This is a genomic window from Rhizobium sp. BR 317, from assembly GCF_047445835.1.
Classification (GTDB): Bacteria; Pseudomonadota; Alphaproteobacteria; order Rhizobiales; family Rhizobiaceae; genus Rhizobium; species Rhizobium paranaense.
Genome location: NZ_JARWLB010000006.1, coordinates 57,414 through 115,084 on the forward strand (window position 1 = coordinate 57,414; position 57,671 = coordinate 115,084).

A 57,671-nucleotide genomic window follows, 5' to 3' on the forward strand; every position below is an offset into this window, starting at 1 on the left:
GTCTCGTGCCGATGAGACGCTGGGGCGAGACGGGCGATGTCGGCAGCATCGTCGCAGCGCTTGCCAAAGGCGGTTTTGGCTTTGCCACGGGGTCGGTAATCCCCGCGGATGGTGGGCTGGGGATCGGGCGGTTGTGAGCCGCGGTCCATCATAAATTTGAGGACTGGAAATGACCTACGACTACATCATCACCGGCGCCGGACCCGCGGGTTGCGTGCTCGCCAATCGCCTAAGCGAGGACCCTTCGGTGAAAGTCCTGTTGCTGGAAGCCGGCGGCGGTGACTGGAATCCCTTGTTCCATATGCCGGCCGGCTTTGCCAAGATGACCAAGGGCGTGGCGAGCTGGGGGTGGGAGACGGTTCCGCAAAAGCATATGAAAGGCCGCGTGCTGCGCTATACGCAGGCCAAGGTGATCGGTGGCGGTTCCTCGATCAATGCGCAGCTTTATACGCGCGGCAATGCCGCCGACTACGATCTCTGGGCACGCGAGGATGGCTGCGAGGGCTGGGACTATCGCAGCGTATTACCTTACTTCAAACGGGCCGAGGACAATCAGCGTTTTGCCGATGACTATCATTCCTATGGCGGGCCGCTTGGCGTTTCCATGCCGGTGTCGGCGCTGCCGATCTGCGACGCCTATATCCGCGCCGGCCAGGAACTCGGCATCCCCTATAACCACGATTTCAACGGCAGACAGCAGGCGGGCGTCGGCTTTTATCAGTTGACGCAGCGCAATCGTCGCCGCTCGTCGGCCTCGCTGGCCTATCTGTCACCGATCAAGGATCGGAAGAACCTGACGATCCGCACCGGTGCGCGGGTGACGCGGATCGTGCTCGAAGGCCGCCGGGCTGTCGGCGTCGAAGTGACGACGGATAAGGGCGTCGAGATTATCAGTGCCGAGCGGGAAGTGCTGGTTTCCTCCGGCGCCATCGGCTCGCCAAAACTGCTGCTGCAGTCAGGCATCGGCCCGGCTGATCATCTAACCTCGGTCGGTGTGCCAGTGGCGCATGATCTTCGCGGCGTCGGCGGCAATCTGCAGGACCACCTCGATCTTTTCGTCATTTCGGAATGCACCGGCGACCATACCTATGACAATGTCGCCAAGCTGCATCGTACGCTCTGGGCCGGTCTGCAATATCTGCTCTTCCGCTCCGGTCCCGTCGCCTCGTCACTCTTCGAGACCGGCGGCTTCTGGTATGCAGATCCCGATGCCCGTTCGCCGGATATCCAGTTCCATCTTGGCCTCGGCTCCGGCATCGAGGCCGGTGTCGCGCGGCTGAAGAATGCCGGGGTGACATTGAATTCCGCCTATTTGCACCCACGCTCGCGTGGCACGGTGCGGCTCTCCTCGTCCGATCCAGCGGCCGCGCCGCTGATTGATCCGAACTATTGGAGCGATCCGCATGACGTGAAGATGTCACTGGAAGGGTTGCGGATCGCTCGCGAAATCATGAGCCAGGATGCGCTGAAACCCTTCGTGCTGGCGGAGCGGCTGCCGGGCGGCAAACTGAAGACGGAAGAACAATTATTCGACTATGGCTGCGCCAACGCCAAGACCGACCATCATCCTGTCGGCACCTGCAAGATGGGCACGGACGCCATGGCGGTCGTCGATCTCGAGCTGAAGGTGCGGGGGTTGGAAGGTCTGCGGGTGTGCGACAGTTCCGTTATGCCGCGCGTGCCTTCCTGCAACACCAACGGCCCGACGATCATGGTTGGCGAGAAGGGCGCGGATATCATCCGCAACCGCGATCCGTTACCGCCGGCGATTTTCTCCTGGGAAAGGAATGATACGCGGCCGCGAGCGCGGGCGGATGTGCGCTGACAGAGCGCTACTGGCAGAGTTTAGAGTTTGCGCGGGAGTGCGGTACCCCCCTCTGTCCCTTTCGGGACATCTCCCCCACAAGGGGGGGGGATCGTTGGGAGAATTTGGCTCTCCCTCGTTAAAACAACAAACCTCAGTTGCTGCAGGTTCTGTGTTCGTTTGAGGCGAAGAGATACTGCGAGTTACCAATCTCCCCCCCCCTTGTGGGGGAGATGTCCCGAAAGGGACAAAGGGGGATATCAGAGGTGCGGCATATTCAAAATTCGCTTCCTCCGCCCCCCTTCTCTGGAAGGCTAGCAGTTGCTTACCACTCGGCTACGCTGCCATCTTCATGGCGCCAGACCGGGTTGCGCCAGCGATGGCCTTCCTTGGCGCGTTCGATGACGTAGGCTTCGTCCACTTCCACGCCGAGGCCGGGGCCTTGTGGGATGCTGACGAAACCGTCGGCATATTTGAAGACCTCCTTGTTGGAGATGTAGTCGAGGATATCGTTGCCCTTGTTGTAGTGGATGCCGAGGCTCTGTTCCTGGATGAAGGCGTTGTAGCTGACGGCGTCGACCTGTAGGCAGGCGGCAAGCGCGATGGGGCCGAGCGGGCAATGCGGTGCCAGTGCCACGTCATAGGCTTCCGCCATCGCCGCGATCTTGCGGCATTCGGTGATGCCGCCGGCATGGCTGAGGTCGGGCTGCAGGATGTCGACATAGCCGTCAGACAGAACCGACTTGAAGTCCCAGCGCGAATAGAGCCGCTCGCCGAGCGCGATCGGCGTCGAGCAATGATTGGCGATTTCCTTCAGCGCTTCGCGATTTTCGGAGAGCACCGGCTCTTCGATGAAGAGCAGCTTGTAGGGCTCGAGTTCCTTGGCAAGAACCTTGGCCATCGGACGATGGACGCGGCCGTGGAAATCGACGCCGATGCCGATATAGGGGCCGATCGCGTCGCGGATGGTGGCGATCGTTTCGACGGCCTTCTCCACCTTGTCATAGGTATCGACGATCTGCATTTCTTCGCAGCCGTTGAGCTTGATCGCCTTGAAGCCTCGGGCGACCACGTCCTTGGCGTTGTTGGCGACGTCGGAAGGGCGGTCGCCGCCGATCCAGGAATAGACCTTGATCTTGTCGCGGACCTGGCCGCCCAAGAGCGAATGGATCGGCTGACCCAGCGCCTTGCCCTTGATATCCCACAGTGCCTGGTCGATGCCGGCAAGGGCCGACATATGGACGGCGCCGCCGCGATAGAAGCCGGCGCGGTACATGACGTTCCAGTGATCCTCGATCAGGAATGGGTCCTTGCCGATCAGATAGTCTTCCAGCTCGTGCACAGCGGCCTGGACGGTCAGGGCCCGGCCTTCGACCACTGGTTCGCCCCAGCCCGTGATGCCCTCGTCGGTCTCGATCTTCAGGAACATCCAGCGCGGCGGCACGATATAGGTCGTCAATTTGGTGATTTTCATGGGAAGCTTCCGTTTCGGCTTTTGGATCATATCAGCGGCGCCAGGCCGCGGATTTCGGGGTTTCAGGTCTTGTTTTTCTCCGCTCGCCCGCTCGCCTTTTCGGCGGCGCCAAGGTCGCGGGCGGCAAGGTCGAGCATGCGATGGGCGCAGTCGCGCGCGGCAGTGCGGTTGCGCAGGCGCAGCGCTTCCACCAGGTCGCCATGGACAGCGATTGCCTCGTCGCGGCTGTCGACGGCGACATTCGAGGCGTGCAATGCGTATTTCAGGCCGGCATGAATGGCGCTCGACAGGCGGCGAAACACCTGGTTGTGGCTGGCGTTCAAGAGCACTGTATGGAACATGACGTCGGCTTCGGTGAAGCGTTCGGGATCGTCGCCTGAGTCGCGCATCTGCCGCCAGGCCTTTTCGAGATCGGCAATCTCCTGGGCGGTGGCGCGCTCGGCGGCATATTCGGCGGCGACCGGCTCAATGGTGCGCCGCGCCTCGAGGATGCAGCCGAGAATATCGAATTCGACGATATAGGGCCCCATCCATTCCAGCACGTCCTGATCGAGGATATTCCAGTCGTCCTTGTCGCAGACGGTGGTGCCGATGCGCGGCTTGCCACGCACGAGCCCCTTCGATTCCAGGATCTTCAGGGATTCGCGAATGACGGTGCGGCTGACGCCGTAAATGTCGCAGAGATCGTTTTCGCGCGGTAGAGGCGAGCCGGAAGGGTAGCGTTCAGAACAGATATCCTGGGCGATCGCGGCGGTAACGTTCTTGCGCACGCGCGGACGGCGTTCCGGTGCCTCGTTCAGCCTGTGCTCTTGCTGTTCAAACGAATCCAATTGCCTTCTCCGCCGTCGCTCTCCCCACGCGGCCTAGCCTCTGCTTAGCGGAATTTATTCCGCATGGCGATAAGCGACGGCGCGTTTGGCGAGTCATCCTTTCCAAAAGTCACACTATTATAATCATCATACATTGGCAATTGACTGGTATGATGATTTATCATAATTCAAGAGCACTGCCAGGGAGGGCAGTTTCTTCGTTTCGGATTTTTGGGAGAGAGACATGCGCTTTTTCAAAGCAGCCATTTTGGCTGGCACGGTTGCGGTCATCGCCGCCACCTCCGCCTTCGCCGCAGATGTGAAAATCGGTTTCGTGGTCAAGCAACCGGAAGAACCCTGGTTCCAGGACGAATGGAAGTTCGCCGACATCGCCGCCAAGGAGAAGGGCTTCACGCTCGTTAAGATCGGCGCGCAGGATGGCGAAAAGGTTCAGGCCGCGATCGACAATCTCGGCGCCCAGGGTGCGCAGGGCTTCATCATCTGCACGCCCGATGTCAAGCTCGGCCCCGGCATCGTTGCCAAGGCGGCTGCCAACCAGCTCAAGCTGATGACCGTCGACGACCGTCTGGTCAGCGCCGACGGCAAGCCGCTGGAAGATGTGCCGCATATGGGCATTTCCGCCACCAAGATCGGCGAGAGCGTCGGCCAGGCGATTGTCGATGAAATCAAGAAGCGCGGCTGGGACATGAAGAATGTCGGCGCCATCCGCGTTTCCTACGACCAGCTCCCGACCGCCGTCGATCGCGTCGAAGGCGCCATCTCGGTGCTGAAGGGCGCCGGTTTCCCAGCCGCGAACATCTATGACGCGCCGCAGGCCAAGACCGACACGGAAGCAGCGCTGAATGCTGCGACGACCGTGCTCAACAAGCATGCCGACGTGAAATATTGGATCGCCTTCGGCCTCAACGACGAAGCCGTGCTCGGCGCTGTCCGGGCAACGGAATCTGTTGGCATTCCCGCCGCCAACGTCATCGGTGTCGGCATCGGCGGCGCGGACTCGGCGATCAACGAGTTCAAGAAGCCGCAGCCGACGGGCTTCTTCGGCACGGTTATCATCTCGCCGAAGCGTCACGGCTACGAAACCGCGATCAACATGTACGACTGGATCGCCAACAGCAAGGAGCCGCCGAAGCTGACGCTGACCTCCGGTTCGCTGGCGCTGCGCGGCGATTATCAGAAGGTCCGCAAAGATCTCGGCATCGAATGATCATCCTCCCGGTATGATCACGGCCCGGTGGCAACCTTGCCGCCGGGTCCTTTTACCAGCGAGAGAAACATGGCCTTTCTCGAATTCAACGGTATTTCCAAGAGCTATCCCGGCGTTCAGGCGCTGTCGAACATCACTTTCCCGGTCGTCAAAGGCGCGGTGCATGGGCTGATGGGTGAAAACGGCGCCGGCAAGTCGACGCTGATCCGCATCCTTTCTGGCGATCAGGCGGCGGATGCGGGCACGATCACCATCGACGGTCAGGAACAGCATTATCATTCGGTGCGGGATGCCTTTCACGCCGGTGTCACCGTCATCCACCAGGAACTGCAATTGGTGCCGGAACTGACGGTCGCCGAAAACCTGTGGCTCGGCCGCTTTCCGGCCAAAGCCGGTATCATCAACGGCAAGACGCTCATCGACACCGTGCGCGCCAAGCTCAGGGAGATCGGCATCGATGTCGATCCTGCGGCCAAGGTGTCGTCGCTGTCGATCGGCGCGCGGCAGATGGTGGAAATCGCCAAGGCCGTCATGGTCGATGCCCGTGTGATTGCGCTCGACGAGCCGACGTCGTCGCTCTCTTCTCGAGAGAGCGAAATCCTATTTTCGCTGATCGAGCGGCTGAAATCGAACGGCACCGTCATTCTCTACGTCTCGCATCGGCTGGACGAGATTTTCCGGCTCTGCGACAGCCTGACGGTGCTGCGCGACGGCAAGCTCGCGGCACACCATCCCGACATCAAGCAAGTAACGCGCGAGCAGATCATTGCCGAAATGGTCGGCCGCGAGATCAGCAATATCTGGGGCTGGCGCGAGCGGCCGCTCGGACCTGTCCGGCTGGAGGTTAGGGGCCTTTCAGGATCGAGACTTCCGACGCCGATCAATTTCTCCGTCTGCAGGGGCGAAATCCTCGGCTTCTTCGGCCTGATCGGCGCCGGCCGCAGCGAGATGGCGCGGCTGTTGTTCGGCGCGGATCATCGCCATCAGGGTACGGTCGCCATCGATGGGGTCACGGTTGCTCCGAACAATCCCAAGGCGGCGATCCATGCCGGCATGGTGCTCTGCCCGGAAGACCGCAAGCTCGATGGGATCATCCAGGGGCGCTCGATCCAGGAGAATATCGCCATCTCCTCGCGGCGGCATTTCTCACCGTTCGGCATATTGAGCCCTCGCAAGGAGGCGGCCCTTGCCGATCAATTCATCGCCAGGCTGCGCGTGCGCACGCCATCGCGCAAGCAGGACATCATCAATCTTTCCGGCGGCAATCAGCAGAAGGTCATTCTCGGCCGCTGGCTGTCCGAACAGGGCGTCAAGGTGCTAGTCATCGACGAGCCGACGCGCGGTATCGATGTCGGAGCGAAATCGGAAATCTATGAAATCCTCTATGAGCTTGCGGCCGGCGGCATGGCGATTGTTGTCATCTCCAGCGAGTTGCCGGAGGTCATGGGCATTTCCGACCGCATCATGGTGATGTGTGGTGGCAAGGTCGCCGCCGATGTGGCGCGGGCGAATTTCAACGAACACCAGATTCTGACCGCCGCACTGCCGGACAAAAACGCCGCAAGCGCATTCTGACTAGGGAAATCGCGACGATGTCTTCCTTCAAGTCCTCCTTGAAAAAAATCCTCCTCGGCGAACAGGGCCTCGTCGTCATCTTCGCGGTGGCCTTCGTCATCGTGTCGTTGACGGTTCCGAATTTCCTGACCGAGCGCAATATGATCGGCCTGCTGCAATCCGTGGTCACGATCGGCATCGTCGCCTGCACTATGATGTTTTGCCTGGCCTCGCGCGATTTCGATCTTTCCGTCGGCTCGACCGTTGCCTTCTGCGGCATGATCGCGGTCATGGCCTCGAATGTTACCGGCTCCATCATTCTCGGGCTGCTGGCCGCACTCGTCTGCGGCGGAATCGTCGGCCTCGTCAACGGCGCGCTCATCGCCAAGCTGCGCATCAATGCGCTGATCGCGACGCTCGCCACCATGCAGATCGTCCGTGGCCTGGCGCTGATCGCCTCGGACGGCCGGGCGGTCGGCATTAACGACCCGAATTTCTATCAACTGGCGCTTTAGACTTTTCTCGGCATTCCGACACCGATCTGGATCATGGCGATCCTGTTCATCCTGTTCGGCTTCGTGCTGAACCGTACTACCTTCGGCAAGAACACACTGGCGATCGGCGGCAATCCCGAGGCTTCGCGGCTGGCGGGCGTCAACGTCGCCAGGATGCGGATCTGGATCTTCACGCTGCAGGGTTTCATCTGCGCCATCGCCGGCATCCTACTGTCGTCGCGCATCACCTCCGGGCAGCCGAACGCGGCGATCGGGCTGGAACTGCTGGTCATTTCCGCCTGCGTGCTCGGTGGCGTATCGCTTGCGGGTGGCCGGGCCTCGATGAGCGGCGTCATCGTCGGTGTGCTGATCATGGGCATTGCCCAGAACGTGATGAATCTCCTCAATATTCCAGCCTTTTATCAGTATCTCGTCCTCGGCTCGATCCTGCTGATCGCGGTGACGCTGGACAATATCCGCTCGGCTGCGGCTGGGCGCAGCAGGGGATAAGCAAAGGGATTGGTCAGGCCCGCACGTTAATTGTTACGGTGGTGTCGTCTTCCGGGGATAGAGCGTTATATTGCCGCTCGAGGCAGTTCTGGAGCATCCCGCTTTCAAGCGACGCTGTGTTCGGATGAACGCGAGACGCGCTCCGGCGCTGCTTCTTATCGGCCACTGCGGGAAGGGCAAGGGCTCTCTCCCGACGTTCAATCAACGACAAGGAGGACGGCATGCAGATCAATCGTACAGGTTCGGCCCAGTGGTCCGGCGGTTTGAAGGACGGCAAAGGTCAGATCTCGACCCAGAGCGGTGCGCTCAATCACTATCCCTACGGTTTCGCCAGCCGCTTCGAAGGCGTTCCCGGCACAAATCCGGAAGAGCTGATCGGTGCGGCCCATGCAGGCTGCTTCACCATGGCTCTGTCGCTGATCCTCAATGAGGCCGGTTTCACCGCCGAAAGCATGGAAACGACCGCCAAGGTCACACTCGAAAGCGTCGAAGGCGGTTTTGCCATCAGCGCTATCCATCTGACGCTGACCGGCAAGGTTCCCGGCGCCGACGAAGCCAAGTTTACCGAACTCGCCAACAAGGCCAAGGCTGGTTGCCCGGTCTCCAAGGCGCTTGCTTCCGTTCCGATCACTCTGGAAGTGCACGCCGCCTAAGCGGCCTTTTCGATAAGGGCGCCGTGCCCATGGTGCGGCGCTTTTCGTTTGCAGTTCTGCGCTTTGGCGCCGCCGCACAAGCCGGCCAATTCGCGCATATTCCGCCGTAAATGTACAATCCCCCATTGAGGCCTCCGGACTATCCTCTCGCGGAAAATAGATTGCGCAAAGGGGATTGCCGCATGTCCGGACTTATGTTGATCCACGTCATTATCAGCCTGATCGCCATCGTTGCCGGCGTCATCGTCGCGGAGGGTTTGATTTCGGTGAAGCGCCATGAGCGCTCGACGCTTGTCTATATGGTCACCATTCTGCTCACGAGCCTGACTGGCTTCCTCTTTCCCTTCAACGGCGTTACGCCCGGCATCCTATTCGGCATCATCACCGTCCTGCTTTTCATTCCGACGGCGATCGCGCGCTACAAGCAGCGGATGGCCGGCGTCTGGCGGCTCGTCTTCATCGTCGGCAGCCTGCTGATGCTTTATCTCAACTGTGTCGTGCTGATCGTTCAGTCCTTCCAGAAAATTCCATTCCTCAATGCATTGGCACCCACAGGGAACGAGCCGCCGATCTTGGCCGTCCAKACCGTGTTGCTGGTTGCCTTCCTGATTGTCGGCTTCCTCAGCGTCCGCCGCTTCCGGCCGTCGCTTCTGCGGATCTGATCATCGTATTCTGAATCCACGACAAGCTTTCAGCCGCCTTGCTTCGCGGGGCGGTTTCTTGACATTTGCGCCTTGATGATTTACGAGTGACGAAAATTGAAAATCGTCACTCGTAAATCGGAAGTACCCAATGTTCGATCTTTCTGCGGCCAACGCTGATCCTGCACGTCAGGAAAACGTAACGCGGATTCTCGATTCCGCCGAAAAGCTGTTCCGTCACTACGGCTACAGCAAGACGACGGTCGCCGACATCGCCCGCGATCTCGGCATGTCGACCGCGAACATTTACCGGTTCTTCGCGTCCAAGACGGAAATCCACCAGGCTATCTGCGGCCGCATGCTCGCGCAGAGCTACAAGATGGCCTACGACATCCGCCACCAGCCGATCAGCGCTTCCGAGCGGCTGCGCGCCTATACCCATGCCCAGCACAAGATGACGCTCGAGACGATGCTCGACGAACAGAAGGTGCATGAGATGGTGATCGTTGCCATCGAGCGCGATTGGCATGTCATCGAAAAACACCTCGATCGGATCCATGACCTCATGGCTGAAATCATCGCCGAAGGCATCGCCGCCGGCGAATTTGCCGAACAGGATCCGATCGCGGCCTCGAAATGCTTCGGCGCGGCGACGATCATTTTGTGCCACCCACAAATGGTCGCGCAATGTCTTGCCAAGACCAACCGGGCCGAGCCCGACGAACTCATAGAATTCGCTATCAGAGCGCTAAAGAAATAGTAGTTCGCGTGTAGGATGATCCACGCGCCTTTGCATTGCGTTTGACTAAAGCCGTTTCATCAAGGAGAGCGACATGGTTTCGCTGATGACCACCACCATACGATCCGTTGCCGGCGCTGCAGCTTTTGCCGCCATAGCGCTCACGCTTTCGGGCTGCAACGAGAAGAAAGAGGAAACGGCGGAGGTGATCCGGCCGGTGAAGGTGGTCGAGATCGCTCAGGCGGATACGACGCGCAAGCTCGATTATTCCGGCTCGGTCAGGGCGCGGACGGATATGAACCTCGGCTTCCGGGTCAACGGCAAGATCGTCGAACGCAAGGTGGATATCGGCGAGAAGGTCAAGCCTGGCGACGTGCTCGCCCGCATCGATTCCACCGATTACGTTTTGGCTGTGCGCCGCTCGCAGGCCGATCTCGATGCGGCCGAGAAGCAGGTGCAGACCACGGAGCTTGCCCGCAATCGCGCCCAGCAGCTCTTCGACAAGAACGTTGCGCCGAAATCGCAGCTCGAACAGGCCGAGCTTTCCTATGATCAGGCCGTATCGACGCGGGATTCCGCCGTGTCGGCGCTGGCGGAAGCGAAGAACCAGGTCGCCTATACCGATCTGACCTCGGACATGAACGGCATCGTCACGACCATCAATGCCGATGTCGGCCAGGTGGTCGGCTCCGGCACGTCTGTCATCACCGTTGCCGTCGATGGCGAAAAAGAAGTGCAGATCGCCGTTCCGGAAATGGACATTGCGCAATTCAAGGTCGGCAAGGACGTCAAGGCGCGCTTCTGGTCCGACGATGCGCTGGTGATGGACGGCAAGGTGCGTGAGGTGTCCGGAAGTGCCGACGCGCAGTCGCGCACCTTTGCGGTCCGCGTCAGCCTGCCGAACGATCAGCGCGTGCTGCTCGGCATGACAGCGACGATCGAGGCGCAGGCCGACAATACCCAGCCCTATGTCGCTATCCCGCTGAGCGCGCTTGCCCAGAAGGACGGTCAGCAGATCGTCTGGCTGGTCGATCGCAGTGCCGGCACCGTGCATGCCCATAGCGTCAAGGTTGCCGATTTTGCCGATGACGGCGTGCGCGTCGCCGATGGCCTCAAGGCCGGCGATGTCGTCGTTGCCGCCGGCACGCAATTCATGACCGAGAATATGAAGGTCAAGGTGCCGACTGCGCAGCAAGCATCGGCAGAGACCAGCGGCAGCGCCGCGGCGGCTGCCGAAGTCGTACGCTAAACCGATCGAGGGGCGGGACAATGACTATGAACAGCACCTCCGACGAGAAGAAGCGTTTCAATCTGTCGCGATGGGCGATCGCCCATCCGAGCATTGCGCGCTTCCTGTTTGCGCTGATCATCATCGCCGGCGCGCTTGGGCTCACACATATGGGCCAGAAGGAAGATCCGGATTTCACCTTCCGCGTCATGGTGGTGCAGACCATTTGGCCCGGCGCCTCGCTGCAGGACATGGAAGACCAGGTGGTCAACAAGATCGAGCGCAAGCTGCAGGAAACGCCGCATCTCGATTGGGTCAAATCCTACACCCGCGCCGGCTTTGCCATCACCACCGTTCAGATCAAGGGCGACACCAATACCGAACAGGTGAAGGACGCCTTCTATCAGGTGCGCAAGAAGGTCGGCGACATCGCCAATACGCTGCCGGACGGCCTGCAGGGACCCTATTTCAACGATGAATTCGGCGATACTTTCATCACCCTGCATTCGATCAGCGGCGACGGCTACAGCTATCCCGAGTTGAAGAAATTTGCGATCCAGGCCCGCGACATGCTGCTTTCGACGCCTGGCGTCGAAAAGGCTGTGATCATCGGCGACCAGCCCGAGCAGATCTATATCGATGTCTCCTCCAAGGTGCTGGCCGAGCGCGGCCTGACGCTGACGGCCCTGCAGAACGCGATCGTCGGCCAGAACAAGGTCGATCCGGCCGGCTCCGTCGACACCAGCACGCGCTCCGTGCGCATCTCGGTCGAGGGCGACGTCAACAAGATCGAGGATATCAAGAACCTCCGGCTGACGGCCGGCGGCCAGGTGACGCGTCTCGGCGACATCGCAACGGTGAGTGCCGGGCTGCAGGACCCTTACACGGCCAAGTTCCTCTATAACGGTCACGAGAGCGTCCAACTCGGCGTCGTCATGGCCAACGGCAACAAGGTGACCGACGTCGGCAAGGCTGTCGAAGAAACCTACAAGCGTTTCGAGGCTTCGCTGCCGGTCGGCGTGCAGGTCGATCAGATCTCCAACCAGCCGGAAGTGGTCACCKACGCGATCAGCGAGTTCATGCATGCGCTCGGCGAGGCACTGGTGATCGTGCTGATCGTTTCCTTCCTGTCGATCGGCTGGCGTTCCGGCCTGGTGATCGCCATCGCCATTCCGCTGGTGCTGGCGGCGACTTTCGCCATCATGTACGAGCTCGGCATCGACCTGCAGCGTATCTCGCTCGGCGCCCTCATCATTGCGCTCGGCCTCCTTGTCGACGATGCGATGATCGTGGTCGAGTTGATGGAGCGCAAGCTGGAGGAGGGGCTGGTCAAGCTTGATGCGGCGAGCTTCGCCTATTCCTCGACCGCCTTTCCGATGTTGACCGGTACGTTGATCACGACGGCGGGCTTCATCCCGGTCGGCTTCGCGGCATCGACAGCCGGTGAATATGTCCGCACGCTCTTCTATGTCGTCGGTATCGCTCTAGTGATTTCCTGGTTCGTGGCGGTCTACTTCACGCCCTGGCTCGGCTATATGATCCTGAGGCAGCGCCATCATGCCGGTGAGCACCACGACGTCTTCGACACGCGTTTCTACCGTCGCCTGCGCTCGTCGGTGAGCTGGGCCGTTMGCCATCGTGTCATCGTGCTGCTTCTGACGCTCGCCGCCTTCGTCGGCAGCTTGTGGTCCTTCCAGTTCATTCCGCAGAATTTCTTCCCGCAGTCTTCGCGTCCGGAAATTCTGGTCGATCTCTGGCTGCCGGAAGGCACCAGCATCAAGGAAGTCGAACGCCAGGCGCAGACTTTGCAGGCCCGTATGGCCGATGATCCCGATAAGCGGTTCATCGCGACCTATGTGGGCGAGGGCGCTCCGCGCTTCTTCCTGCCGCTCGATCAGCAGCTCACCAACCCGAACTATGCCCAGTTGCTGATCATGGCCAAGGACGAGCCGGCGCGCGAGCGGCTGATCGTCAAGCTGCGCAGCATGCTTGCCACCGACTTCCCCTCGGTCCGCGCCAAGGTCGACCGCCTGTTCCTGGGCCCGCCGACCGGCTGGCCGGTGCAGTTGCGCGTCATGGGTCCGGACCGGCAGGAGGTTCGCCATATCGCCGATCAGGTAAAACAACGCTTTGCGCAGAACCCGCTGCTCGGCGCCATCCATGACGACTGGCTGGAGCCGGTGCCGGCCATGAAGCTGGTGATCGATCAGGACCGCGCCCGCGCACTCGGCGTCACCTCGCAGCGTATCCGCCAGATGCTGCAGGCCTCGATGTCCGGCGCTACCCTCGACAACTATCGTGAGGGCGAGGAGACCGTGGGCATCGTCGCACGGGAGCCGGAGGCGAGCCGCCACCTGCTGACCTCGGTCAACTCCATCTATATTCCGACCGACACCGGTGGTTTCGTGCCGCTGTCGCAGGTGGCGAAGGTCGAGCCAGTCATGGAGCAGAGCATCGAGTGGCGCCGCGACCGCCTGCCGACGATCACGGTCAGGGCGACGCTTCCCGACAATGTGCAGTCGAACGACGTGACGGCCAAGCTCTACAACGACATGGCCGATCTTAGGAACAGCCTGCCGGCAGGCTATAAGATCGAGATCCAGGGCGGTGCCGAAGACAGCGCTGAAAGCCAGGCCTCGATCGCCGCCAAGGCACCGATCATGCTGGTCATCATCGTCGTGCTCTTGATGGCGCAGCTCCAGCACTTCGGCAAGGCGATGCTGGTGCTCGCCACCGGTCCGCTCGGCATCATCGGTGCGGCCGGTGCCCTCTTGATCAGCGGCGCGCCCTTCGGCTTCGTGGCGATCCTCGGCGTCATCGCGCTGCTCGGCATCATCATCCGCAATTCGATCATCCTCGTCGACCAGATCGACCAGGATATCGCGGCGGGCATGGACCGGAAGGAGGCGATCATCGGCTCGGCCGTCCGCCGTTTCCGGCCGATCATGCTGACGGCGTTGACGGCGGTGCTGGCGCTGATCCCGATCTCGCGCGGCGTCTTCTGGGGTCCGCTCGCCTACGCCATGATGGGCGGCATCCTGGTTGCCACAGTGCTGACCATCTTCGTGCTGCCGGCAGGCTACGCGCTCTTCTTCGGCCGCGAGCCGAAAAAGAAAGGAGAGCCGCCGGTCGAGGAACAGCAGAACAACGACGTCGTGCATCACCTGCCACCGGCTATGGCAGCGGAATAAAGCGGAATAAAAAGCGCGGGCAAAGCGTGAAAGGGGTCCCGGCCTGTGCCGGGGCCCTTTTTATTTTCAGCGGGGTCGCTCGAAGGCCTGCGTCAGGATCGTGTACTCGCCGCCTGCGATCTTGAGGACCGTCAGGCTCCCACCCATGGCGGCGGCGGTGTCGATGCCGATGCGCTGATTACCAAAGACGGGCCGCGAGACCGGCGTATGGCCATGGACCACCAGCATCGGCAATTGCGGGCCTTCGGAGAGGAAGGGGTCGCGGATCCAGATCAGGTCTTCGTCGGTCTGCTCTGCKAGCGGTATGGCAGGCCGGATGCCGGCATGGACGAAGAGCAGCGGCCMGAAGGTGATGGCGATCGGCAGGGAGCGCAGCAATTCGACATGTGCCGGCGGGATGGCCTGGAGAACGGCTTCGCCGAGTTCTTCGATGCTCCGGCCTTCCTGGAACAGCAGATATTCCGCGTCGACGCCATAGGAGGCGAGTGTCTGGAAGGCGCCGAACTCCAGCCAATGGCTGTTGGCGCGCGGATCCTTCAGGAATTTCAGGAAGACATCGTCGTGATTGCCGCAAAGGATGTAGCGGTCGAAACCCGCGGGCGGCGGCTCGCACAGATGCTGCAGCACCTCGTTCGATCGCGGACCGCGATCGACATAGTCGCCGAGAAACAGCAGGAGCTTGCGGCCGGGAATCGTGCGGGCATCTGCAATGACGCACCTTTCCGCTTCGATCAGAGCGTCGTAGCAGCCATGGATGTCGCTCAGCGCATAGATGGCTGTATAGCCTTCCGCTGTCAGATCGATACGGGGTCGCGGCTCCATTGGCTTCGCCGCTCTCCTGCCGAAAAGTTGATCAATGAGTCCGTTCATGGACATCCGCATACCGCCTGTACAACGGCATAATCTTTTGAAAATATTCTAAGAATCCCGCCTTTTTAGGGCAGTGACGAAACGGTAGTTCAGTAGCGGGCCGGGCGCAAGGTACGCTGGAAGTGGCGACTTGCGTTAGGTTAATGAAAACAAGGAGTCAGGCATATCTGCCATCGCCGCAACTTTGTGCCTGGCCCCTCACCCCAACCCTCTCCCCGCTCATGCGGGGAGAGGGAGCTGATCGCGCTATATGCGGCTTCAATCTCAAGCAAGAGGCAAGTTGGTTGTCGTCCCCTCTCCCCGCTTGCGGGGAGAGGGCTAGGGTGAGGGGCCAGGCACGAAGTTACGGCATCGACATGCGTGCCTGACAATCTCATCGATCGGCTGCCAACCGCTCCGCAAACTCGATCGCCTCGATCAGGCTCCGCTCATTGGCAATGCCCTTGCCAGCGATGTCGAAGGCGGTGCCGTGGTCGACGGAGGTGCGGACGATTGGCAGGCCGAGGGTGATGTTGACGCCGGAGAGGTCCATCCATTTTCCCGTCGCCGGGTCAATTTCGAAACCAAGCAGCTTGACGGGGATATGCCCCTGATCGTGATACATGGCGACGACGGCGTCATATTGGCCGGCGCGCAGCTTGACGAAGACGGTGTCGCCGGAGACAGGGCCGATGATATCGAGACCGTCTTCGACCGCCTTGGCGATGGTCGGCGCGGAAATGTCGATATCCTGCCGGCCGAAGAGGCCGCCTTCGCCGGCATGCGGATTGAGCGCTGCGACCGCAATCTTCGGTCTGGCGATGCCGAGGCTGCGGAGTGCCTTGTCGGTCAAGTCGATGACGAGGCGTAGCCGCTCAGGCGTCAGGCGCTTCGGCACATCTTCCAGTGCGACATGGGTGGTGACGTGGCTGACGCGCATGTTGCCATGGGCGAGCATCATCACCGAGCCGCGGGCGCCGGTGAGTTCCGCAAGCAATTCGGTATGGCCGGCATAGTGGAAGCCGGCCTTGTTCAGCGCTTCCTTGTTGAGCGGTGCAGTGACGATGCCGCCGACCTTTCCGGCCATGGCGAGCTGAACGCCCTTCTCGATTGCCTTGAAAGCCATGCGGCCGCCATCGGCGGAAAGCCGGCCCGGCTGGATCGGCTCACCCTCCGCATCGGCCTGAATGAAGCAGAGGTTCGGCCAGTCGCCGTCTATCTGCGCTTCGGGAATTTCGATATCGAGGCCGAGTTGCTGTTCCGCGAGCCGCAGGGCCGGGCCGCTGCCAATTATTGTAAGTTTTAGCTTACCTTCATCAAACTTGTTCTTCAACCGGGCGGCGGCCTTGACGATGATTTCCGGGCCGATGCCGGCGGGATCGCCCATGGTGATCGCCAGGTGCCGTGTCATGGTTCTTCTCCTCCGGCGATGAGCGCGTTTTCACTCAAGAGATCGCGCCACAGGGTAGGGCCGCCGAATGCGCCTGATTTGGAGATCACCGTGGTGCCTTGCCACGGGCCGCCGACGATGGTGGAGCGGGGCAAGCCCGGTGCGGCCTGGCCGGTGAGGCTGAGGGCTGCAACATCGAGCGCCGCGCAAAGATTTCGCAAGGTTTCGCCGCCGGCGACAATCAATGTGCCCGGCGCCGGCAGAGCTTTGGCGATACGGCCGAAGGTCGCCGCGATCCGCTTTGCCGCATCGTCGCGTTCGAGCCCTGTCGGCAGATCGAGGCTCACCATGGCGACGCCGCTTTGCTGGATTTGTCTGTCGACGGCATCGGCATCCGCGCCTTCCGAAAGCTTCAGCCAATTGGGGCCACAGGCCTGGAGCTGCGCCAGCGTGATCGGCTGATCCGAGCCGAACAGGCCAAGCACCGGTCTTTGCAGCCTGCGCGAGACGGGAACAGCGGGCGCGGGGCGAGAAGACCGCCCTTCGCCCGCGTCTTTTCCGGAGTGAGGGCGATGATGCGTCGCCAAATCGATATTGCGCGCCAGGGCTCGCGCCAGCCCGCCGGTGCCGCTCCAAAGGACAGGTCCCTGTAGCGCAGATGAGACCCATGCGATGACGGCGTCCAAATCCTCATCCGAATGGGCGTCGAAAACATGGATGCCGTCCGCAATGGGTGTTCCGGCATCGACATGGTGGTGACTGAGCGCTGTGTTGAAGGCCGGCAGGCCCTCCGCTCTCAGTTGAGTGACGAGATCGCCGCTGATATCGCGCCAGGCATCCTTCCCGGCAAACAGCACCTGCCGGCCGCCCCGCGTGTGCCGGCCGTGATGCGGAAAGGCCGGCGCCAGAATGCAATGCCGCCAGTGGCCGAGCCGAAAGCAGGCCGCAAGTTCCGCCGCCCAAGGCCCGCGAAACAGGCTATCCACCTTCTTGAAGGCAAGATCGGCCCCCTCCAACACCGGCGCGACACTGCCGACGATGTCAGCCGCTTCGGTCGCCGATTTTTCGCGGGTGCCGCTATCGATCGCAAGGCAATCCGGCAGGCTTGCCGGAAGCGCATCTTCCCGCTGCACCTCGATCGGCCCATAGACGCCGACGAATTCAACCGCCGTGTCGAGCGCGCCGGTCAGATCATCAGCGATGAGGCGGAGGGTGGGCATGAACTTAAGATGCCTTCAGAGGGCCTTGCGGGTATCGGATATGGACATGGAAGCCAGGCCTTGCGGCTGCTCGGACGGCTTGCAGTCTTCAGCCTTCCACCAGGGCTTGTCAACGGGTTGCTTTGTCACCGTATCATTGATCCGGGCCGCGACATCAGCCGCGTTTACTTGGCTGCGCATGTGCGGCTATGCTTGCGCTCAACGACCGGGCAGGGTCGTTCCCATCGCCTCAAGGAGAACAGAGTGAGCTACGATTTCCATGTGGGCCAGAAGGTCGTTTGCATCAATGACACGTTCAAGCATGTCAGCATCGACCAATTGATCCGCAAGGGAACGATCTACACGATCCGCTGGGTCGGCGAATACACGCATTATGTCGACGGCACCTTCATCGGCGTGAAGCTCGAAGAAATCCACCGCGGCAACGACGACGGCCCCGAAGGCTACGGCGCCGCCGACATGCCCTACCGCGCCACCCGCTTCCGCCCGCTGGTGGAGGACAAGATAGCCTCGCTCAGAAAGCTGCTGGCGCCGACACCGGATGCGCCGGTGGAGAAGGGGAAGAAGGTTAGGAAGACGGAGAAGGTTTGATTGGGGATGGAACGGCCGGCGCCCGTACCTATGCCTTTATCGTTTAGGCTCGCCGCACCCCGTCGCAAGTCCATGCTCGATCAGTTTGTCACGAGTGCCGGATAGGAAATGCTGAGATATGAAAGCGCCATTCGCTTTCAGGTGGAAGTCTCACTGCAAGCTCAGAGCCCTAGCGTAAAAGCAAATCCGAGCAGCCGTTGAATAGAATTGCCGAACCGATTACTCTTCTTCCGGTTGCCAAGGGGAGAGTGCCGCGTGTTGATTCGAAAGCTCATCATTGAGAATGTCAGAAGCTTTTTGGATAGGCGCGAAATCCTTTTCGATGGACCCATTTCGATTTTTATCGGCCCCAACGGTGGCGGTAAGACAAATTTGCTTGATACGCTTGTGATCATGCTGCGCCGCTATGTTCTCAATACTCCATATTATCGTCACTCACCCACCGCTGACGAACCAAATCTTTGGGAGGAAACTTACAACGATCATCTCAACGGTCTGGTTTTTGACAAGAACAGCCAAGGCCGCAATAGGGATCAAACTGTCGAGCTTGAACTGGAAATAACGCCTGACGACATCGACAATATGCGCGCTATAAAAGCTCAATGGCCCGACGTGCACGCCACTTCCAAACGCAAATTCAGAATAAATCCTTGGAGTGGTGTGGAGAAGTGGAATGTTGATGAGGTTGTAGCGGGCACGAGGGTCGTTGTTTCGTGTATAAATGGTAATGTGCTTCCGCAGCACGATGCATCTTCAAGCGATTATCTCCACTACCTCCACTTATTTGAGACGGATAATTATTTTCGTTCTGAATTAAAGAAGGAGAGACTCAAGCTACCAATGGTGTATCTTCCAGTAAACCGCGCTGCGGGCGGCTTCAATTCATCGGTAGGTTTAGCTGGTTACAATGACTTTGATCAGAAACGTGCTACAGATGCGTCGTCTTCGAGAACGGGGTCGAATCTAATTCCACTGGCAATCTCGCGCATTGCAAGTAAATATCGTTTACTGCAGGAAGAATCCAATATTGATGCTAAGGATATTTTCTACAAAGATCAAAATTTGATCGACTTAACTAATGATCTTCGAGATTTGAACTACAGTTGGGATCTTGTTACAATAGATCCTTTAAGTAACATATATGATATCCGGCTGACGAAGCAGGGATCGTCGTTCTTAGTTAGTGCGGCTTCGTCAGGTGAGCGAGAGCTTCTTACATATCTCTTTGCGATTCATGCTCTGAACGTTCGAAACGCTCTAATCGTTGTTGACGAGCCGGAGCTGCATTTACATCCTCGTTGGCAGACGGCATTGCTCGGCCTTTTCGAAAAACTTGCTAAAACCACGGGTAACCAATTCGTTCTAGCGACCCACTCCCCAACATTTATATCCCCTGCCTCCATCCAATACGTTTCGCGCGTTTTCTCCGACAATCAGAGGAGCGACATCGTCCGGCTAAATTCAACTGCCCTGCCGAATTCGAAACACCTTTTTAATGTGGTCAATAGCCAAAATAACGAGCGAGTATTTTTTACGGAAAAAGTGTTGCTAGTCGAAGGCGTGTCTGACCGCATTGTTTTTGAGAGAGTGTTGGAGATCGTTGCCAGAGAAAATGGGGTAAATGGAATTCCGTCGCTTGAAGTCGTGAGCGTCGGAGGTAAAGGCCTCTTTTCAGCCTATCGGAAGCTTCTGGATGCGTGTCGGGTCTCTTGGGCTGTGATTGCCGATCGTGACTATATTGAGCAGGTTGGTAACGAAGTGGTAAAGAAATTATTTGTTCTAAATGCCGACGAAATTAAAAAGGATGTAGTAGATAATGTGAAAAGCTGTGACGGAGCGAGCATCGTTAAGAGTATTGAGGAAGCTTTGGTATCAGGAAACTGGAATCATGCTCAGGAAATATGGGATTACATTAAGTCACGGCGGGTACGTCTTCCCCCCGATCTTTCCGAAACTGATCGGCATACACTGGAGAAGTTTGTTGCGGAAAAGGAAACAGAGAATGTCTTCATTCTCAAGTTTGGCGCACTGGAGGACTATTTGCCCGATGGTTACAGAGCAAAAGATTTGGAAGCGTTGATCGCTTTGGTTGCGGCTGACGATTTCTGGGAGCGGCTTCCATCTAAGTCCAGAGCGGAACTCGATAGGCTTGCCAAGGCCATTCTAGGCATCGAAAACAAAGCAGGAGTGGCAATCGTTGAGCTTGAGAGCATTAACGGTTCAAACGGTGTCTGAGTGAAACCTCATATTGGTTTGCGGCTTACTTTCCGGCTCAATCGACGGCTAACATCGGGCGAAAACTCATCAGCTATTGTGGAACAAGTTGATGTGCGCGCCATAGCTTGTTGTAAGCATGCATCGACGTAAAGAGAACATAACCCGTAAATTCGAGATAAGGAAAACTGGTGCTGCTAGAGAGATTTGAATTTCCTCAAGTCACAGCATAGAATGTTAAAAATCAAGCAGTTATGATCGTTTGTCCTATGATCGATGTAGCAGTTTGCTGTAGCACTTTCAAGTTCTTCCTAAACAGTGCATGCGCCTCACGCCATCATTTCTCGGACCAATGTCTCCTGGCCGGCGACGAAAATGCTGGTCTTCCAGAGAGGCCTGGGTCCTCCCCCTTATCAGTAGCAGATCCACCTGATCCCAAAGTCTGAGCTTCACTGTAGAGGGCAATTTGAGCCAGGACTGATTGTGCCCAGACTGGGTGGGCTGGCACGAAGATGCGGATTTGGTCGACGATTTAGATGACGAATTGGAGGTCGATATGGATCTACCACGTACTGAGCCGGCGAATTTGAAATGTTCAAACTCAGTAGGGCATTTTGGTTGGCGATTTATCAAGCGCCCGCAAGTCCAATTAAAAATAACGTCGCTTCCAATCTTCTGCGGATCACTAAGCCTTTCAGGTCAGGATCGTTCGCCCAGAGCCGCGTCATGGAGAGCAACAGATCGGGTATTTTTCTGTACTGACCTGTTTGCATAGCCAGCTTGATCGCACGCATTTCGCTGTAGCGACCTTTGCGATCCTTCTCGGCGGCAATGCCAAAAGTTGCACCGCGATTATAAACGAGGGAAACTAATGCGCCGCGGCAATCCGCGGGTAGCGAGTCGAAATTTGGCAACGCTCGCTCAGTGATACCTACATATCGCGGCTGCATCACTTCTAAGAATTGATGGTTCGCGACATCGAATGGAATACTAATCGCAGCCAGGGATTGTGCGTAAGATTTCGCCGGCTCACCGATAATCCCTGAAGCAGTCGTTAGGCTGTTTAGATCATCTGCAGCAACATACCCTGACCAATCCTTTCGGATTTCGTGGGGCTCGGCGTAGCCAATGTCATACCCGATGCCGACCGTAACTCCGGATTTTCCCCTCGGCCAAGTCGGAGATCTGTATCGTTTTTCATAGACTTTTGAGCTGGTCACCTCAAATTGTATCAACAAATTGGATGATCTTTGGGAAATTGGTGTGTTGGAAGGCTCTGCCTGCAATGGAGCGGTTTCAAGACCAAGATTCAAATTGACAAATTCCCGGTATCCGCGGCTCCTCTCTACGAGATCAGGCGACTGTTCAAGGTTGGCCAGGGTTGAATCAAAAGATTTCAGCAGCTTGGCCGCGTCGATGTTGGCAGCCCTCGCGCTAGATGGCAAACCCGACGCAACAAGCGTGCAGCCGGCGCCAATCAGCAATTCCCTGCGGCGTAGTTGATTATTCCGTCCAACCTCTTTTTGCCAAAAATTCCGCCCCATCATTTTGCTCCAACTCCCATCGGATACTACCATGAGGCTACATAACACAGAATTAAACTCAACTTCTATAGTTATATTAGGTAATTGGAATTTATACTGAAGGTAGTATGTTGGTCTAAGCAGCGGAGGGGCTATCAGATGGTAAAGAATGTTTGCTGGATGATCGGTCTAGCCATTTTATCCGGATGCACGCAGGCGGACACGCAGGCATTTGAGAATGGGCTCGCCGGAATGGCGAATTACAATGCAGGGCCTCGGTTCCAGCCAGGAGGGTATAGCCAATACCCATACTATCAACCGCAGTACAGCAGGCCCAATGTAGTTAACCAGGGGGGCGGCTATGGGGGACCTCAAGCTAATGTCGGAGTGGGGCCACAGATCGTTGCTGCCCGGACTTGTATGGGCCCAGCATCGGTCAGACCGGGGTCGTTCAGACCGGGGTCGATCACATCGCCTTACGCGAGCGCTCAGCAAGTCTGCAGCAATTAGGTTAACGTTGTTAATCGCGGTTTTTGCGTTCGCAGCTTTTCCGCAATGCTTTGCTGCCGAGAGCAAAGAGCAGGAAGCGCAGCCATCCGACATAACTGAAAAATCTGCGAAAGAATGTTTTGATTCATTTGCGCGGCTTCCAATAAATAAAAGGCTTGAGCAAAATAACCCAGACATGTTTGAGCCTACGTTCCTCAGAATACACAAAGATCTGTATTCATCTTATGATAAAAAATGCTTATATGGCTGGGGAAGTTTGCATGATTACACGAGAGAGTTTCTAGGCGAAAACGTAGGAGGACTTTTCTCCGGCAATGACCCTAGCCCTTTTTGTGTTGCATTTCGGGTAACGAATGACGCTATCGCTACAGCAGGTCATTGTCCTGTCAGCCCGGGGGCTACCGCGATGCGCCTCTATGGTCATCCAGGCGATCCCATTACGGTCGGGGACAAGATCGTAGTTCCACAAGGAGATGCTCAAGCTCTGCCTGACCTCGGCGACTATGCCCTCTATCGTCTGCGCGGCAAAGTCAATCCATCGCGATGGACGCCGGCGACTTTCACGCGAAGCATTGCTGATCATCAAGCAATACTGATTGTTGCCCCCAGTCGTATATCGCCCAGAGCGATCGCAGACGATGATGTCGAAAAATGGCTCGAGGAAGTGCGCTTCTCCCGCATGCCGTCAAATCAAATTTCGCTCCCGGGAGACGTTCAACCCCTTGTACCTAACGGTTTACCTCGCACCGATTGCCTATTTCACCAATCACCGACGCTATTCGGTATGAGTGGTGCACCAATTGTCGCAATAACGGTTAAGCCCGGAGCAGAGCCCATATTTCACGTTATCGGTATTCATCTTAGAAACGGCTTCAAGCACGACGACCCCCGAAAGAAGGGTTGCGGAGCGCACTATCCATATAACGTTGGAATAAGAATACCCGCCGGAGTGATGGCGGCCCTCCAAAGTGGCACTTTAGGCATAGGTCCCAATTAATTGACGGCGTTGCCATTCTCTGATTTTTGCAGTTTTTGCAACAGATCCCATAATCGCGACGAAGTTTACAGGGCGGCGGCCTCCAGCATATTAACAGCGCAAAAATTTGAACGGGTGCAAACAAATGGACTGCGCGGTTGTCCCCCCGCGTGCCGGTCTGAATCCGCTTAGGAGCCAGGCGTCGAGCATATTTGGAAGTCTATGTGACAAGGAAGGATGGTTCGTTGGTGCCAAAAGGGAATTATGTGAATCTGTCTGAAGAGAGCCTTGATCGGAATGTTTATCGAATAATGCCCGAGGCCTGGGTTTTGAGTATGTTCTCAAATAAAGCCAACACGTTGACGCAGGTTCACAAGTGGAAGGATAAGTTCGAGAACTTCCTGTTGAATGCTGGAGGAGTTCTCGATGGTGAGCCGTTTGCATATAGTTTCAAGGAGGATTTTGTCGGGCAGTGCTGGACGAGCAAGAGCCTCTCAGAAGCTATGTGGGGCATCTATGCCAATGATCCTACCAAGCGGTTCCTTCGAATCCGCTCGACGCCGCGAAAGCTGCTTGCGAGCCTAGTAGCCGCCCACCCCGAGATGCCGCAATATACCTGTTTCATCGGGAAGGTGAAATACGAGACCGAGAGCGGCTTGCGTGATTTTCTCAACAACAATGGCTTACTCCAAATCTCGTCGGACGTCTTCGCTCGTTCGCTCCTGCTCAAGCGACGCGCCTTCAAACACGAAAGCGAAATACGTCTACTATTCTTTGGTGACGCCAAACACTATTCGAGCGGCTTGTACAGCTACACATTCGATCCGCATATTGTCATAACCCAAATCATGGCCGATCCAAACCGAGATCGGAAGAACTGGCAGACAGACAAGCAAAATATTAGGAAGGCAACAGGCTTTTCCGGAGAGGTCAAACGTTCGAAAATTTACGATTCGCCTGAATGGGATCCGCCCGCTTACCATTCGGTCGACGTTTTAGGGTCATAAATCTCAGGTGGCATTATAGAGTGGACAGCGCGGAAGAACCCCCCGTGCCCCCCATGGTCGGCCAATCTGAGCCGTGGACAGGCTAGGTGTCCGTGACATAGCCGCCACTCTTGCGTTGCCGGTCCTCGGGCGTAGGCCCCGCTGGGTGCAAGTCCAGTCGAGTCATGAAATGGCTGACGTCCAGAGCTTCCGGCTTTGTACTGACTTTGGCAGTATGGACGCGTTCCTATCGAGGAAGTCAGTCGCGAGGATCGTGTGTTGGCTTTCGGCGGGTGCTCAGAAGAGGTGTTACGACATCCTGGGTCTCGCGCGGTCCGAATATGGACCGTATCACTCGTAAGCCGCTGCCGTCTAATCGAGCAGACCTTTCAGGGCGTTTTGTCTGAATGCAAAATTGCTCTCGACAACAGAGAACAACGTGGAGATCACGCTCAAATCGGGTGCCGTCGCAATTTTCACATAATCGGAGTAATTCTCTTTATTATATACCTCAAACTCGAATTTACTGGCCCAAAACCACTCGTCTTCGTCGGTGTAATGTCTGTAACGTGAAGACTTGATAACGTAATATTTGCCGTTAAGCGGAGACGCGTATGCTCTATGTACGGTCGTCCAGGGGTCTTCTTCATACTCAGAGAATATATCCCAGGAGATCTCTTGTTTTGATGTGAGTTCGATCAGCTTAGTTATTGCCTTGACCCAATCGGTTTCGTTGTAGGACATCTATTTTGCCCCCTGTTCTTTGATATAAGCTGAAATTTCTTGTGATATTTCCTGCAATGTCCTGAAGAGGTTCCAATAGTTTGCTTCTGTATTAGCTATGGTGCTCCTTTGGGCCTCATTGTTGATCCACTCGATCAGCAGTTTCTTCTCTGACTTTGCTCGCATAATAAGCTCATTCATTTTGTGTCCAGGTGACGTGCCACTGCGAATTTCCTCCAGAATGGATTAGAGTCCGGCCCATTAAAGGACGGACGAATGAAGAAGCAGCGATTTACGGAAGAGCAGATTATTGCGGTGTTGAAGGAGCAGGAAGCTGGCGCGAAGGCGGCCGACCTTTGCCGCAAGCACGGAATTTCAGAAGCAACGTTTTACAACTGGAAAGCCAAATATGGCGGCATGGAGGTCTCCGAGGCGAAGCGGCTGAAGGCGCTTGAGGACGAGAACGCCAGGCTGAAGAAGCTGCTCGCCGAACAGATGCTTGATGCGGCCGCACTCCGCGAGCTTCTCCAAAAAAAATGGTAGGGCCTGCCGCCAAGCGTGAAGCCGTCACGCACCTGAAGACCGTCATGGGGCTTTCGGAACGGCGGGCCTGCCAGATTATATCTGCCGATCGCAAGACGATCCGTTACCAGTCGAACCGACCGCCGGAGACCGAGTTGCGAACGAAACTGCGCGAGTTGGCTAATGAGCGACGGCGTTTCGGCTACCGTCGACTGTTCGTCCTGCTTCGGCGGGAGGGAGAGCCGTCCGGCGTCAATCGCATCTATCGGCTGTATCGCGAGGAAGGGCTTTCAGTACGAAAGCGGAAGGCCCGACGCCGTGCCGTCGGCACGCGTGCTCCGATCCTGGTCGAAGCGAAGGCCAATGCCCGCTGGTCGCTGGATTTCGTCCACGACCAGTTCGCCTGCGGACGGAGGTTTCGCGTGCTCAACATCGTCGATGATGTGACGCGTGAATGCCTGGCAGCAATTCCGGACACCTCAATCTCCGGCCGCCGTGTCGCACGCGAGTTGACGACGCTGATCGAACGACGCGGCAAGCCCGGAATGATTGTCTCCGATAACGGTACCGAACTCACCTCGAATGCCATTCTTACCTGGTCGAAGGATCACAAGGTCGAGTGGCATTACATCGCGCCGGGAAAGCCCATGCAGAACGGCTATGTCGAGAGCTTCAACGGGCGAATGCGTGACGAACTGCTCAACGAAAGCCTGTTCTTCGGTCTCGATCATGCCCGAAGCGCCATCGCTGAATGGGCCGCCGATTATAATCATTTCCGGCCGCACTCATCGCTCGGATATCAGACCCCGGCAAGCTATGCCGGGTCMATCGCCGCAACCGGCTCCAACGCTGCGCAAGATGAAAGCTTCGCGCTTCCGCCGGTTGCTCACACCGCGCCACTTGGCGTATTCAAAACCGCCGGGGCTCTAATCGCCGCTGGATGAAAGTTCAGTGGCACGTCACAGGAACTCTATCCACTTCCCCCAGCGATACTGAAATGGATGCAATGAACCTTTCACTTCTCAAAGCCGACGCTGGTTTATCACCGGCTTTAGCCATCTCTTTTGTTATCGCGTCTAGATTTTCCTTAATTTGAGGAAAGCGCGTTCTGGCGAAGTACTTTTGCGAAATTTCTTTCACTTTGTAGGCGGCATAACCGGAAAATAGAACGCCCCAATAGCCCATAAGACTCGAGAGCATTGACCAAATGTCGGCGACCGTTGGGTTCGGTCCCCCCGGAAATATGGACCAATTCAACAGCCATGCTAGCCCTACAAAGAGCGCTGGAAGCAATCCTCCAGCTAACAACAACTTTACCACGATCCCCTCCGAGTAAACCGTCCAACCGGTAATAGATGCTGCGAAAAATTGCAAAAAATCCTGTAGGCCGAATGCGACAGTCGTGGAAGCGGGTCACCACGGGGGATTGTCGGATCACCTGCTTGCCGCGCCGGAACCGCTTTGCCCGTCAGCGCCGATGTGCCCTGCGAGGTCATTGGGTGCTTTCAGGACATCGAAAGCGGCGCCAATGACGATCGTCCAGAACTCCAGAAGGTGCTCCATCGATGCCGGGAGATGGGTGCGACCGCGGCCATCGAAGGTGGATTTTTGCAGCATGGCGTTCCGGCACATTTTCGTGCCTCCAAACATGGCGGAGCCGTCCGAACACGCTGGATCAGGTACTGAGTTTCAAAGGCCGAACAAAAACAAAACGTGTAGATCGGTTGACGAAGTGTAGAGAAGATCCGAGTTTGGGCACCGACATCCACGGACCATAGCCAGCCGATGAGCGAACTCTCCAAAATTTCAAAATTCGCAGCCTCCGCAGAATTCTTGTCGATTCTAAACAGGTTCAACCGATATTGTCCCTTCGAGGCCATGGGAGTGACCAAGGCCGAGATTAGGCATGCGAATTTCCTAGCCTATCTGCTGAAACCAGCGAAACCTCACGGCTTCGGGGATGAGGCACTCGTCGCCTTCCTCTCTTCCATTTGGTCCGTCGATTCCGAGGCGGTCAAACGTATCGTTCGACGGAACAGCCGCATCGAAGTGCTACGCGAATGGAGAAGGATCGATCTGCTAATCCTTCTTCCAGACTCGAAGCAGGTAGTCGCAGTTGAAATGAAACTTGAAGCCTTCCAGGGCGACGACCAACTCTCGCGCTATCGCCGATCGGTGGAAAGCCAATGGCCGACGAGCGAGGGGTGGAGCCATGATCTCGTATTCCTGACGATCCGCGGGGAAGAACCGCACGACGACTGGCAGGGTTTGACCTTCAGGGATGTCGTGGCGGCCATCGAACCGTTGGCCGATTTACACCCCGACGCCGGCGCCGCCCAATCGGTCCGCGAATACATAGCGATGATGAGGAGACACCACTTGATCGATACCGCGACAAAGGAATTGGCTGAGAAACTCTGGGCGGAACACGGAGATGCGTTAAACCTGTTGATGGAGCATCGGCCGAACCCGGCGCGAGTGGTGTTTGACGCGGTCAAATCCGGAGCGGGGGCGATGGCGACAAGACTGTCTGGTGACAGGTTTACATTGGTGCGGGACGAAGACACGGACAGCATCGTCCGTTTCGCTGTTGAGGAGTGGGACGATATTCCCGGTTTCCTGGATTGCGTGGGTTGGACAACATCGAACCGCATGGTGTTGGTCGAAATCAAATCGGATCTTAGCGCATACATCTTCATGGGTCCGTCGAATTCGGAATCGAAAAGGCGTTTCGTCGAAGGATTGGTGCAACACGGGGTTCTGAAAAAGCTTCCTCCCGAGAGCCGCAAGTACAAGCAGCTCGTTTCAGCTMCACTGATCTTCATGCCACGTTCGGCCGACCTCGACACCGAGCAAATTCTTGAGGAAATCGAAAAGGCCTTCGGCATTTTTCTAAAGACGCAGGTTCCTAGAATCGCTGAAGCGTTGCCGTCGGCGTGACTTGCTTCTCGCACTTCAAGCGGCGACCGAGTTTTCAATTCAGCATCTCAAATTGTATACTTGAGAGACGAATTGGTGTCCGGTTGTATTGACAATGTCTCTCACATGTCTCAAATATGTGATATCGAAACGTCTTAGACTTGAGAGACATCACCATGACTATCGTCGCCTATGCCCGCGTATCTTCCACCGGTCAGTCCCTCGATGTGCAGCTAGAGAAGCTTGGCGAACTGAAGCCCACAAAGATCTTCCAAGAGAAACGCTCGGGCGTTGATCGGGAGCGACCAGAATTGAAGAAGGCTATTGAGTATTGCCGAGAAGGCGACACCTTCGTTGTCACCAAGATTGACCGCCTTGCCCGATCGACCCGAGACCTCCTGAACATCATTGACGAGCTTGCTGCCAAGGGCGTGGCCTTCAAGGTACTCGACCAGAGCGTGGACACGACATCATCCACCGGTAAGCTGACGCTCCAGATACTGGCCAGCGTCGCCGAATTTGAGAACAACATCCGCAAGGAGAGACAGGCCGATGGTATCAAAGCTGCACTGGCGAAGGGGACGCAATTCGGCAGACATCCGAGGATGACCGACGAGACCGTGGCCACGATCACAGCCCTCAAGGAGGCTGGCGCGACAATCAAGGAGATCATGACACAGACGAGTATGTCAAAGGCGTCGGTCTATCGTGCGCTGGGGCGAGCTTCGGAAGTTGTACAATCTTGAGCAGCTCGAACCGATGGTATTCATAGGTGCGCGGGTTCGCTTCCGGACCGATAGGCATTGGTCCATTCTTGTTGGCATCCTGCCGGGAACAATATATCGACCTCCCGGCAAAGACCAAGGCTTCGTTACTTGCGCTCGCGTAGGGACGACGTAGTAAGCGGCAGCAGTTGCGCCACACACTCACCTTCTCCCCACCATCGTGTTCGTCTGTGGATGCCTGTGTGGCTGCGGATGCGGGGTGGTCATATTGATGAATTGGAAGCTATTGCATGGATCAGATCAGTTCTCCTTTCGAGGAACTGGACGAACGGGACCGACGGTTCGAGCCTTACCGGTATGCGTTCAGCGACAAAGCAAAGGCAGTTGTTGCCGAGGTGAGAGCCTCACTCGTCCGTTACGAAATCGAACAGCGTCTCCAGAAGAACAGGCGTCGTCCGGCGGACCAGGAGACATTTGACCTTACGGTAGACGCCATCATCTCCAATGTCATGCACCACCACCTAGCCGGCCACTGGGGCGATCTGTATGTGACGCGGTCAAACAGGGTACTCGGCATGAAGAGCCGCTACCGCCCCCGTGTCTACAGCAAGAAGTTCCCTGACATCCTCGACCTGATGGAGAAGCGCGGCCTGATCGTCCAGGACGTGCCGCCTCCTATAGAAGGACAGAAGCGGTCAACCGTGATCCGCGTAGGTCAGGCTTTGTCGTCGTTAATCGAGGAACAGGGCATCGACCTAGACGATTTCGGCCTTCATCCGCACGGCGAGACCATCATCCTGAAGAAGCCCAAGGATACTGGCGACTATTGGGACCAGGGTGGCTTCGAGGAATACGACGACACCTCGGAGACAGATCTCTTTCGCGCGGAGGTTGATCACATAAACCGATGGCTCACTTCGGCTGACCTAGCTTTTTCGCCCCTCGGCATACCATTGCCTCACACGGCCTTTCACATTGGTGACCGACAACTCCGCCGCATCTTCACCAAAGGACGCTTTGATTGTGGTGGACGCCTCTTTGGTGGCTTCTGGCAGGAACTACGAAAGGACGAGCGGCGAAAGGGTCTCCGCATCGATGGCGAGGAGGCGGTGGAACTCGACTACGGGCAGATCGGTCCTCGCATCGTGTACGGCTTGGCGAGCGAGACGCCACCCGAAGGGGACCTCTACGACTGCCCTGGCTACAACAGGCAGCGCGACGGCATCAAACGGGTGATGAGTGCAATGATCTTCGCCTCTGATCGTCTGGAACGGTTCCCCAAGGACACCAAGAAGCTGTTTCGAGCAAACGATAAGATTTCAGAGGTGGTGAATGCCATTGAGTCTAGGCACCCACACATCAGGGATTTCTTCCACTGCGGCGTCGGACACAGGGCCCAGTTCATCGAGAGCACGATCCTTATCAAGGTCTTGCTGACCCTTATGGATGTGGCTGTCACGGCGCTTCCTATCCATGATGCGGTGATGGTCCCAGCCTCCAAGGCTTCGCTGACCAGAGACATCATGCTCTCAGCCTTCCATGACCATACCGGACTTGAAGGGGTTGTTACCTTAGGATGAATGGACTCTGGCCCTACTCCTCTTCCTGTTGACCCTTGTAGACCTGGGTCTACCTTGGTTGGGGCTCCCCTCATGGGGGTGGCCCTCACCATTGGGTACCATCGCTACCAATGCCACCCTACTGCACCTATGCATACCATCTAACCATGGTTAACCAACCGCTCACCATAGAGGGACTCGAGATTGACGATTGACTGGAAGAAGAAGCGAGACCGCAAGGAAGAGGTCAAGGCCAGAGCAGGGGAGCCAAGCCTGCGGTTCCATGCATGCCGCGTGGTCGGCTGCGGCAAACCTTCTCGTGCAGCCACAGAGGATGGCCTGGACACGTTCTTCTGTCGATCCCACGCAGAGCACTACGCACGCCATGGAAGCCCCTACAAAGGCTCATACACCGCCAAGGAGATCGCGCCACATCGTAAGAGGGCTAGTGCATGGCTGGAGGCCAACAAGGATGATCCGTGGGTGGCTAACGCCGAGCAGAGGGTCCAGACGCTCTATGCGAATGCGGGGCCTCATGTAGAGGCGTTCCGGCTCAATGGCCTATCTCCCCAGGAACGCGTCAAGGCTGCCTGGGCGAGGTTGCGCAAAGCCAATGTCGATCCGCAAAAAGTCGTTGCCGCTTGCCTCGCAATCGAGTTGACCGTTCGTGCGGACTTGCAGCCCGACAGCAAGCCCGAATATCGGCGGGTCCAGATGGCGAAGCAGGTCCACAAGATGGCGTCGGGGACGCACAAGCGATGGCCTAGTGCCGTAGGTGGACCAAAGGAGCTTCATGTCTACCCAAGGTCACGCGGGCAGGTTCTGCGGCACCTCGGCGCTGACCTGGAGAAGTGCGTAGAACTGGTGATCCATCGCCACGAGTCGTTCAGGATCGGTGAACCCTAACTCGTGAGTTTGAGCTAGCCTAAGATCAGGAAATTTGCATTGCTCTCGTTCCGGCAGCTTGGATCACTCACATTTCTGCGCCAAATTTCCGCAACTTCCGTCACCGTGGTTATGAGTTGTTTACCCGCGAGAGCCATAACGGATGCAGTACACGCATTAGGAGAATCGGCATGAATCAACAAGCTCTCTCGGCCTTCATCTGGTCCGTTGCGGACCTGCTAAGGGGAGACTACAAGCAGGCCGACTATGGCAAGGTCATCCTGCCGTTCACCGTCCTTCGTCGCATCGACTGCGTTCTGGAGCCGACCAAGTCAGCGGTGCTTGCCGAATACCAGGCTAAGACCGCTGCCGAGATCAACCCTGAGTCATACCTTCTGCGCAAATCAGGCCAATCCTTTTATAATACATCAAAGCTCGACATGCGGCTTCTGATGGGCGATCAGGACAACATCGCCGCCAATCTCTATGCCTATATTCAGGGCTTTTCGGCGAACGTTCGCGATATCTTCGAGAACTTCGAGTTCGCCGCGCAGATCGATCGTCTGGCCAAGGCTAAGCTTCTCTATCAGGTAACTGAGAAGTTTGCCCGGATCGACCTTCATCCGAATAGGGTCAGTAACCATCAGATGGGTCTCGTCTTCGAGGAACTGATTCGCAAGTTTGCCGAACTATCCAACGACACTGCGGGGGAGCATTTTACGCCCCGCGAGGTGATCCGTTTGATGGTCAACCTGTTATTTGTCGAGGACGATGACATCCTGTCCAAGCCGGGTGTGGTTCGCACAATCTACGACCCAACGGCAGGAACCGGGGGGATGCTATCGATTGCCGACGAGTATCTCAGCGAGCACAACGATCATGCTCGCCTGGTGATGAACGGGCAGGAACTGAACCCCGAGTCCTATGCCATCTGCAAAGCCGACATGCTGATCAAAGGGCAGGATGTCAGCAACATCGTCTTTGGCAATACGCTGTCCGACGATGGCCATGCCGGGGAGAAATTCGATTACATGCTTTCTAATCCGCCCTTTGGTGTTGAGTGGAAGAAGGTGGAAAAGGAGATCCGGGCGGAACACGAGCAGAAGGGATTCAATGGCCGTTTCGGTCCCGGTCTTCCCAGGGTATCCGATGGTTCGCTGTTGTTTCTGCTGCACCTGATCTCGAAGATGCGCCCGGCGGTCGACGGCGGCAGCCGCTTCGCCATCGTCCTAAATGGCTCGCCCCTGTTCACTGGCGGAGCTGGCAGCGGCGAGAGCGAAATCCGCCGTTACGTGCTGGAGAACGATCTTCTCGAAGCGATCATCGCGCTTCCAACCGACATGTTTTACAATACCGGCATCGCCACCTATGTCTGGGTGCTATCGAACCGCAAGCCGGACCACCGCAAGGGAAAGGTCCAATTGATTGATGCTTCCTCCTTCTGGCAGAAGATGCGCAAGAGCCTCGGCTCAAAGCGCAAAGAAATGGCCKATGCGGATATCGCGTCAGTGACCAAGCTATTCGGCAGCTTCACCGACGCAGACATCGCCGCCCTGCTGGACGTCGATGGCAAGGAAATCCGACGGGAGGTTTTGGGTCACGGAGAGAAGTCACCGGCTGCCCCCCATGGGGGCAAGGTCAAGCTTGCGCCGCTGTCGCGCATCTTCCCGAACGAGGCCTTCGGCTATCAAACGATCACCGTCGAGCGCCCCCAGCGGAATGAGATGGGCAATATCGTCCCCGGCACCAAGGGAAAGGCCAAGGGTAAGCCGCAAGCCGACAGTTCGCTTCGCGATACCGAGAATGTGCCGCTCGGCGAGGACGTCGAGGCTTATTTCGCCCGGGAGGTCCTGCCTCACGCCCCCGACGCCTGGATCGACCACGAGAGGACCAAAACGGGCTACGAAATACCGTTCAACCGGTACTTCTATGTATTCGAGCCGCCGCGACCGCTCAACGAGATCGACGCGGAACTAAAGCAGGTTACCGGGCGCATCCTTGAGATGATTGGAGGAATGTCGGCATGAGCGGTTTGCGTTATCGCTTATATCGAAATAGCAACCTCTCCTGGTTGGGTGAGTTCCCCGAACACTGGCAGCTTGCGCCGTTGAAAAGGTTTGGTCGCTTCGAAGCTGGAGCGGGGTTCCCTGACAACGAGCAGGGTGTAGAAGGAGAAGAGCTTCCGTTCTTCAAGGTCAATGCCCTCGGAAAGGCGGGGAATGATAGTGTTCTCGTCGCTCCCGAGGATTCGATATCCTTTGAAACAGCGAAACGACTTCGCGCTTATGTCTTCCCGCCTCGGTCAATTGCATTCGCCAAGATCGGTGCGGCCCTATTGCTTGGGCGGCTGCGCACTCTTCCTGTTGCAGCATGTTTGGACAATAACATGATGGGCTTCATGGTTGATCCTCCAAACTCCATGCGGTTCTTCCTTTACGCAATGTCTCTTGTTCGCTTTGACCTTATAGCTAATCCAGGGACTGTGCCCTCGTTGAACCAAAGCCAAATCGCCAATGTGAAACTGTCCGTTCCTCCACCTCCCGAACAAACAGCCATCGCCGCCTTCCTAGACCGCGAGACCGGCAAGATCGACGCGCTGGTGGAGGAGCAGAAGCGGCTGATCGGACTGCTGCAAGAGAAGCGCCAGGCGGTCATTTCCCATACCGTCACCAAGGGGCTCGACTCAGATGCAAGAATGAAGGACAGCGGAATTGAGTGGCTAGGTGAGGTCCCGGCTCATTGGGACCTGAAACCGCTGAAATACGTTGTCAGCCTTAAGAGCGGGGGAACGCCAAGCAAGGCCAATTCCACCTACTGGGATGGAACTATCCCGTGGGCATCGGCGAAGGACCTGAAGGTGGATCGGCTATCCACGACCGCGGATCAGATCACCGACACGGCCATTGGTGACGGCGCTGCTTCACTAATTCCGGCGGGATCGATCATAGTGTTGGTTAGGGGAATGATGCTGGCGAGGGCATTTCCGGTCTGCATAGCGACAGTGCCAATGGCGATCAACCAAGATCTGAAAGCCCTCAATGGCTTGGGGTTAGATAACGGTTTTCTCGCGTGGACGCTCCGTGGCCTTGAGAAGGAGACGCTATCGCGACTGGACGAAGCGGGGCATGGTACAAAAGCGTTGAGGATGGAGGCGTGGACGTCAATGCACGTCCCCGTCCCACCTGTGGACGAACAACATCGCATAGCTACCCATTTGGAAAAGGAGACCCGAGGGCTCGATGATCTCCAGGCGGAGGCAGAACACACAATAGAGCTTCTCCTAGAACGTCGCGTCGCACTAATCTCAGCCGCCGTTACGGGCAAGATAGACGTGCGAGGCCGCGCGGAAGTGGAGGATGCAGCATGAGCATCCTGATGAACCTACACAAGGAAATCAGTTTCGAGGATGAAATCTGCAGTCACCTCGGGGGCCATAGTTGGCTTTACGCAGACGATGACGCTAACGCGTACGACCGAGCCCGGGCGCTGTTTCCTGCCGATGTCGTGGCGTGGGTCCAAGCTTCGCAGCCGAAGGTTTGGGAAACGCTTGCGAAAAACCATGGCTCGGCTGCGGAAACGATGTTGCTTGATCGCATCCGCAAGCAACTCGACGAACGCGGGACGCTGGACCTACTGCGCTATGGTGTCGAGTTGATCGGCCTCCGGGCGCCCCTGAAGCTTGCTGAGTTCAAACCAGCCTTCGGGCTCAACGAGGAGATTCTCGCAAGGTACAACGCCAACCGGCTTCGGGTCGTTCGGCAAGTACGATATTCGATGGCCAACGAGAACTGCATCGATCTCCTGCTGCTCCTCAATGGTCTCCCGGTATCGACGGTGGAGTTGAAGACCGACTTCACCCAGAGCGTTCAAGATGCGGTGGACCAGTACAGGTTCGACCGCCACCCGAGCCCCAGAGGCCAATCTCCAGAGCCGCTTCTCACGTTCCTCAGCGGGGCTCTCGTTCACTTCGCGGTCAGCAACGCCGAAGTGATGATGGCGACGAAGCTCGAAGGCCCGGAGACGCGCTTCCTGCCGTTCAACCAGGGCAACCAGGGTGGCAAAGGCAACCCACCAAATCCGAACGGCCACCCGACTGCCTATCTCTGGGAGGAGATCTGGGAGCGGCATTCCTGGCTGGAAATCCTCGGGCGCTACATCGTTGCTGAGAAGGACAAGAAAAAGAAGATTTCAGGCCTGATCTTCCCACGCTTTCACCAGCTCGACGCCACACGGAAGCTACAAGCCGCCGTCCTCGCAGAGGGCGCAGGGGGCAAGTATTTGATCCAACATTCAGCGGGTTCGGGAAAGACCAATTCGATTGCTTGGTCGGCGCATTTCCTCGCTGATCTGCACGACGAGCAGCATAAGAAGATCTTCGACAGTGTCATTGTCGTTTCCGACCGCACCGTGATCGACACTCAGCTTCAGGAAGCGATCTTCGGCTTCGAACGCACCACCGGGGTTGTCGAGACGATCACTAGCGAGCGAGGCGCAAAGAGCGGGAAGCTGGCGGAAGCGCTGGCCGGAGGAAAGAAGATCGTCGTTTGTACAATCCAGACGTTTCCTTTCGCACTGAATGCAGTTCGGGAGCTGGCGGCAACCCAAGGCAAGAAATTCGCGGTGATCGCCGACGAAGCTCATTCCAGCCAGACGGGCGAGACGGCCTCGAAGTTGAAGCAGGTTCTCTCGCCGGAGGAACTCGCAGAACTCGGAGACGGCGGCGAGGTCAGCAGCGAAGACATCCTTGCTGCCCAGATGGCGGCCAGGGCAAGCGAAAGCGGCATCACCTATTTGGCCTTCACGGCGACTCCCAAGGGTAAGACTCTTGAACTATTCGGCCGCCGCCCGAACCCGGCGGAACCGGCGAGTGACACCAACAAGCCTGAGCCCTTCCACGTCTATTCGATGCGTCAAGCCATCGAAGAGGGGTTCATCCTCGATGTGCTGAAGAACTACACGCCCTATGACCTCGCCTTCAAGCTGGCCAGCGCTGGCGGGGAGATGGACGAAAAGGAGGTGGAGCGCAAGGAAGCGGTGAAGGCGCTGATGCGCTGGGTGCGGCTACATCCCTACAACATCAGCCAGAAGGTACAAATCGTCGTCGAGCACTACCGGGCGAATGTCCAACCACTTCTGAACGGTAAAGCCAAGGCGATGGTTGTTACCGGGAGTCGAGTCGAGGCAGTGCGGTGGCAGATCGCCATACAGAAATACATCAGGGACCAGGGGTACGACCTCGGCACTCTCGTGGCTTTCTCCGGTGAGGTTGATGACAAGGAGAGTGGCCCAGAGCCGTTCTCGGAGGGCAGCAAGGAGTTGAACCCAGGACTGACCGGGCGTGAGATCCGCGAGGCCTTCAAGCTTCCTGAATACCACGTCCTGCTCGTAGCCAACAAATTCCAGACGGGTTTCGACCAGCCTTTGTTATGTGGCATGTACGTCGACAGGCGCTTAGCAGGAATCCAGGCGGTCCAGACGCTCTCCCGGCTCAACAGGGCCCATCCGGGCAAGGACACGACCTACGTCCTTGACTTCGTAAACGGTTCCGAGGACATCCTGAAAGCGTTCCAGACCTATTACGAGACAGCGGAGCTCGCAGGAGTCACCGACCCGAACCTCGTGTTCGATCTGAGGGCGAAGCTTGATGCCTCAGGCTACTATGACAGCTTCGAGGTCGACCGGGTGGCGAAGGCCGAACTCGATCCACGGTCAACTCAAGGCGATCTCGTGGCGGCCATCATGCCAGTCGCCGATCGTCTGCTGAAGGCCTACAAGGCGGCTCAGGAGCAGCGCAGGATCGCGCTTTCGAAGGAAGACTCGCGGACTGCCAAGGATGCCAAGGATGAGATGGATGCGCTCTTGTTGTTCCGTGCGGACATGGGCGCATTCATTCGTGTCTACGCCTTCTTGTCACAAATCTTCGATTACGGAAACACCGACATCGAGAAGCGATCGATCTTCTATAAGCGCCTGATCCCTTTGCTCGACTTCGGGCGCGAACGGGACACCGTGGATGTTTCCCAAATCAAATTAACGCATCACAAGCTGTCGACCAAGGGCCAGCGTGACCTTGTGCTTACGGGCGAGGACACCCCGCTGCAACCTTATACTGCTCCGGGCTCAGGATCGGTACAGGACAAGGAGAAGGCATTGCTTGCCGAAATCGTCGCGAGGGTAAACGACTTGTTCCAGGGCGACCTTACGGACGATGACCAGTTGATCTATGTGAACAACGTTCTAAAGGGCAAGCTGCTAGAATCAGCTATGCTCGCGCAGCAAGCGGCGCACAATTCAAAGGAGCAGTTCGCCAATTCACCGGACCTCTCTAAAGCTATTCTCGATGCGATCATGGACGCTTTCGACGCTCATTCGAGCATGAGCAAACAGGCGCTCGACTCGCAAAGGGTACGAGACGGCATCAAGGATATCCTGCTTGGCCCAGGGCAGCTCTGGGAAGGCCTAAGGGAAAAGGCAAACACCTAGCCGCCAGAGCCCTTGAAGGCTTCTAAAGCGTGTTCAGCGGCTTCTGACCAGATGCTGAAGGTCTAGCCCATCATACGCAAGCTTTTCTATCTCCTCGTTCAGCAACTGGAGCCCGTAGAGGCCGTGGCCGTATCGACCGGCCATCCCCTCTTGTTTGTGGCCCTGCAGCGCGTTGATGAAATCGAGTGGAATGCGACTGTTGCGGCAGGCGTCCTCGAACGAATGGCGGAAGCTGTGGAAGGCATTTTTTTCATGCTTGATGCCCAGTGCCTTCAGCGTGTTGCCGAATTTCGTCGAATAAGCAGTCGAATAGGTACCGTCCGAAGCCTTGGGCATCTCCGGGAATAGCCGCTTTTCTTTCCTCTTGCGTTGTCGTTCAACGAACCGCAAAAAGCCGATGTCCTTGAGCGTCTTATGGATGGGGATGCGTCGACGCGAACCGCTGTTCTTGACGTTCAGGTCTTCGCCTTCGTCGGTGACCTCAAGGTACGCGATGCCGCCTTCCTCCTTCACATCCTCGGTACGCAACTGAATGATTTCGCCAGAGCGGCATCCCGAGAAGAGGCCGACGAGGGGAATCCAATAGATGCCCTGTTCGCTTGGGATTAGGTCGCCGGGAGTGTTGTGATAGCGGACGCTTTTGCAGCCTATGTAAATCGAGGAACGGAAGATCGACGAGAGTTCGTCGCGAGTGAACGGATGGCGCTCGTCGCGAGCCTTGCCGTTAATTTTGACGTTCAACCCGTCGAAGGGATTGCTCGGAACATCGTCGTAGTTGGACTTGGACCAATTCCAGAACGCACGGACGAAGCCGAGAACCTTATTGACGTTCTTGCCAGTCATCGGCTCAAGTTTCATTTCGGCGGCTCGTCTGGCGGCTTCCTTCATCGATAGCTTCTCGAAGCCCTTCGTCTTCGTCCAATTAGGCGGCAGCGACAGTAGTGCTGCCTTGAACTCGCGGGCATCTGCCTTCGCATAGTCGCCCATCGGCTTGTCGCCGGCCATCTCGATGAAGCGCCCCGTCCAAAGCCGGTTCGCCTCCGCAGTCTTAGGTGTCCAGCCGCCGTTGGCTCGGGTCTTCTCGGCGACCCAGGCTTCCATGATCTTGGACGCGTGAGGGCGCGTATCGATTGGGTTGGCTTTAGGCATCACGGGAGTTTCAATAGGTGCCCCCTCGTTGCGCTGGCGCTTCGCTATTGCGGCCCTGACGCTAGCGCTGAGAATTGCCCTTGTCAGCTTTGCCCAACTCGGCGAACCAGAGGCCAGCTTTAGGTTCACATTGTCCCACGTCAGAACCTCCGTTGCTTCAGCACGAGCAAAGGCTGAGAGCCTACCCCGGGCGAGATCGTATCGGTTCACCTCTTCCATGTCTTCGATCAGCTCGGCGTATTCGTCGAAGTCGCGTTCGGCGAGCCCTGAAAGTCGGAGTTCTTCGTCCTCATCTAGGAGATGCGCGTAGTATACTTCCTCGACGTGCTTGATCTGGGCATCCGACAGCTCGGTCAATGCGGGTTCCAGTTGTCGAGACAACAGTTGCCGGTGTTCGTCGAAACGACCATCAACCTCCGCAGAGGCCTTTCGAAGCTTTTTCAGCGCGTCCTGGTAGTCGCGGGTCTCCAGCGAGAACGTTTCCTCCGTCTTCGGGTAAGAATTTTTGATGTCACGCGGGATCGAACACCTGAACCAATAGACGTTTCCGCGTTTGATGAGGCGATGGGGCAAGGACATGTCGTTCATGGCTCCGCTGTAGCAGTGTGCTGGAGCAAACGAAACTGTAACCCATTGATTTTCTTGTAAGCCATTGAGGAAAAACAAGGAAAACTGGTGCTGCTAGAGAGATTTGAACTCTCGGCCTCTCCCTTACCAAGGGAGTGCTCTACCCCTGAGCTATAGCAGCAAACCGTGGCGCGTTGGGTGCGCCGTATTGGGCGAGGCGGCTATTGCCATAGCTGAGAGGTAAGTGCAAGCCGCAAATTTCAAGTTCGGTGAAAGATCGATGGAAAAATTATGTCGGTCTTTTGAAGGCTGGGGATTTCAGCTATGGGAAGGGGATGTGTGCGGATAAGACGAAAAGTGGTGATGAACAGCGCTTGCAGGGCGGTTTGACGGTCGGCGAGGCGGGCGAAGGCGCGGGCGCGAAGCTGAATATCGAGGCGGAGCGCCGTCGCGAGCGGGCGGCTCAGAAGCTGCGGGAAAATCTTGCCCGCCGCAAACAGCAGGTTCGGGCGCGCCGCGCGGGCCAGGCGGACGAGACGGATGGGCTTCCCGCTGCAAATTCGTCCGATGCGAAGGATGCCGCCGCAAAAATGGACGAATCGTAATGATTCATGTCGGCCATCATCAAACAGCCATCAAACGAATTGAAGCCTTAAACTATTTCGTCTAAACAGCGCTTTTTCCCCATATGCGTGGAATTTGGCGCACGGAACTTCAGGAAAGGCGGGCCTCGCCCGTAGTCATATATGGATCGTATCAGGATTGTCGGCGGCAACGAGCTCAACGGTATCATTCCGATCTCCGGCGCCAAGAATGCAGCTCTGCCTCTGATGATCGCCTCGCTGCTCACCAGCGATACGCTGACGCTCGAAAACGTGCCGCATCTCGCCGATGTGGAGCTTCTGATGCGCATTCTCGGCAATCACGGCGTCGATGTCGCCGTCAACGGCCGGCGCGAACGCCAGGAAGACGGCTATTCCCGCACCATCCATTTCACCTGCCGCACCATCGCCGACACCACCGCGCCTTATGAGCTGGTCGCCAAGATGCGCGCCAGCTTCTGGGTCATCGGGCCGCTGCTTGCCCGCGAAGGCCAGGCGCGCGTTTCGCTGCCGGGCGGTTGCGCCATCGGCACGCGCCCGGTCGATCTCTTCATCGATGGCCTGACGGCGCTTGGCGCCACCATGGAAATCGACGGTGGCTATATCAATGCCACCGCGCCGAAGGGCGGCTTGATCGGCGCGCGTTATGTCTTCCCGAAGGTTTCGGTCGGCGCGACGCATGTGATGATGATGGCGGCAACGCTCGCCCGCGGCACGACGGTCATCGGCAATGCGGCCCGCGAGCCGGAAGTCGTCGATCTTGCCAATTGCCTCATCGCCATGGGCGCCAAGATTTCCGGCGCCGGCACCAGCACGATCACCATCGAAGGCGTCACCTCGCTCTCCGGCGCGCGCCACCGCGTCTTGCCGGATCGTATCGAGACCGGCACCTATGCCATGGCCGTCGCCATGGCTGGCGGCGACGTCACGCTCGAAAATACAGACATGGCGCTGCTCGACACGGCGCTGGAAAGCCTGCGCCGCGCCGGCGCCGACATTTCGGCGACCAACAACGGCATCCGCGTCCGGCGCAACGGCGGCGGCATCAAGCCGGTCGATATCGTCACCGATCCCTTCCCGGGCTTCCCGACCGACCTACAGGCGCAGTTCATGGCGCTGATGACCCGCTCGACGGGCACGTCGCATATCACCGAGACGATCTTCGAAAATCGCTTCATGCATGTGCAGGAGCTCGCGCGCCTCGGCGCGAAGATCTCGCTCTCCGGCCAGACCGCCAAGATCGAAGGCGTCGAGCGACTGAAGGGTGCGCCGGTCATGGCGACGGACCTGCGCGCATCCGTCTCCCTGGTCATCGCCGGCCTTGCCGCCGAGGGTGAAACGCTGGTCTCGCGCATCTATCATCTCGATCGCGGCTTCGAGCGGCTGGAAGACAAGCTGACGCGCTGCGGCGCTGTCGTCGAGCGCATCAGCGACTAATTCCGGTCGTTCATGAGAAGAGACGGGAGAAGCCCGCTTTCTCCGGTTGCGTCTTCAGCGCCCGCATCCTATTTCCATCACGGGGGAATGCCGGTATCGGCATTTCCGTGGCGATCGGGGATATCAGGCGAATGACCAATCTCAAGCTTATGGCACTTGATAACGAAGACCTGGGCGTGATCTCCGCGCATATGCAGGACAGCGTCTTCAAGGTTTCCGACATGTCCTATGCGCCGCGGCTCGGGCAGTTTTCCGTTGCCGCCAACCGTTTCGTCTGGGAACTGTCGGATCAGAAGGACAAGGCGTTCGAGCGCCATCGCTCGGCGCTGGTGTTCAAGCGGGTGCTGGCGGTGCGCTCCAGCGGCGTCGATCGGCGCCAGCGCGACGAGGTGCTGTCGCTGCTCGTCATCCGCTTCGATCCGAAGGGCGAGGGGCCGGATGGCACGATCGAGCTGACGCTCGCCGGCAACGCGACGATTGCGCTCGATGTCGAATGTATCGAAGTTCAGCTTGCAGATATTGGCGGCGCATGGGAAACGGCTAACAAGCCCAGTCATCCGGACGAAGCCTAGTAGCCGGACGAGAAACGAGTTTCGGTCGCTCATGGCGGCCTCGATGTAAGAGGATTATCAGCGTTGGCTATCTGGCTGGATCAGGCATCGGAAGGTTTCGAGCAGCAGTTTGCCGCTTTTCTGACGACCAAGCGGGAAGTGTCCGAGGACGTGAACGCCGTCGTACGCGCCATCATTGATGATGTGCGGGCGCGGGGCGACGCGGCTCTCGCCGATTATTCCAAGAAATTCGAAGGCATCGATTTCGCGACGACCCCGATGCGCGTCAGCGAAGCGGAGATCGATGCGGCGATCGCCGCCGTCCCCGCCGAAGTGCTGGGCGCGCTCAAAGTCGCCGCCACCCGCATCGAATCGCATCATCGCCGGCAATTGCCGAAGGACGATATCTATGAGGACGATCTCGGCGTCGGCCTCGGCTCGCGCTGGACGGCGATCGAAGCCGTCGGCCTTTATGTGCCCGGCGGCACGGCGAGCTATCCGAGCTCGGTGCTGATGAATGCCGTGCCGGCCAAGGTCGCCGGCGTCGATCGCATTGTCATTGCCGTGCCGACCATGAAGGGTGCGGTCAACCCGGCTGTGCTGGCCGCGGCCCGCATGGCTGGCGTGGAAGAGATTTACCGCGTCGGCGGGGCGCAGGCGATTGCAGCGCTTGCCTACGGCACCGAGACGATTGCCCCGGTCGCCAAGATCACCGGCCCCGGCAATGCTTACGTCGCCGCCGCCAAGCGGCAGGTTTTCGGCACCGTCGGCATCGACATGATCGCCGGCCCCTCGGAAGTGCTCGTCATTGCCGACAAGCACAATGATCCGGATTGGCTGGCCGCCGATCTCCTGGCGCAGGCGGAGCATGACGAGGGCGCGCAGTCGATCCTGATTACGGACGATGCGGCATTTGGCAAGGCCGTGGAAGGCGCCGTCGAGCGCCAGCTCAAGCAACTCAGCCGATCGCAGACGGCGGCCGCAAGCTGGCGGGATTTCGGCGCAATCATCTTGGTTTCGGACCTGAAGCAGGCCATCCCGCTCGCCAACCGCATCGCGGCCGAGCATGTCGAGCTTGCCATCGACGATCCGGATGCGCTGCTTGCCGGCATTCGCAATGCCGGTGCGATCTTCGTCGGCCGTCATACGCCGGAAGTGATCGGCGATTATGTCGGCGGCTCCAATCACGTTCTGCCGACCGCCCGTTCCGCGCGCTTCTCGTCCGGGCTCTCGGTGCTTGATTTCGTCAAGCGCACCTCGATCCTGAGGCTCGGTCCCGAGCAGTTGCGCACGCTTGGACCGGCGGCCATCGCGCTCGCCAATTCCGAAGGGCTCGATGCCCATGCGCGATCCGTTGCGATCCGCCTCAATCTCGAAGGGTAGGGCATGACTGACAGCGTCTTCCGGCTGAGCGATGTGGTCCTGGACGACACGATCGGCCGTTCGACGCCCGATGTCGAGCATGAGCGTGCCGTCGCGATTTTCGACCTGATCGAGGAAAACAGTTTCGAACCCGTCGGCCATGGCGGCGGGCCTTACCGGCTCAACCTGTCCCTGGTCGATCAGAAGCTGGTCTTCGATATCCGCACGGAAGCGGGGGGCGTCGTTGCCACCCATATCCTGTCGCTGACGCCGTTCCGCCGGATCGTGAAGGACTACTTCATGATCTGCGAAAGCTATTACGAGGCTATTCGCTCGGCCACCCCCAGCCGCATCGAGGCGATCGACATGGGCCGCCGCGGCATTCACAATGAGGGCTCGAGGACGCTGATGGAGCGGCTGAAGGGCAAGATCATCGTGGATTTCGATACGGCCCGCCGGCTCTTCACACTCGTCTGCGTGCTCTACTGGCGCGGGTGACGGCGATGGAACAGCCGAAAGCCATCGAACACCATGGAAAGCCGCCGGGCGCCATTCTCTTCATGTGCGGGCTCAACACCATCCGCTCGCCGATGGCCGAGGCGATCGCGCGCGGAATGCTGCCGCAGGGCACCTATGTTGCCTCGGCGGGCGTTCGCGCCGGTGAGCGCAATCCCTTCGTCGATGTCGTCCTCGGCGAAATCGGTCTGTCGCTCGGGCGGCGGCAGCCGCAGACGCTGGAGGAGCTGGAGGATGATTTCTTCGATGTCATCATCACGCTTTCTCCCGAAGCGCATCATGCCGCCCTGGAACTGACGCGCGCGAATGCCATCGACGTCATCTATTGGCCGACCATCGATCCCTCGGTCGCCGGCGGCACGCGCGAGCAGATCCTCAATGCCTATCGGGAGGTGAGAGACCATCTTCTCGGCCTGATCGAAAGCCGATTGGTCGAGCGTCGCGGCTCTCTTTAGAGTATCGCGTTAAACAAATGCAGAAAGCCTTATCAACGAGGTTCACAAAACCGTGGCGATTGTGTAGTTTCCGCGCAAATTTCCGGCGGCCTTACTTTTTGTCATGGACGCCGGCATCAACCCCACAGGAAAAGAAGCTTTAATGCCGAAAGAAGAAGTCCTTGAATTTCCCGGTGTCGTCACCGAATTGCTGCCGAATGCAACCTTCCGCGTGAAGCTGGAAAATGAGCATGAGATCATMGCTCACACCGCCGGCCGCATGCGCAAGAACCGTATCCGCGTTCTCGCCGGCGACAAGGTGCTCGTGGAAATGACCCCTTACGACCTGACCAAGGGCCGCATCACCTATCGTTTCAAGTAGTCCGCAGCTCGCATCCGAGCCTGCCCTCCGTTTGCCGCCTGTCACGGTCGAGGTTTTATGGCGCTGAAACACAAGCTGATACTGGCCTCCGGATCGCCGCGCCGCGTCGACCTCCTGCATCAGGCGGGGATCGAACCGGTGCGCCTGATGCCCATGGATATCGACGAGGCTCCGAAGAAGTCGGAACACCCGCGCTCGCTGGCGCGCCGGCTTTCGGCGGAAAAAAGCGAGGCGGCGTTCGCGGCGGTGAAGGGCGATGTCGCCTGGCAGGGAAGCTATATCCTTGCCGCCGATACGGTCGTCGCCGTCGGCCGGCGGATTCTGCCGAAAGCGGAATTCGTCGACGAGGCGTCTTCGGCGCTGCATCTGCTCTCCGGCCGCAGCCATGTCGTCTATACCGGCATCTGCCTTATCACGCCGGACCGCAAGCTGCGCCAGAAGGTGGTCGAGACCAAGGTCCGCTTCAAGCGGCTGTCCGGCAAGGATATCGACATGTACCTCGCCTCTGGCCAGTGGCGAGGCAAGGCCGGCGCTTACGGCATACAGGGGCTTGCGGGCTCCTTCGTGCAGAAGCTGATCGGCTCCTATACGAATGTCGTTGGATTGCCACTTTATGAAACCATGCTGCTTCTCGCGGGCGAAGGATTCGACGTCTACGCGGAATGGCAGGAAGGATAATCGTCATGGCGGACGATGACAGGATCAAGGTAGGGGCAAAGATCGAGCCGCTGCGCAAGACGCGGGCCTGCGCCGAATGCGGGCGACCCTCGGTGCGCGAGCATTATCCCTTCTGTTCGGATCGTTGCCGCTCGCTCGATCTGTCGCGGTGGCTGAACGGCGCCTATGCCATTCCCGTTGCCGAAGACGAGACCAAGGCCTCCGACGAGGAATAGGCGCTTCGCCATTTCGTCGAAGCCATTCATTTCATTTGCGAATTGTCAAAAATCCATTTCCTGTCAAAAAAGAGTCATTTGCGGCTGGACATGGGCGAACAAGATGCTATAACCCCGCTCGCTTCCGGGGCGAACCAACCGCCCAGGGTCTTCCAAGACCTTTCGATCAGCGTGAAGCAAGGATGCCCAGGTAGCTCAGTTGGTAGAGCAGCGGATTGAAAATCCGCGTGTCACTGGTTCGATTCCGGTCCTGGGCACCATTCTTACTTCCTCTTGAGATCATCGTAGTTTGCGGATGCCCTAGCGGCTATAACGCGCGCCGCTCATGGGCAGCGGCAATCCCTGACGCATTTCCGTCTGGCAAGTGGCCGGCGACGCGGCCGAGCTTGTACTTCAGTTTCCCATTCTGAATTTTCATTCCGTTTCAAGCGGAATATCGCGGCTTCGGGCCATCAGAAAGGGCGAGCCTGGCTCGCGCTTTTGCGGGGGCTGTCAATCGCGTCTAATGGTGGAGATTTCGGAAAACGCCGCAACTTTAGAGGTATTCATTATTAATTCCGGTGAAAGAACCTTTCAAGATATTGATGGCCAATGCAATGAAGCGTACGAATTATTGAAGGGTCACCTATTGATTCGAAGCGAGTATTACCGCACCTTAGATACTAGCGGGAAGTGATCCCGTTAAGTCCGGCGTTTATTGCAATAGCAAGCTATCGAGGCGCCATGTTAAACAACGATGTGCTATTCAACACGTTCGCCCGTTCTTTCGAAGCACGGCGCGAAGTCGAGATGTCATTCTCTGAATACCTGGATGCGTGCCGGGACGATCCGCTCATGTACGCCAATGCGTCTGAGCGCCTGCTGGCCGCAATGGGTGAACCACTGCTGATCGATACGGCCAAGGATACCCGCCTCGGGCGTATCTTTATGAACCGAACCATCCGGACCTATCCGGCTTTTTCGGGCTTCTTCGGTATGGAAGAGACAATCGAACGCATCGTCGCCTTCTTCCGCCATGCAGCGCAAGGGCTGGAAGAGCGCAAGCAGATCCTCTATCTGCTCGGCCCTGTCGGCGGAGGTAAATCCTCGCTTGCCGAGCGGCTGAAGTCGCTGATGGAAGTCCACCCCATCTATGTGCTGAAGGCCGGCAACGAGCTCAGTCCGGTGTTCGAAAGCCCGCTCAGCGTTTTTGATCCCGTGTCCATGGGACCGATGGTCGAAGAGCGCTACGGCATTCCGCGCCGGCGTCTGACCGGGCTGATGAGCCCGTGGTGTCTGAAGCGGCTGGAAGAGTTCGAGGGCGACATTTCCCGTTTCCGAGTGGTCAGGATACAGCCGTCCAGGCTGCGACAAATCGCCGTCGCCAAGACCGAGCCGGGTGATGAAAACAACCAGGATATTTCCTCGCTGGTCGGCAAGGTCGATATCCGCAAGCTCGAAAGTCTCGCGCAGAACGATCCCGACGCCTACAGCTATTCCGGTGCACTCAATCGTGCCAACCAGGGTATTCTCGAATTCGTCGAGATGTTCAAGGCGCCGATCAAGATGCTGCATCCGCTGCTGACGGCGACGCAGGAGAGCAATTATATCGGCACTGAGAATATCGGCGCCATTCCCTTCTCGGGCATCATTCTGGCCCACTCGAACGAGTCGGAATGGCAGACCTTCAAGGCTAACAAAAACAATGAGGCCTTCATCGACCGCATCTGCGTCGTGAAGGTGCCTTATTGCCTGCGGGTCACCGAAGAGCAGAAGATCTACGACAAGCTGATCGAGGAATCCGAGCTCAGCGACGCACCCTGCGCGCCGTCGACGCTGGAGACGCTTGCCCGCTTCACGGTTCTCACAAGGCTTGCCAAGCACGAGAACTCGACGGCCTTCTCCAAGCTTCGGGTCTATGACGGCGAGAGCCTGAAGGAGACCGATCCGAGGGCGCGCAGCGTGCAGGAGTATCGCGATGCGGCCGGTGTCGACGAAGGCATGGATGGGGCTTCGACCCGCTTCGCCTTCAAGGTGCTGGCGGCAACCTTCAACTACGATACGACTGAGATCGGCGCCGATCCGGTGCATCTGATGTATATGCTGGAGCAGGCGATCCGCCGCGAGCAACTGCCGCTCGAAACCGAGAAGCTCTACATCGAGTTCATCAAGAGCGAGCTTGGACCGCGCTACGCGGAATTTATTGGACATGAGATTCAAAAGGCCTATCTGGAATCCTATGCGGATTACGGCCAGAATCTCTTTGACCGTTATGTCGATTACGCCGATGCCTGGATCGAGGATGTCGATTTCAAGGACCCGGATACCGGCCAGCTTCTGGACCGAGAGCTTCTCAACCAGGAACTGACCAAGATCGAAAAGCCGGCGGGTATCGCCAATCCCAAGGACTTCCGCAACGAGATTGTGAAATTCTGCCTGCGGGCGCGGGCAAGCCACGGCGGTAAGAATCCGTCCTGGACCAGTTACGAGAAGATTCGCGAAGTCATCGAAAAGCGAATGTTCTCCCAGGTCGAGGACCTCCTGCCGGTGATCTCGTTCGGATCCAAGAAGGATGGCGAGACGGAAAAGAAACATGGCGAATTCGTCGAACGCATGATGGCGCGCGGCTATACCGAGCGTCAGGTTCGGCGGCTTGTGGAATGGTACATGCGTGTGAAACAGGCAGGATGAGCCACCAAGGAAGAAGGAATGCACATTGTTGACCGGCGCCTGAATCCAGGCGGCAAAAGTCTAGAAAATCGTCAACGGTTTTTGCGAAGAGCAAAAGCGCTGGTGCAGAGAGCGGTCTATGAATCCTCTCAAAATCGCGACATTCAGGACATTCTGAAGGGCGGCGAGATCAGCATTCCCCTCGATGGAACCGAGGAACCCCGGTTCCATCGCGGCCCAGAGGGCCTGCATGAGCACATACTTCCCGGCAATAAGGACTTCCTAGAAGGCGATATTCTGCCGCGGCCGGAGAGCKGCGGCGGCAGAGGGCGGGCCGGCGGCGAGGGCAGCGGCGAAGACGCCTTCCGCTTCATCCTGACCCGCGAAGAATTCCTCKATCTTTTCCTCGACGACCTTGAACTTCCCGATCTTGCCAAGAGGCGGCTGACGACGACCGATCAGCCCAATCCGGTACGGTCAGGCTATTCGGTGACGGGATCGCCGGCCAATCTTGCTATCAACCGTACCATGCGGCTCGCGATGATGCGGCGCGTGGCGCTGCACCGTCCGAAGCCCGAGACGGTCGCCGAGCTTATTGCGGAGGCGGCCGAATGCACGGATGAAGAACGCCGCGCCGCGCTCGAGGCCGAGATCAAGGTGCTGGAATCGAAGGTCCGGCGCATTCCCTATATCGATCCGATCGACATCCGCTACCGCCGCTTCGAGAATGAGCCAAAGCCGGTGGCGCAGGCCGTCATGTTCTGCCTGATGGATGTGTCCGGTTCGATGTCGGAGCATATGAAGGATCTCGCCAAGCGCTTCTACATGCTGCTCTACATCTTCCTGACGCGGCAGTATCGCCGTGTGGAGATCGTCTTCATCCGTCATACGGACGTGGCCGAAGAGGTGGATGAGGAAACGTTCTTCCGCAGCCCGGCGACCGGCGGCACGCAGGTGTCGAGCGCTCTCGAAGCCATGCGGCGGATCGTTCACGATCGTTTCCCGCCGTCGGACTGGAACATCTATGCGGCGCAGGCTTCTGATGGCGACAATGCCTATTCGGACAATGCGACGGCGGCGGCGCTGCTCACCAACGCCATCCTGCCGGTCAGCCAATATTTCGCCTATCTGGAGGTGGGGGAGGCGCGCAGCGTCGCGATCTCTTCCGGTTCGGCGCTCTGGTCGCTCTATGAGCGCATTCAAGTGGGGTGGCCCATGCTGTCGATGCGCCGCGTCAGCGATCGCAGCCAGATCTACCCCGTCTTCCATGATCTCTTTCAGCGCCGGGCGGCGGAAACCAGGAGCGGATAATGGCAAAGGCATCGATGGAGCGGCTTTTTGAGGGTGCGGACTGGGATTTCGCCACCATTCAGCGGATCCACAATGCCTGCGAGCGGATCGCCATCGACGAGCTCGGCCTCAATGTCTATCCCAACCAGATCGAGATCATCACCGCCGAACAGATGCTCGACGTCTATTCCTCAATCGGCATGCCGCTGTTCTACAAGCATTGGTCCTTCGGCAAGCATTTCGCTCATCACGAGGCTTTTTATCGCAAAGGTCTGCGCGGGCTTGCCTATGAGATCGTCATCAACAGTTCGCCCTGTATTTCCTATCTGATGGAGGAGAATACGGCGACGATGCAGGCGCTGGTCGTTGCCCACGCTGCCTTTGGGCACAATCATTTTTTCAAGAACAACTACCTGTTCAAGCTCTGGACGGACGCCGAGGGTATTCTCGATTACCTCAACTTCGCCAAGGGCTATATCGCCCGTTGCGAGGAGCGCTATGGCCATTCCGCGGTGGAGCGGACGCTGGATGCGGCGCATGCGCTGATGTCGCACGGCGTCCATCGCTATGCGGGCAAGAAGACGCTAGATCTGCGCGACGAGGAAAGGCGCGAGCGCGAGCGGCGCGAATATGATGAGCGGATTTTCAACGATCTCTGGCGGACGGTTCCTGTCGTAAAGGGCAAGAAGGCGCCCGATCTCGATTTGGAACACCGGCGCTCGCTCACCGGCCTGCCGCAGGAAAATATCCTCTATTTCCTGGAGAAGATGGCGCCGCGGATGAAGCCTTGGCAGCGGGAGATCCTGCGCATCGTCCGGCATGTGGCGCAATATTTTTACCCGCAAAGCCAGACCAAGGTCATGAACGAAGGCACCGCGACCTATGTGCATTACCGCATCATGACGCGGCTGCACGAGCTTGGCGGCATTGGCGACGGCGATTTCCTCGAATTCCTGAAGTCGCACACCAATGTCGTCTTCCAGCCTTCCTTCAACGATCCGCGCTTTTCCGGCTTCAACCCTTACGCGCTCGGTTTCGCCATGATGCAGGATATCGAGCGGATCGTCACGAAGCCGAAGGAAGAGGACCGGCAATGGTTTCCGGATATCGCCGGGACTGGCGATGCCATGGCGGTGCTGCGCGACCTCTGGGCTAATTACCGTGACGAGAGCTTCGTGTCGCAATTCCTCAGCCCGCATCTGATGCGCAAGATGCGCATGTTCCACCTCACGGACGATCCGGAAGAGGAGGAGGGATTGCTGGTGGCCGCAATCCACGACGAGCGCGGCTACAAACGCATACGACGCGAGCTGGCACGGCAATATGATGTCGGCTGGATCGATCCGCATATCGAGATCGTCGATGTCGATCTTGCCGGCGACCGGCGGCTTATGCTGAAGCATACGGTGCTGAATGGCGGCCTGCTGGAGGATATGGATGCCAAACGCGTGCTGCAGCACCTTGCCGACCTCTGGAGCTACGACGTGCTGCTGCAGGAGGTCGACCGCTCCGGCGCCGTACTTCGCGACCACCTCGTCCATCCGCGCCCATCGGCCATTGCCGCCTGACGGCGCGAGATTTCAGGCTGCTTCCTTCGGCTGGCGATAATGGCCGCTGACCTGTCGGCCGTCTTCCGGCCGCAGCATGAGGAAGCCGGGCAGGCCCAGGAGCGGGATCACGGCCATTAGCAGGAATGCCAGGTGGAATTTTTCCGGGGTCAGCGCCGATCCATCCAATGTGACCAGGCCGAGCAGCATGGCGGCGATGGAGACGCCGAAGCTGACGCTCAACTGTTGCAGCACGCCGCCGAGGCTGGTGGCGCGGCTGAGCTGGGCGGCGGGCGTTTCGGAATAGGAGAGAGTGTTCGACGTCATGAATTGCGCCGCGCGCGCAAGGCCGAAGACGAAGACATAGGTGATGATGAACCAATGCGGCGTCTCCGGTCCGATCAGGGCGAAGCCGGCAACGATGGCGGCGCCGAAGATGGCGCTCCAGATCAGCACGCGGTCGAAGCCGTAACGACGTAGCAGCACCGATGACACCGGGCGGACGGCGAGAGCGCTTAATGCGCTGACGAAGGTCAGCGTGCCCGAGACGATTGGGCTCAAGCCGAAGCCGACCTGCAGCATCAGCGGCAACAGGAAGGGCGTGCCGTTGAGGCCGACGCGACAGATGCCGCCGGCCAATGTGCCGACGCGGAACGTGCGCAGTTTGAACAGCGTCAAGTCGACGGCCGGCGATTCCGCCGTCTTCGCATAGCGGATGAAGCCGAAGAGAAGCAGGCCGGCAGCGGCAAGAACGACGACGATGGCCCAGACGGGAATGGTCGGCCGACCGACATTCTCGATGCCATATTGCAGCAACACGCAGCCGACGCCGACCATGATGAAGCCCGGTAAATCGAATTTGATCGTGGTGTCGCGCGCCGTGTCCTGGACATAGCGCAGCGCCATCACCATGCCGATGATGCCGAAAGGCAGGTTGACCCAGAAGATCCATCGCCAGKAGAGATAGGTCGTGAGGAAGCCGCCGAGCACGGGGCCGATCACCGGGCCGATGACGGCGGGTAACGTCATGTAGGTCATCGCCGTGACCAACTGACTGCGGGGAAAGCTGCGGATGAGGATGAGGCGGCCGACCGGCGTCATCATCGCGCCGCCGAAGCCCTGCAGGGCACGGGTCGCGATCAGCATCGGCAGGCTCGTCGTCAGGCCGCACAGGATGGAGCCAAGGGTGAAGATGAAGAGCGACAGCGCAAAGATGCGTCGAGCGCCAAAGCGGTCGGCGAACCAGCCGCTGACCGGGATGAACATGGCGAGCGTCAGAATATAGGTCGTGACCGCGAGGTTCATCCGCACCGGTGTGGTGATGAGGCTTCTGGCGATATCGGGAACGGCGGTGACGAGGATGGTCGCATCAAGCTGTTCCATCAGGAATGCGACGGCGACCACGGCGGGAATGATGTAGCGCAGGCGAGGGTCACGGTCGATCGCGAAGGTCTGGCCTTCCAGGGCGGTATCTGTCGAATCCATCGGAATGCAATTGCTTTCCACGGCCGGATGGGAGGACCGGCGCGTCAATGCTGGCGCATGATCTTATCCAAGAACCGCTTCGCACTTTGGGGATCATGCAGTTTGGGAGCGGCCAGCGATTCACCGGCCATCGAGATCGGCTTTATTTCACCACTATCGATAGCGCGGTGCAACAAAAAGCAAATGAATCAGGTCCCTTCGCCGCAAAGGCGACGTAAAATTTTCGCGAGCGGTTTGCTATTTGGCAAGTGGCGGCGAGGGGAGCGTCCATCGTGCCTTGTCGAAGACGATGGCGGTGCGGATCTGTTCCGGCGATTTTCTTTCCAGCCCGAGCTGAAGATTGAAGCTTCGGTCGTTGCGGAATTCCCGGAAGAAGCTGAGCTTTGCGCCGAAAGCTTGCAGCGTCACGTCCTGCAGTTTCCCGATCGCATCGAGCGCCGCCTGAAAGTCGAGCCAGCGGGTTTCGGTCAGCAGCAGGACGACGGCGTCGACGAATGTCTCGCCAATGGCGCGGCCGTCGGCATTGTCGGGCATGATCACCTTGATGCGGATATTATCGAGCTCCCCGGTTGGCGTACCGCGAACGATGATGAAGAAGGAGGCGGCACTGGGATCACCGTTGCCGCCTTTCTGGATCTCGTAGCTGCATTCGAAGGTGCCGGCGCCAAGCGCGCTCTGGCTCCATTGGCCAACGGCCAAGCCCGATTTCGAAAGATCGTCACAGAGCGCCTGACCCGTTATCCGCCAGCTTCGCACGAATGCGCCGCGCAGGGGATCGACGGGCAGATCGAATATGTGGGAGCGCCGGGTCGACTGCGGTTTCGCCGCTGCCGGACTTTTGGCAGGTGTTGCCTGCTTTCGCGGTGGTGCGGCTGCTGTCATTCCCGGATTGGCCGGTGCACTCTTCGCGCCGGCGATTTCGGCTGGCTTCGAATTGGCAGTTTGGCTGAGGGCGGCTTTTGTCACTGCGGGGGGCGAGGGCTGCCGCGCCGATCCGCTGAGCAGACCGAGATGATAGCGAGCATCGAGCGCTCTGAGATTGCGCATATCGTTGGCAAGCAATGCCGTGGCCAAAATGATCGAGCCGATGATGATCGTCGCAATCCAGAAGACAGCCCTGCTTTTCTTGCGAGGTGGCGCGACCGACATGGTTCAGATCTACAGCTACTCCAGAGGAAACCTGCTTAACTGCAATGGGTTGGCATTCCGCAGCCGATCCATAGCTACAGAATATGCGTTTATGAACGATTGATCACTCTACCAATTCTTGTCAAATCGCTGTGCTTTGTCAGGCGAAATGCGCCTTGAGCGTCCTGATGGTCGCAGCATCGGTGCGGCGCACCGTCGGTGTCGAAAATCCGAAGGCGAGCAGGCGTTCATCCATCTCTCGGTCGGCGACGGAGCAGGACGCATGAATTTCGTTGATCGCCAGTCGCGGCCAGAGCTTGCCGACCGTCCCGATGTTGACGCCAGAGCCCGGCATAATGGCGATGCGGCCGGCGGCAACGGCGATCGCCTGTTCCAATGCGGCGACGCCTTCCGCGGCCGTCTTCTCGCGGCCCGAGGTCAGGATGCGCTCGAAGCCGAGCGAGATGGCGAGTTCCACTGCCTCCTCGATATCGGAAACGAGATCGAAGGCGCGATGCAATGTCTTGCCGAGGCTTCCCGCATGGGCGACGAGCGCGCGGAGCGTATCGCTGTCCAGACGGCCGTCCGGCAGGGAAGCGCCGAGCACGACGCCCGGCAGGCCGGCGTGGTGGGCAGCATCGATGTCGTTCTTCATGACGTCCAGTTCATCGGCTGAGTAGACGAAGCTGCCGGCGCGGGGGCGGATCATGGCATAGGCAGGGATGGGGGCGCGCGCCGCTGCCTGCATCAGGCCGGCGCTCGGCGTCAGGCCGCCAACGGCAAGGGCGCTGCAAAGCTCGATGCGATCTGCGCCGCCCGCGATGGCGGCATTGAGGCCCGCAATATCCTCGACGCAGACCTCAAGCAGCATGGATTCGCTCTTCGACAAATTTCAGTCCCAGCAAGGCCGCACCGATCAAGCCGGGCTCAACCTTGCATTCGCTCGGCACGACGAGCGGGCGGTCGAACTTGCGCAGGATGCGGGAGCGCACTGCAGCATCCAGCCGCGCCAGCAGAGGCTCGACATTGGAAAGGCCGCCACCGACCGGGACGATGGTCGCGCCGGTGATGTTGATGGTCAGCGCCAGAGGCGAGGCGACGAGATCGACCAGGACATCGATCGTACGCTCCGCCTTCGCGTCGCCTTCAAGCCATTGCCCGATGATCTCCTCGCTGGAAAATTCCAACCCATGCAGCGTCTTGTGCAGGCGCTCGACGCCGCGGGCACCGCCGACTGTATCGACGCAACCCTTCTGGCCGCAGCCGCAGGGATAGGCGGGGACGACAGCCGGCGGATGGCCGGCGAAGGAGGCGATGATCGGGCCGTGGCCCCACTCGCCGGCAAAGCCGCCGGCGGCGTTGACCAAGCGGCCATCCGCCACCAGGCCGCCGCCGACGCCGGTGCCGAGAATTGCGCCGAAGACAATGCGGTGGCCGCGGCCCGCGCCGGACATGGCCTCCGCCATGGCGAAGCAATCGGCATCATTGGCGATCAGGACGGGAAAGCCGAGTTCCGCTTCCAGTTCGGCGGCAAGGCGTCGGCCGTGGATGCAAGGAATGTTGGCGCAGATGAGCGCTTGCGTATCGGGGTCCACGACGCCGGCAATGGAAAAGGAAATGCAATCCGGCTTCTCGCCGGTCTCGGCGATGACAGCGCGCAAGGCCGCGACAAATGCGCCGAAATCATGTTTCGGCGTCGGGCGGCGGGCGAGCGGCGTGATATCCGTCATGGAATGGGCGATGCCACCCTTGATGGCGGAGCCCCCGATGTCGAAAGAAACGATCATGAATATTAGCCTGCAGGAAACGTCTCGCGTTGCTCGCACCCTTTGCCGGTCTTTGCAAGGTCAATCCGCGTTGCTTCCGGTCGCCTTGCTCAAGCTTCGGGCGGGGTGATCCTGGCCTCAAATCCGTCCACCTGACCGGTTGCGGGGGACAGGAGATCGAGGCGGCCGCCGATCTGCGCGACGATGCGTTCGGCGATCGCAAGGCCGAGGCCCGAGCCGGAGGCTTTCGTGTTGCCGCGCCAGAAGCGCTTTTTCAAATCGGCCAGTTCCTCCTGCGACAGCACATGGCCGCCATTCAGGATATGGATCGTTCCTGTTCGGTCGATCCTGACGGTCACTTCGTCATCGGTCGGACCGTGAATCAAGGCGTTCTCGAGCAGGTTGCGCATAACGATGGCGAAGGCGTCGATATCGACGTTGCGGATCAGCTTTCCGTCTGCCTCGTTCTCCAGGAGAATGCGGCCCGCCGTACCCGTATCCCGGTCGTAATCGCCGATGACGGTTTCGATGACGGTGATCAGATCGGCGGGCTTGTCGCCGGCGCCGATGCCTGCCTGGGCGCGGGAGAGCTGCAGCAGCTTTTCCGCGAGACGGCCGAGATTGGACAGTGAAGTCTCGATCCGTCCGGCGCGTTCGGTGAGCGGCCCTTTCGGCAGTTCGGCGATCAGGCGCTGCGTCTGCGCGAGCGCTCCGGCGATCGGCGTGCGCAGTTCATGGGCGCTGTTGGCGGTGAATTCGCGCTCGGCCTCGAGAGCGGAGCGCAGGCGACCGAGCAGCAGATTGACGGAACGGCCTATCGGCTGGAGTTCGCGCGGCAGCGTGTCGCTGTCCAACGGGGCCATATTGCCGCCGTCCTTGGTGGCGATTTCCGATCGCAGCCGGTCGATCGGCCGAAGAGAGCGGCCGACGATGAACCAGATGGCGACGATACTGCCCGGGATGAGGGCAAGCAGCGGCCAGAGCAGGGCGACGCCGCTCTCGCGCGACGCTTCCCGGCGGTTCTTGAAGGCGTCGGCGACATGCAGGAAGAGCGAGCCGTTAGAAGAGGATTCGGTGTAGATTCGGTATTTCGGCGTGTTGTGAAAACCGATCTTCAGAGGCACGTCGTAGGGCGTCTTCGGGGCATCATGGGAGTGCAGGATGAGCTTGCCTGTCGCGTCGAGCACCTGGTAGGTCAGGTATTCCTTGTTCAGTCCCCTTTCCATGTTCTCGAGGGTCTGTGGATCGGCAGAGGGATCGCGATCGGCAAGATCGTCGACCACCAGCGGCATCAGCCGCTGGGCGGTTTCCTGCAATGCGCCATCGAAGGTCTCGGAGAGCTCCTTGTTGACCACATAGACGCCGATGCCGACAGCGATCAGCCAGAACAGGACGACCGTTCCGGTCAGCGCCGCGATCAGTCGGCGGGTGATGCTGGTGCGATTGAGGCCTTTGCGCGTCATCGTTCACCCAGGCAATAGCCGACCCCGCGGGCCGTGCGGATGCGCTCCTT

The 57,671-nt window shown here is 58.4% G+C and carries 50 protein-coding genes, 2 tRNA genes and 1 pseudogene (2 of these 53 cut by a window edge); 35 read left to right on the forward strand and 18 right to left on the reverse strand.

Annotated elements, in window-relative coordinates; translation table 11 throughout:
• Positions 1 to 137, forward strand: the 3' portion of a protein-coding gene (locus QD357_RS11490) for a 3-ketoacyl-ACP reductase (protein WP_107109348.1). It extends 634 nt beyond the left edge of the window; the window shows 137 of its 771 coding nt (coding positions 635–771); its start codon lies off the left edge, out of view; its stop codon occupies positions 135 to 137.
• Positions 138 to 169: 32 nt separating this feature from the next.
• Entirely contained in the window at positions 170 to 1,825 is a 1,656-nt protein-coding gene (locus QD357_RS11495; protein ID WP_107109347.1) for a GMC family oxidoreductase, read from the forward strand.
• Positions 1,826 to 2,129: 304 nt separating this feature from the next.
• Here the strand turns inward: QD357_RS11495 and dgoD are convergent, their stop codons facing one another.
• Positions 2,130 to 3,278: a galactonate dehydratase gene (dgoD, locus tag QD357_RS11500; RefSeq protein ID WP_107109482.1), complete on the reverse strand. Its 1,149-nt coding sequence runs from the start codon at positions 3,276 to 3,278 to the stop codon at positions 2,130 to 2,132.
• Positions 3,279 to 3,340: 62 nt separating this feature from the next.
• Complete coding sequence (locus QD357_RS11505) at positions 3,341 to 4,108, reverse strand: FadR/GntR family transcriptional regulator (RefSeq protein WP_107109346.1); 768 nt, start codon at positions 4,106 to 4,108, stop codon at positions 3,341 to 3,343.
• Between the two features lie 223 nt (positions 4,109 to 4,331).
• Between QD357_RS11505 and QD357_RS11510 the strand changes: the two genes are divergently transcribed.
• The 8 genes and pseudogenes from QD357_RS11510 (at position 4,332) to QD357_RS11545 (ending at position 14,325) form a co-directional block, all read left to right on the forward strand.
• On the forward strand, positions 4,332 to 5,315 hold the full coding sequence (locus tag QD357_RS11510) for an arabinose ABC transporter substrate-binding protein (RefSeq protein ID WP_107109345.1): 984 nt from the start codon (positions 4,332 to 4,334) through the stop codon (positions 5,313 to 5,315).
• A 69-nt stretch (positions 5,316 to 5,384) separates the two neighbouring features.
• The gene (araG, locus tag QD357_RS11515; RefSeq protein ID WP_107109344.1) at positions 5,385 to 6,890 is read left to right on the forward strand and encodes an L-arabinose ABC transporter ATP-binding protein AraG; all 1,506 of its coding nucleotides are present in this window, start codon (positions 5,385 to 5,387) and stop codon (positions 6,888 to 6,890) included.
• A gap of 17 nt (positions 6,891 to 6,907) precedes the next feature.
• Positions 6,908 to 7,873 (forward strand): annotated as a pseudogene (gene araH / locus QD357_RS11520) (L-arabinose ABC transporter permease AraH).
• 221 nt (positions 7,874 to 8,094) lie between these two features.
• A complete protein-coding gene (locus QD357_RS11525) occupies positions 8,095 to 8,526 on the forward strand; it encodes an OsmC family protein (protein ID WP_107109342.1) in 432 nt (143 codons plus the stop codon).
• Between the two features lie 182 nt (positions 8,527 to 8,708).
• Positions 8,709 to 9,188: a hypothetical protein gene (locus QD357_RS11530; RefSeq protein WP_414124350.1), complete on the forward strand. Its 480-nt coding sequence runs from the start codon at positions 8,709 to 8,711 to the stop codon at positions 9,186 to 9,188.
• Between the two features lie 130 nt (positions 9,189 to 9,318).
• The gene (locus QD357_RS11535; protein ID WP_414124351.1) at positions 9,319 to 9,927 is read left to right on the forward strand and encodes a TetR family transcriptional regulator; all 609 of its coding nucleotides are present in this window, start codon (positions 9,319 to 9,321) and stop codon (positions 9,925 to 9,927) included.
• A gap of 73 nt (positions 9,928 to 10,000) precedes the next feature.
• A complete protein-coding gene (locus QD357_RS11540; protein WP_107109339.1) occupies positions 10,001 to 11,155 on the forward strand; it encodes an efflux RND transporter periplasmic adaptor subunit in 1,155 nt (384 codons plus the stop codon).
• Between the two features lie 20 nt (positions 11,156 to 11,175).
• On the forward strand, positions 11,176 to 14,325 hold the full coding sequence (locus tag QD357_RS11545) for an efflux RND transporter permease subunit (protein ID WP_414124352.1): 3,150 nt from the start codon (positions 11,176 to 11,178) through the stop codon (positions 14,323 to 14,325).
• Positions 14,326 to 14,391: 66 nt separating this feature from the next.
• Here QD357_RS11545 and QD357_RS11550 read toward each other — a convergent pair whose 3' ends face one another.
• From QD357_RS11550 to QD357_RS11560, 3 genes are all read right to left on the reverse strand, one after another.
• Positions 14,392 to 15,147 carry a metallophosphoesterase family protein gene (locus QD357_RS11550; protein WP_414124353.1) on the reverse strand — a complete coding sequence of 252 codons (756 nt, stop codon included), beginning with the start codon at positions 15,145 to 15,147 and terminating at the stop codon, positions 14,392 to 14,394.
• A gap of 421 nt (positions 15,148 to 15,568) precedes the next feature.
• The gene (gene pdxA, locus QD357_RS11555) at positions 15,569 to 16,585 is read right to left on the reverse strand and encodes a 4-hydroxythreonine-4-phosphate dehydrogenase PdxA (RefSeq protein ID WP_107109336.1); all 1,017 of its coding nucleotides are present in this window, start codon (positions 16,583 to 16,585) and stop codon (positions 15,569 to 15,571) included.
• The gene (locus QD357_RS11560) at positions 16,582 to 17,784 is read right to left on the reverse strand and encodes a four-carbon acid sugar kinase family protein (RefSeq protein ID WP_107109335.1); all 1,203 of its coding nucleotides are present in this window, start codon (positions 17,782 to 17,784) and stop codon (positions 16,582 to 16,584) included. Before QD357_RS11560 ends, pdxA begins: the two co-directional genes overlap by 4 nt.
• A gap of 243 nt (positions 17,785 to 18,027) precedes the next feature.
• On the opposite strand from QD357_RS11560, the gene QD357_RS11565 reads away from it, so the two are divergent.
• Together QD357_RS11565 and QD357_RS11570 are read left to right on the forward strand one after the other, a co-directional pair.
• Positions 18,028 to 18,375 (forward strand): hypothetical protein, encoded by a 348-nt coding sequence (locus QD357_RS11565; protein ID WP_028753663.1) that lies wholly within the window; start codon positions 18,028 to 18,030, stop codon positions 18,373 to 18,375.
• Positions 18,376 to 18,630: 255 nt separating this feature from the next.
• Positions 18,631 to 20,610, forward strand: coding sequence for an AAA family ATPase (locus QD357_RS11570; RefSeq protein WP_107109334.1), 1,980 nt, complete (start codon positions 18,631 to 18,633; stop codon positions 20,608 to 20,610).
• 608 nt (positions 20,611 to 21,218) lie between these two features.
• Here the strand turns inward: QD357_RS11570 and QD357_RS11575 are convergent.
• Positions 21,219 to 22,133 (reverse strand): hypothetical protein, encoded by a 915-nt coding sequence (locus QD357_RS11575; protein ID WP_414124354.1) that lies wholly within the window; start codon positions 22,131 to 22,133, stop codon positions 21,219 to 21,221.
• A 496-nt stretch (positions 22,134 to 22,629) separates the two neighbouring features.
• On the opposite strand from QD357_RS11575, the gene QD357_RS11580 reads away from it, so the two are divergent.
• Positions 22,630 to 23,619 (forward strand): hypothetical protein, encoded by a 990-nt coding sequence (locus QD357_RS11580; protein ID WP_414124355.1) that lies wholly within the window; start codon positions 22,630 to 22,632, stop codon positions 23,617 to 23,619.
• Positions 23,620 to 23,822: 203 nt separating this feature from the next.
• Positions 23,823 to 24,605: a hypothetical protein gene (locus QD357_RS11585; protein WP_414124356.1), complete on the forward strand. Its 783-nt coding sequence runs from the start codon at positions 23,823 to 23,825 to the stop codon at positions 24,603 to 24,605.
• Between the two features lie 351 nt (positions 24,606 to 24,956).
• On the opposite strand, the gene QD357_RS11590 is transcribed toward QD357_RS11585, so the two are convergent.
• Together QD357_RS11590 and QD357_RS11595 are read right to left on the reverse strand one after the other, a co-directional pair.
• Positions 24,957 to 25,328, reverse strand: coding sequence for a hypothetical protein (locus QD357_RS11590; protein WP_414124357.1), 372 nt, complete (start codon positions 25,326 to 25,328; stop codon positions 24,957 to 24,959).
• Positions 25,329 to 25,508 carry a hypothetical protein gene (locus QD357_RS11595; RefSeq protein ID WP_414124358.1) on the reverse strand — a complete coding sequence of 60 codons (180 nt, stop codon included), beginning with the start codon at positions 25,506 to 25,508 and terminating at the stop codon, positions 25,329 to 25,331.
• Between the two features lie 75 nt (positions 25,509 to 25,583).
• Between QD357_RS11595 and QD357_RS11600 the strand changes: the two genes are divergently transcribed.
• A protein-coding gene (locus QD357_RS11600; RefSeq protein WP_414124359.1) for an IS3 family transposase occupies positions 25,584 to 26,773 on the forward strand; the annotation gives its coding sequence in 2 pieces (ribosomal slippage) (positions 25,584 to 25,836 and positions 25,836 to 26,773; 1,191 coding nt in all).
• A 4-nt stretch (positions 26,774 to 26,777) separates the two neighbouring features.
• On the opposite strand, the gene QD357_RS11605 is transcribed toward QD357_RS11600, so the two are convergent.
• On the reverse strand, positions 26,778 to 27,149 hold the full coding sequence (locus QD357_RS11605) for a hypothetical protein (protein WP_414124360.1): 372 nt from the start codon (positions 27,147 to 27,149) through the stop codon (positions 26,778 to 26,780).
• A gap of 114 nt (positions 27,150 to 27,263) precedes the next feature.
• The gene (locus tag QD357_RS11610) at positions 27,264 to 27,461 is read right to left on the reverse strand and encodes a hypothetical protein (protein ID WP_414124361.1); all 198 of its coding nucleotides are present in this window, start codon (positions 27,459 to 27,461) and stop codon (positions 27,264 to 27,266) included.
• A gap of 246 nt (positions 27,462 to 27,707) precedes the next feature.
• On the opposite strand from QD357_RS11610, the gene QD357_RS11615 reads away from it, so the two are divergent.
• The 7 genes from QD357_RS11615 (at position 27,708) to QD357_RS11645 (ending at position 38,400) form a co-directional block, all read left to right on the forward strand.
• Positions 27,708 to 28,769 (forward strand): PD-(D/E)XK nuclease family protein, encoded by a 1,062-nt coding sequence (locus QD357_RS11615; protein WP_414124363.1) that lies wholly within the window; start codon positions 27,708 to 27,710, stop codon positions 28,767 to 28,769.
• A 155-nt stretch (positions 28,770 to 28,924) separates the two neighbouring features.
• Positions 28,925 to 29,494 carry a recombinase family protein gene (locus QD357_RS11620; protein ID WP_414124364.1) on the forward strand — a complete coding sequence of 190 codons (570 nt, stop codon included), beginning with the start codon at positions 28,925 to 28,927 and terminating at the stop codon, positions 29,492 to 29,494.
• Positions 29,495 to 29,763: 269 nt separating this feature from the next.
• Positions 29,764 to 31,053 (forward strand): hypothetical protein, encoded by a 1,290-nt coding sequence (locus QD357_RS11625; protein WP_414124365.1) that lies wholly within the window; start codon positions 29,764 to 29,766, stop codon positions 31,051 to 31,053.
• Between the two features lie 183 nt (positions 31,054 to 31,236).
• Positions 31,237 to 31,938 carry a hypothetical protein gene (locus QD357_RS11630; RefSeq protein ID WP_414124366.1) on the forward strand — a complete coding sequence of 234 codons (702 nt, stop codon included), beginning with the start codon at positions 31,237 to 31,239 and terminating at the stop codon, positions 31,936 to 31,938.
• A 116-nt stretch (positions 31,939 to 32,054) separates the two neighbouring features.
• Positions 32,055 to 33,944, forward strand: coding sequence for a type I restriction-modification system subunit M (locus QD357_RS11635; RefSeq protein WP_414124367.1), 1,890 nt, complete (start codon positions 32,055 to 32,057; stop codon positions 33,942 to 33,944).
• Positions 33,941 to 35,284, forward strand: coding sequence for a restriction endonuclease subunit S (locus tag QD357_RS11640; protein ID WP_414124368.1), 1,344 nt, complete (start codon positions 33,941 to 33,943; stop codon positions 35,282 to 35,284). The genes QD357_RS11635 and QD357_RS11640 overlap by 4 nt, the downstream gene beginning before the upstream one ends.
• Positions 35,281 to 38,400: a type I restriction endonuclease subunit R gene (locus QD357_RS11645; protein ID WP_414124369.1), complete on the forward strand. Its 3,120-nt coding sequence runs from the start codon at positions 35,281 to 35,283 to the stop codon at positions 38,398 to 38,400. The genes QD357_RS11640 and QD357_RS11645 overlap by 4 nt, the downstream gene beginning before the upstream one ends.
• A 33-nt stretch (positions 38,401 to 38,433) precedes the next feature.
• Here the strand turns inward: QD357_RS11645 and QD357_RS11650 are convergent, their stop codons facing one another.
• The gene (locus QD357_RS11650) at positions 38,434 to 40,215 is read right to left on the reverse strand and encodes a DUF6538 domain-containing protein (protein ID WP_414124370.1); all 1,782 of its coding nucleotides are present in this window, start codon (positions 40,213 to 40,215) and stop codon (positions 38,434 to 38,436) included.
• A 7-nt stretch (positions 40,216 to 40,222) separates the two neighbouring features.
• Positions 40,223 to 40,297, reverse strand: a tRNA-Thr gene (locus tag QD357_RS11655).
• A gap of 154 nt (positions 40,298 to 40,451) precedes the next feature.
• Here QD357_RS11655 and QD357_RS11660 point away from each other — a divergent pair.
• The 13 genes from QD357_RS11660 (at position 40,452) to QD357_RS11720 (ending at position 51,800) form a co-directional block, all read left to right on the forward strand.
• The gene (locus QD357_RS11660; protein WP_245407507.1) at positions 40,452 to 40,721 is read left to right on the forward strand and encodes a hypothetical protein; all 270 of its coding nucleotides are present in this window, start codon (positions 40,452 to 40,454) and stop codon (positions 40,719 to 40,721) included.
• A 141-nt stretch (positions 40,722 to 40,862) separates the two neighbouring features.
• On the forward strand, positions 40,863 to 42,155 hold the full coding sequence (murA, locus tag QD357_RS11665; RefSeq protein ID WP_107109333.1) for a UDP-N-acetylglucosamine 1-carboxyvinyltransferase: 1,293 nt from the start codon (positions 40,863 to 40,865) through the stop codon (positions 42,153 to 42,155).
• 131 nt (positions 42,156 to 42,286) lie between these two features.
• Positions 42,287 to 42,727 carry a DUF2948 family protein gene (locus tag QD357_RS11670; protein WP_107109332.1) on the forward strand — a complete coding sequence of 147 codons (441 nt, stop codon included), beginning with the start codon at positions 42,287 to 42,289 and terminating at the stop codon, positions 42,725 to 42,727.
• A 63-nt stretch (positions 42,728 to 42,790) separates the two neighbouring features.
• Complete coding sequence (hisD, locus tag QD357_RS11675) at positions 42,791 to 44,089, forward strand: histidinol dehydrogenase (RefSeq protein WP_107109331.1); 1,299 nt, start codon at positions 42,791 to 42,793, stop codon at positions 44,087 to 44,089.
• 3 nt (positions 44,090 to 44,092) lie between these two features.
• The gene (locus QD357_RS11680) at positions 44,093 to 44,566 is read left to right on the forward strand and encodes a UPF0262 family protein (protein ID WP_107109330.1); all 474 of its coding nucleotides are present in this window, start codon (positions 44,093 to 44,095) and stop codon (positions 44,564 to 44,566) included.
• A 5-nt stretch (positions 44,567 to 44,571) separates the two neighbouring features.
• Positions 44,572 to 45,039, forward strand: a complete 468-nt coding sequence (locus QD357_RS11685; protein ID WP_107109329.1) for a low molecular weight phosphatase family protein — start codon at positions 44,572 to 44,574, stop codon at positions 45,037 to 45,039.
• A 142-nt stretch (positions 45,040 to 45,181) separates the two neighbouring features.
• On the forward strand, positions 45,182 to 45,400 hold the full coding sequence (infA, locus tag QD357_RS11690) for a translation initiation factor IF-1 (protein ID WP_004117876.1): 219 nt from the start codon (positions 45,182 to 45,184) through the stop codon (positions 45,398 to 45,400).
• Between the two features lie 57 nt (positions 45,401 to 45,457).
• On the forward strand, positions 45,458 to 46,078 hold the full coding sequence (locus tag QD357_RS11695) for a Maf-like protein (protein ID WP_107109328.1): 621 nt from the start codon (positions 45,458 to 45,460) through the stop codon (positions 46,076 to 46,078).
• A gap of 5 nt (positions 46,079 to 46,083) precedes the next feature.
• A complete protein-coding gene (yacG, locus tag QD357_RS11700) occupies positions 46,084 to 46,293 on the forward strand; it encodes a DNA gyrase inhibitor YacG (RefSeq protein WP_107109327.1) in 210 nt (69 codons plus the stop codon).
• Between the two features lie 184 nt (positions 46,294 to 46,477).
• Positions 46,478 to 46,553: transfer RNA gene (locus QD357_RS11705), tRNA-Phe, on the forward strand.
• Between the two features lie 463 nt (positions 46,554 to 47,016).
• Positions 47,017 to 48,963: a PrkA family serine protein kinase gene (locus tag QD357_RS11710; protein ID WP_107109326.1), complete on the forward strand. Its 1,947-nt coding sequence runs from the start codon at positions 47,017 to 47,019 to the stop codon at positions 48,961 to 48,963.
• Between the two features lie 18 nt (positions 48,964 to 48,981).
• On the forward strand, positions 48,982 to 50,253 hold the full coding sequence (locus QD357_RS11715; RefSeq protein WP_414124371.1) for a YeaH/YhbH family protein: 1,272 nt from the start codon (positions 48,982 to 48,984) through the stop codon (positions 50,251 to 50,253).
• Positions 50,253 to 51,800, forward strand: coding sequence for a SpoVR family protein (locus QD357_RS11720; protein ID WP_107109324.1), 1,548 nt, complete (start codon positions 50,253 to 50,255; stop codon positions 51,798 to 51,800). Before QD357_RS11715 ends, QD357_RS11720 begins: the two co-directional genes overlap by 1 nt.
• Before the next feature lie 12 nt (positions 51,801 to 51,812).
• Here the strand turns inward: QD357_RS11720 and QD357_RS11725 are convergent, their stop codons facing one another.
• The 6 genes from QD357_RS11725 to QD357_RS11750 form a co-directional block, all read right to left on the reverse strand.
• Entirely contained in the window at positions 51,813 to 53,264 is a 1,452-nt protein-coding gene (locus QD357_RS11725) for a DHA2 family efflux MFS transporter permease subunit (RefSeq protein ID WP_414124372.1), read from the reverse strand.
• Positions 53,265 to 53,501: 237 nt separating this feature from the next.
• Positions 53,502 to 54,413: a DUF6030 family protein gene (locus QD357_RS11730; RefSeq protein WP_107109323.1), complete on the reverse strand. Its 912-nt coding sequence runs from the start codon at positions 54,411 to 54,413 to the stop codon at positions 53,502 to 53,504.
• Positions 54,414 to 54,552: 139 nt separating this feature from the next.
• Positions 54,553 to 55,263 (reverse strand): copper homeostasis protein CutC, encoded by a 711-nt coding sequence (locus QD357_RS11735; RefSeq protein WP_107109322.1) that lies wholly within the window; start codon positions 55,261 to 55,263, stop codon positions 54,553 to 54,555.
• The gene (locus QD357_RS11740; protein WP_107109321.1) at positions 55,253 to 56,179 is read right to left on the reverse strand and encodes an ROK family protein; all 927 of its coding nucleotides are present in this window, start codon (positions 56,177 to 56,179) and stop codon (positions 55,253 to 55,255) included. The genes QD357_RS11735 and QD357_RS11740 overlap by 11 nt, the downstream gene beginning before the upstream one ends.
• 89 nt (positions 56,180 to 56,268) lie before the next feature.
• Positions 56,269 to 57,621 (reverse strand): ATP-binding protein, encoded by a 1,353-nt coding sequence (locus QD357_RS11745; protein WP_107109320.1) that lies wholly within the window; start codon positions 57,619 to 57,621, stop codon positions 56,269 to 56,271.
• Positions 57,618 to 57,671, reverse strand: the end of a protein-coding gene (locus QD357_RS11750) for a response regulator transcription factor (protein WP_107109319.1). The gene runs 606 nt beyond the window's last position; 54 of the gene's 660 nt are visible here — the last part of the coding sequence; the start codon falls outside the window, past its right edge — the gene reads right to left on this strand; it ends in the stop codon at positions 57,618 to 57,620. The genes QD357_RS11745 and QD357_RS11750 overlap by 4 nt, the downstream gene beginning before the upstream one ends.

What these genes read in the sequence shown, in the direction of transcription:
- QD357_RS11610 (WP_414124361.1), bottom strand. Translation starts at nt 27,461, where the DNA reads ATGTGCCGGAACGCCATGCTGCAAAAATCCACCTTCGATGGCCGCGGT.
- QD357_RS11560 (WP_107109335.1), bottom strand. Translation starts at nt 17,784, where the DNA reads ATGCCCACCCTCCGCCTCATCGCTGATGATCTGACCGGCGCGCTCGAC.
- QD357_RS11525 (WP_107109342.1), top strand. Translation starts at nt 8,095, where the DNA reads ATGCAGATCAATCGTACAGGTTCGGCCCAGTGGTCCGGCGGTTTGAAG.
- QD357_RS11620 (WP_414124364.1), top strand. Translation starts at nt 28,925, where the DNA reads ATGACTATCGTCGCCTATGCCCGCGTATCTTCCACCGGTCAGTCCCTC.
- murA (WP_107109333.1), top strand. Translation starts at nt 40,863, where the DNA reads ATGGATCGTATCAGGATTGTCGGCGGCAACGAGCTCAACGGTATCATT.
- QD357_RS11575 (WP_414124354.1), bottom strand. Translation starts at nt 22,133, where the DNA reads ATGGGGCGGAATTTTTGGCAAAAAGAGGTTGGACGGAATAATCAACTA.
- QD357_RS11590 (WP_414124357.1), bottom strand. Translation starts at nt 25,328, where the DNA reads ATGTCCTACAACGAAACCGATTGGGTCAAGGCAATAACTAAGCTGATC.
- dgoD (WP_107109482.1), bottom strand. Translation starts at nt 3,278, where the DNA reads ATGAAAATCACCAAATTGACGACCTATATCGTGCCGCCGCGCTGGATG.
- yacG (WP_107109327.1), top strand. Translation starts at nt 46,084, where the DNA reads ATGGCGGACGATGACAGGATCAAGGTAGGGGCAAAGATCGAGCCGCTG.
- QD357_RS11595 (WP_414124358.1), bottom strand. Translation starts at nt 25,508, where the DNA reads ATGAATGAGCTTATTATGCGAGCAAAGTCAGAGAAGAAACTGCTGATC.
- araG (WP_107109344.1), top strand. Translation starts at nt 5,385, where the DNA reads ATGGCCTTTCTCGAATTCAACGGTATTTCCAAGAGCTATCCCGGCGTT.
- QD357_RS11720 (WP_107109324.1), top strand. Translation starts at nt 50,253, where the DNA reads ATGGCAAAGGCATCGATGGAGCGGCTTTTTGAGGGTGCGGACTGGGAT.
- QD357_RS11730 (WP_107109323.1), bottom strand. Translation starts at nt 54,413, where the DNA reads ATGTCGGTCGCGCCACCTCGCAAGAAAAGCAGGGCTGTCTTCTGGATT.
- QD357_RS11510 (WP_107109345.1), top strand. Translation starts at nt 4,332, where the DNA reads ATGCGCTTTTTCAAAGCAGCCATTTTGGCTGGCACGGTTGCGGTCATC.
- QD357_RS11660 (WP_245407507.1), top strand. Translation starts at nt 40,452, where the DNA reads ATGTGTGCGGATAAGACGAAAAGTGGTGATGAACAGCGCTTGCAGGGC.
- pdxA (WP_107109336.1), bottom strand. Translation starts at nt 16,585, where the DNA reads ATGACACGGCACCTGGCGATCACCATGGGCGATCCCGCCGGCATCGGC.
- QD357_RS11745 (WP_107109320.1), bottom strand. Translation starts at nt 57,621, where the DNA reads ATGACGCGCAAAGGCCTCAATCGCACCAGCATCACCCGCCGACTGATC.
- QD357_RS11625 (WP_414124365.1), top strand. Translation starts at nt 29,764, where the DNA reads ATGGATCAGATCAGTTCTCCTTTCGAGGAACTGGACGAACGGGACCGA.
- QD357_RS11680 (WP_107109330.1), top strand. Translation starts at nt 44,093, where the DNA reads ATGACTGACAGCGTCTTCCGGCTGAGCGATGTGGTCCTGGACGACACG.
- QD357_RS11535 (WP_414124351.1), top strand. Translation starts at nt 9,319, where the DNA reads ATGTTCGATCTTTCTGCGGCCAACGCTGATCCTGCACGTCAGGAAAAC.
- QD357_RS11710 (WP_107109326.1), top strand. Translation starts at nt 47,017, where the DNA reads ATGTTAAACAACGATGTGCTATTCAACACGTTCGCCCGTTCTTTCGAA.
- QD357_RS11645 (WP_414124369.1), top strand. Translation starts at nt 35,281, where the DNA reads ATGAGCATCCTGATGAACCTACACAAGGAAATCAGTTTCGAGGATGAA.
- QD357_RS11495 (WP_107109347.1), top strand. Translation starts at nt 170, where the DNA reads ATGACCTACGACTACATCATCACCGGCGCCGGACCCGCGGGTTGCGTG.
- QD357_RS11695 (WP_107109328.1), top strand. Translation starts at nt 45,458, where the DNA reads ATGGCGCTGAAACACAAGCTGATACTGGCCTCCGGATCGCCGCGCCGC.
- QD357_RS11640 (WP_414124368.1), top strand. Translation starts at nt 33,941, where the DNA reads ATGAGCGGTTTGCGTTATCGCTTATATCGAAATAGCAACCTCTCCTGG.
- QD357_RS11740 (WP_107109321.1), bottom strand. Translation starts at nt 56,179, where the DNA reads ATGATCGTTTCTTTCGACATCGGGGGCTCCGCCATCAAGGGTGGCATC.
- QD357_RS11540 (WP_107109339.1), top strand. Translation starts at nt 10,001, where the DNA reads ATGGTTTCGCTGATGACCACCACCATACGATCCGTTGCCGGCGCTGCA.
- QD357_RS11685 (WP_107109329.1), top strand. Translation starts at nt 44,572, where the DNA reads ATGGAACAGCCGAAAGCCATCGAACACCATGGAAAGCCGCCGGGCGCC.
- QD357_RS11670 (WP_107109332.1), top strand. Translation starts at nt 42,287, where the DNA reads ATGACCAATCTCAAGCTTATGGCACTTGATAACGAAGACCTGGGCGTG.
- QD357_RS11735 (WP_107109322.1), bottom strand. Translation starts at nt 55,263, where the DNA reads ATGCTGCTTGAGGTCTGCGTCGAGGATATTGCGGGCCTCAATGCCGCC.